Genomic DNA, 55390 nt, shown 5'->3' with positions numbered 1-55390 from the left:
GATTCCCGCAAGTATGCGAAGATGAAAAAGAGATGTATAATCGTTTATTTGCAGGAGCAGATGTAAAGACGTTAGCAAACATGTGTGAGGGCGATTGTAGTTGTTCTTACCAAGTAAAAGAGAAAAAATGAACGTTATGGGGCGCTTTTAGGTAAAGCGTTTTTTTCTTTGGAAAAAGCGGGTAATATAAGAGTGGTATGATAAGGTGAGAACGTTAGCATAGAAGGAGAGACATAATGATGTATAAAGGTTACTTAATTGACTTAGACGGTACGATGTATCGCGGAGAAGAACAAATTGAAGAAGCGAGCGACTTCGTAAAAGCATTAGGAGAGCGCGGCATTCCTTATTTATTCGTTACGAATAATTCAACGCGTAAACCAGAACAAGTGGCAGAAAAACTTGTTCGTTTCGATATTCCAGCGGAAGCAGAGCAAGTATTCACAACGAGTATGGCGACAGCGAACTTCATTTATGAACGTAAACAAGACGCAACTGTATATATGATTGGTGAAGAAGGCTTACATGATGCACTTGTGGAAAAAGGATTTGAACTTGTGGATGAAAATCCTGATTTCGTTGTTGTTGGTTTAGACCGTGACATCACATATGAAAAATTAGCAAAAGCTTGTCTTGCTGTGCGTAACGGCGCAACGTTTATTTCTACAAATGGAGATATCGCCATTCCGACTGAGCGCGGATTATTACCAGGTAACGGTTCATTAACATCAGTTGTAACAGTATCAACAGGCGTGGATCCAATCTTTATTGGAAAACCAGAATCAATCATTATGGAACAAGCGTTAAAAGTGCTTGGTATAGGAAAAGATGAAGCATTAATGGTTGGGGATAACTACGATACAGACATTTTAGCGGGAGTAAATGCTGGCATGCATACCCTTCTTGTCCACACTGGAGTCACAACTGTGGAGAAGTTAACAGAATATGAAGTACAACCAACGCAAGTTGTGCATAACTTGACGGAGTGGATTGAGAAGATGTAATGAAATGCAGGTAACCGGAATAGGTTACCTGTTTTTTTATGCATAATTGCATATTCGCCGTTGTTATATAAAATGTAAAATTTATATGTAATGATACAAGGGGGGATCAGAGTGTACTGGATGTCATGTATTATGTTTGTTTTTACATTATGTGTTTTGTTTTTTGTTCTATGGAAGATATATAAAATAAATGAAATGAAAAAAAGCTCAGGAAAACTCATTGCAATGTATCCTCGGGTGAAAAGATGTTGGATTGCATTACTTGGACCAGCATATTTCATTGGGCAATGTATGTATATATATGCTCAGTACGTAAGTGGCGATATTGATACAGTTGAACAGTTTCTCATTCAGCTAGGTATTCATGCTGTAGCAAGTTGTTTTATGACTTTAATAGCTATCCATCTTATTAAAAGTGTACAAATATATGAAAAAGGTGTAGTAGACGGATTAAACTTTTATTCATACGAAGAATTAAAAGGCTATAAAACATCAACATGGGAAAATCCAAAAGAAAATATATTTTTATATCGCGGGCGAGAAAAAATGAATGACAATGTAAATTTACTTATTAGACAGGAAGATATGAATGAATTAGAAAGCATTCTTCAAAGATATATTCCGAAATTAATGATGAAATAAAAAAACTCCGGTTTTAACAACCGGAGTTTTTTATTAGAATGCACGATTCACAACATCTTTAACTTCTTCAAGATATTGCTTACGCACACTGTTATCCACAGAAGGAACACTCGTATAGAATGTATGCTCAATTGTTTCAATACCTGTAAATTCAAAAATACCAACATCTGCTGTTTTCTTCATTGCTTCAAACATACCGCCTGCTGTGTATGCTTCTTTCGTATTTCCCATTGTAGATAATAGTAAGCCTTTTTTACCGCTTAATAACTTTTCAATACCATTTTCACCGTAAGCATAAGCGAAGCCGTGGCTAAATACACGGTCAACGTATCCTTTTAAAATAGCAGGAAGTCCCGCCCACCAAACTGGATAAATGAATGTAATGCTATCCGCCCAAGAGATATGCTCTTGCTCTTCTTTAATATCTTCTGGTGTGTTTCCTTGAGAAAATGAGATGAAATCGGAAGCGTCTAATACTGGATTGAAGTTTAACTCGTATAGATCGCGAACGCGTACTTCATGACCTTTTTCTTCTAATTCACTTTTTACCGTTTCTAAAATCGCATGGTTAAAGCTTTCTGTATTTGGGTGTGCATAAACGATTACATGTTTCATTGCTCTTCCTCCTATTTGTGGATAGTTTTTTATTTATGTAACTATTATGGTTACTTCTGTTGTGAGAGTCAACTTTTTTGACGTGAGAAATAAAGCGAAAATGTAATTAGCTAATATGGGATACATGTTAGTATGTGACAAAAAAATACAAAAAAGTAGGGATTTTGCATTCTGAATAGAATATATAGATTGGTAAATAGAGAGAGAAGGGGATATGGGGATGCATATTATTGAAATTGAAAGGTTAGAAAAATCGTTTGATATTGGGGATAGTAAAGTAAAAATATTAAAAGGCATTAATCTTCAAATTCAAAAAGGAGATTTCGTCTGTATTATGGGGGCTAGTGGATCGGGTAAAACGACCTTACTTCAGTTGTTAGGTGGATTAGATATTCCGTCAGTAGGTAGTATTCGAGTTGACGGTACAGAGATATCAACATTAAAAGAAAAAGAGCTAGCTTTATTTAGAAGGCATAAAATCGGTTTTATTTTTCAGCAGTTTAATTTGATTCCAGTGTTTAGTGCAGAAGAGAATGTAGGGTTACCGTTACTGTTAGATAATGTCTCGCAAAAGAAGGCAACGGTGACAGCAACTCATTTATTAGAACTTGTTGGATTGAAGGGAAAAGAAAAACATTTACCAGCACAGTTATCAGGCGGGCAACAGCAAAGGGTTGCGATCGCAAGAGCTTTTGCAAATGAGCCGGCTATTATATTAGCTGATGAACCAACAGGGGCATTAGATTCGGAAAATAGTAAAAACATAATTGCGGCACTTCGCAATGCGTGTGATGAGTTAGGGCAAACAGCTGTCATTGTAACGCACGACCCGTTCGTAGCCGCTCATGCGGATAAAGTTGTTTTCTTATTAGATGGTGAAGTGATTCATGAACATGCTGAAAGTAAAGGGTGGAAGTTTCGAAATATCCCGCAACAAGTTATCCACATTCAAGAGATTATGAATCGTCACTTTAAAGTAGGAGGTAAAGGTGATGCGATGGGTAATTAAATATGCGGTAAAATCGATGAAACAAAATTGGCTGCGAAATATGTTGATTGCCCTCGGTGCAGCTTTAGGTGTTATGTTAGCGACGATGTTATTGCTAGGCAATCAATCAGTAGAGAAAAGTGTGAAGGAACAAGTAGTAAGCCGGTATGGAGATTATAATTTACAATTTGGTTATATAAAAAATGATATGTATTTAAATAATGAAAGTTTAAAAGGAATAGATGGCTTAGAAAATGCTGAAAAAATATCAAAAGTACTTATACCATATCCTTTTCCAAATTATAAAGAGTTATCGGGAAAACCGTCCTATTGGGGTGTTGAGCAAGATTCTCCAGAAATGCATTCTTATAAAATAGTAGAAGGGCGATATCCGAAAGAAGGTGCTGAAGTAGCACTGACAAAAGGGTATACAGATCGTGAAAATATAAGAGTAGGAGATACGATTAAGTTGCCATTCCCGCAGCATGGAGAAAAGAATGTGAAAGTCGTCGGGATTTTAAATCCACCGCTAATGGCAGCAATGGGGCATAGTGCTTATTTTCCAATCCATTGGCTTCAAAAAGAATTAAATCTATCAAATCAATTCAACCTCGTTCAAGTGAAAACCGCCGATGTAAATGTGAAAAGAGCAATTGCTCTTGATGTAAATAAGAAGATAGAAAATATAAAGGTGGATCAACGTACTTATGTTGATAAGGCGTTTGAACGACTAAATGTAATGAAGCCGTTAATTTTTAGTTTAGGTGGTATTGCTTTATTTGTTGTAGCTCTTTTAATAATGGGAAGTTTCTTCTTATCTGTTAGAAGTCGATTTAAGCAGTGGGCATTATTACGTGCACTCGGTAGTAATCCAAATCAAATTATATTAGTCGTTTTATTAGAGGCTTTATGCATCGGAGCAATCGGATCGCTAGCAGGGGTTATTCTTGGGGCAGGTACGCAAACAATTGCAGCATCATTCATTAACAAATGGGTGAATATTGAGGGGGCGGGGAAAGCATCATTCTCAATCTCAGGTGAGGTTCTACTCATTACGTTTTTACTAGGGATTGTTATGTCTGTCATAGGAGCTATTATACCGGCTTTCATGGTTAGAAAGATTCCACCTGTTCAAGCACTTCGGCCAGGTCTTCCTAGTAATGAGAAAAAAGAAAAAAGATGGAGTGCTTTTAGCCTTAGCATTTTAATCATTGGTACCGTTATTGGACTCACGGGTAGCATATTAGAGCAGTATATCGGTTTCAATCTAAGTGCGATAGGAGCGCTGTTATTTGCAGTTGGTTTGTTATTGGCGATTCCGTTATTTATTCGCGTAATAGCACCAGTGATTGCAAAACCGTTCCAAATGATATTACGAATTGAAACGACGATTAGTAGCCGGAATGTAATTCGTTATCGGAATAAGGCAGCTGTGTCGGTTGCTATACTAGCATTTGGTTTTATGTTAGCACTTGTTGGAACGATGTATGTAAATTCTATGTATGAAGGTATGAAAAAAGGGTTACAAAAACATTTACCAGCGGACTTAGTAGTAAGAATTCCAGTAGAGTCGCAAGGAATAGAAACATTACCGTTTAGTTGGATGGAGAAGGTTAGAAAAATTGATGGTGTGGAATCGAGTGTTGGGAATGCTACTGACTTTACAGCAAAGCTTGTGAATTATGACTTTAAAAAAGCGAATCAAGAGTGGTATGAATTTATGAAAAAAAACAATTTGAACTATGATTCAATGGAAGTTGTAGGTAACGATATTGTAGCGTACCAGAAAGTAACAAAGGCGAAAGTGATTGCAGGACAACCTTTAAATAAGCCATTACAAGATGGTGAGGGAGTCATTACGAAAGAAGTGGCTAAAAACTTAGGGCTTCAGTTGCATGATACGGTTGACGTACAAGGAAAAGGGAAAGAAAAACAAAGAATTAAAGTCGTTTCGATTATTGAGCAAGGATTAAGGTTAAGGAGTTTGGATATTTTTGTGAATGAACAATGGGCTCGCGATAAGTTTCACGTACAAGGATATGAAGCAATTCAAATTATGATTAATTCTAATCAATCATTTGAAGGGATTAAGAAGCAAGTAAAAGAAATTACAAAGAATAAAGAGAATGTAGAAGTTATAAACAGTTATGATTTATTGAAAGAACAAGAGCAGTTATTATCGCAAATGATGATGTTAATTCGCTTGTTAGTTGTAATTGTTTTCATTATTTCTGGCATAGGATTAATGAATGCAATTGTCGTAAGTTTGCATGAAAGACGTGCTGAAATTAGTATGATTCGTGCGGTAGGAGCTATTCCGAAGCAAATGAGAAGGATCGTTTTATTAGAGGGAACTTTACTTGGAGCGATAGCTGGTTGTATCGGAATTTTTGGTGGGATTATGTTTAGCTATATCGTGTTATCAAGCTTAGAGTTAACGGTTATTATTATTCCGTATAATCAAGTTGTCATACTGGCTCTAGCTAGCGTGATGCTTGGAGCGGGGGCAGCATTGATTGCGTCATTACAATTAAGAAAGTTTAAATTAAGTGATACTTTAAAGGAGTTATCAGCATAAAAGATTGCTATACCCCACTCATACAAAGAACAAAGAAAACAAATAAAATAATAACAATACCAATGCCGAAGTTAAATACGAGAGTACTATCCATATTATGTAACCTCCTTGTTTGAAAGTAAAAAGCACTCTAGCCAAGAGTGCTTTTTTTATTTTGAGTCTACTTCACAACTTTTAGAAAAAGATTCATGTGTGTAAAGAGTTACATTATTTTATGTATTTATACTTTTAAATGAGTAAGTCCTTGTAAGATATAAAAAAAAGACACTCTTTTGAGTGTCTTTCATGATGACAAAATGTGCCAATTGCTTGAGTTTGATAAGGCGCTAATATCCGTGTTAACGCCTTTTCTTTGATCAAGAAGTGTAGCAACAGCGATTCAAATAAATTGTACCATTTGATTTATAGGTGTGCGTATGCAATTGTGCATATTCCTATTAGAGGGAAATGAGGCACGAAAAATGAATGAGTATATATAGAATATTCGATTAGGGGAGAGAAGGATGAATATACATAAGTTAACGGTAGAAGAAGCAAATGAGATAAATACGTGGGCGTATGAAGAACCTTATGATTTGTATAGTTTTTCAGGAGAGGAAGAAGCGATAGAAGAATTATTAGATGGGACGTATTACGGTTGTTGTGACGATAAGGGGGAGTTTATCGGCTATTTTTGTTTTGGGGAAAATGCACAAGTGCCAGGGGGAAGAGATGCTCATTTATATGATGGAGAAGATGTAATTGATATCGGACTTGGCATGAAGCCAGCGTTAACAGGGAAAGGGCTGGGAAAAATGTTTTTTCAAGCGGGGATAGCATTTGCTGCGAAAGAATATAAGCCAAAAACGTTCCGACTTAGTGTAGCGACATTTAATACAAGAGCGATTACGCTATATAAAAACATAGGTTTTCAGCAAGGTCCTATTTTTTTGAGTCGCGGAAGAGAATTTATGCTCATGAAATATGAAAGACCGTCAGTATGAAACTGACGGTCTTTCATGTTTTATTATTCCGAATGCTCAGCTCTGTGTGCTAAACGGCTTGAAGCAGCGGCAGCGATCCCGCCAACGATATCATCAAGGAATGTATGCACCTTTCCAGATGATTTATCATTTAAGAATTCTAAAATACCAGGTTTTAATTTATCGATATATCCAAAGTTCGTGAAACCGATAGAGCCGTACACATTAACGATAGAAAGTGCGATCACTTCATCAATTCCGTATAAGCCTTCATCACGTTTTACGATATCTTGTAACGGCTCACTTAACATTCCTTTTTCAGCAAGGACATCGAGTTCGATACCAGTAATCAGTGCGTTTTGTACTTCACGTTTTGATAATACACGCTCAACGTTATAACGGCATTCTGACATCTCTAAATTTGGATGATATTTTTTTTGAAGAAAATGAACAAGCTCAGCAATATCGTCAATTGTTACACCACGTTCTTGTAATAGTTGTAATGCTCTTTCTTGTAGTTGATTTGATTCTTTCATGTTTATCACCTTTTTTTCTTTTTAGTATTTGTATACGTTTCGTTGCTTTATCATGTGCATAGGAATGAAAGGCGAGCACAAGCTCATATATATAAAGAAAAACCATAGGTGGCGACTGCGATGATTCATCATATTTATGAGCATTATCATATGCATGTTAAAGAATTAATCCCCCTTGGCCCCTATAAAAGCTTTTGGATTCGCAACAAAATTTATGTACTTGTTCCAATTGGAGAAATGGAGGAAGAAGTACTTGTAGAGATGAAAAAGCTCAGTGATTATATGAACCAGCAAGGGGATATAACTGTAGCGACTTTCGTTCCGACTATACACGGCTACTATGTAAGTGAGATAGAAGAACAAAATTACTGCTTATTAAAAGGTATGCGTGCGTTAGAACGACATGCTACATCATTAGGAAGTGAGCTTTCTATATTCCATAAACGAGGTGCATTCTTTCCAGAAGAAATCGAGCAATTAAGCCGCATAGGCGAATGGAAAGCGTTATGGGAAAAAAGGCTCGATCAATTAGAAAAGTTTTGGCAATCACAAGTGATGAACCACCCTACAGACGTATTCGATCAATTGTTTATTGAATCCTTCCCGTATTACTTAGGAGTTGCAGAAAATGCAATTCAGTATGTTGTCGATACAGAGATGGATGATACGCCGCAAATGACTGATGCAGCAACAATTTGCCAAGAACGATTCACACCCTTATTATGGCATCAAACGAAGCGCCTCAAACTTCCTTTCGATTGGGTGTATGATCACCCAACTCGAGATATGGCAGAATTAATCCGCTATATGATGATAGAAAAAAAGAAAGACTGGGAGCAAACAATCGTTCAATTTGTTACAGATTATGAACGGAATTATTCGCTATCCTCATTTGGTTGGCGCCTATTATTTGCAAGGCTCCTGTTCCCACTTCACTACTTTGAAACAGTCGAACGATATTACCAAACGGGAAATGAAGAACAAAAAAGCATATATAGAGATCGCTTAGAAGCCATTTTACACGATGTGAACCGCTCTGAGCAATTTATGAAGCACTTTTATGGCTCACTTCGTTTACCAGTCGATAAGTTAGGGATTAGGAAATTAGATTGGCTATCTTAAAATATAAAAAAGAGACCGATTGAGGTCTCTTTTTTATATATCACAATTGTATGTAATACATTATGCCCCTACCTGTTGATCTGCACATATATTTAAAATGAATTGATGTCTTTCAATTTTTTCATTTACTTTACTCAATAATTCTTGCTGAATTTCTTTAAATAAAAATTGATAGCTCGCATTCCATGTTGGTATAACGGATGAAAGATCTAATAAATACTCTTTTTTCTTTTCTAGTTCTTGAATTGTTAAGAAAGTGTTCCCCATTTTTGGCATGTGTCGTCCCCCTATGTTTTTTACTTTTATATGTGTGAACGATTCTATAGTATTAATTATCTCACTTTTTGAGAAGGATTTCCAATTTTGTTTTATGATGTTAAAGGAGAAGTGTTTTTTGAATAAAAAAAGAGACCCAAATGGGTCTCTTTCTAGGAAGCGATTCTGAACGAGCCGCTTCTGCTTTTAGATTAATATCTAGCTCCAGCGGCTAAAATGTTCGGTGGCTTCGCTTCTTCCGCCGAGGCAAAAAGCGCCTCTATGTCAGAAGCTCCATCCTCCTCGCATTTTGAACGAGCCGCTTCCGCTTTTAGATTAATATCCAGCTCCAGCGGCTAGAACAGTCGGCCATTTCGCGTCTTCCTGTGAGGCAAAAAGCGCCTCTTCGTCAGGAGCTCCAATGACCTCCTGTTCTGAACGAGCCGCTTCCGCTTTTAGATTAAAATACTTGTTCTACTTCAATAACGCCTGGTACTTCTTCTAGTAATGCGCGTTCGATACCAGCTTTTAGTGTGATTGTAGAACTTGGGCAGCTTCCGCAAGCACCCATAAGGCGTAATTTTACGATACCTTCTTCAATGTCTACTAATTCAACGTCTCCGCCATCGCGAAGTAAGAATGGACGTAATTTATCTAATACTTCTAGTACTTGTTCTTCCATATGTGGGTTTTCCATTTTTATCGACTCCTTTCATCAGTTTTATTATAATCAAGATAGAGGGGAAAATCTATTTTTTCTGTTCTTGTTTTAATGTCGAAATTTTTTATCATGTTTACAACGTGTTTTTTCAGTATAGGGGTATGGAATAAGTTTGTAAAATGATGTGCTTATGTACTAAGACATCTGAATATACTGTTGAAACAAGAAGTGGGGGAAAAGAAATGGTTAATGTGCAAGTGTATGGGACGAAAGTAATTTGTGCGAGCTGCGTTGGAATGCCATCTTCAACAGAAACATTTGAGTGGCTACAAGCGGCGATTGGTCGTAAATATGAAGGACAAAAAAATAAATTTAATTTCGAGTATATTGATTTTCAAGAAGAACAAGAAGATGAAGATAAAAAAGCATTCGCAGAGCGCGTAGTGGAAGAAGATCTATTTTATCCGGTCGTTCTTGTAAATGGAGAAATTGTTGGAGAAGGAAATCCTCGTTTGAAGGATGTTTACGAAGAAATCGAGAAATATTTATAAAACAGGAAGCCTTTGCGAATTTGCGAAGGCTTTTTTTAATGGAGGGATAGATGTGAAAAATGGAGTGAAGCATGCGTTACCAACAGAAGTACGACAGTTAATGGAGCGGTACACAGTAGAATTAAAAGAAATTTTTTTAGATGAAAAAATAGTCGGGGTATATATTTACGGCTCCATCGCACTCGGTGCATTTCATGCAGAAACGAGCGATGTTGATTTTATTACAGTAATAAGTGATTCCATGAATGAAGCTGAAAAACAGCAACTTGTCGAACTTCATAAGAAAATTAGTGGTAGTACGTTAGGTAAGAGAATGGATGGTATGTATATTCCGCTTGCTGATTTAGGGAAATACAATGATGAAATGAATGAGTACGTGTATTGTGCAGATGGTAAAGCGAATGTAGGTCATTGGGATATTAATGCGGTCACATGGTGGACATTGAAAAATCAAGGTATTACAGTTACCGGGAAAGAAGCGGAAGATCTTCCGTTTCAAATAAGGTGGGACGATGTAGTCAATACGATGAAATACAACGTAGAACAGTACTGGAGTGAAAAAGCGAAGCAGCCGTATTTATTTTTCATAGAAGAGTGGGTAGAATCAGCTGTCGTTACGATGGGCCGTATTTTATATACACTAAATCATAAAACAATCGTTTCAAAAGATAGTGGATTGCAATACTTGTTAGAACGTTCAGGGGAAGAATGGGAGCTTTTATTAAAAGAAGTAGCGAGAATACGGCAGAATCCAAAAGAAAAGCGAATGCTCTCAAGGTGGAGAAGGGCAGATATGACGAGGAAGTACTTACTACATTTAATTGAAATATGTAGAGAGAAATGGTAGGGAAAAACCGACGATACAGTAAATTGTATCGTCGGTTTTTGTGTTGATAATGGTATATAATGGATTAAAAGGTTTAATTATACTGGAGGGGGTAGGATGAATACAGAATTAACTACTTATGAAGAAAAGAATGTAGCAATAAGTATGCGCGAAGTAATTAGCATGATAATAATTATTTTTGGGGTAATGTATTGAATTGGTTTTTTGAACATTATATATGACTCTTCCTTATATCCATGGTATGTAGATCATCTTATTCCACCTTTAACATTTCTTACTATTATTTTAATATATGCACCAGCAAGAAATTGCTGTGTGCAGTTAGTAAAATCAATGCAGTTTAATAATTTAAAACATTATGTAACGATAGTAATGACGATGATTGTACTACTTATATATCTTGCAGTATTAAATTTAGTTTTACCACATGGGCTTCGTGTGAATGAATCTAATATAGTAATAAAGCCTACTAAAAGTGAAATCATTTTATACGTAGTTGTACTCACCACTTTTGCACCGATTTGGGAAGAACTTTTATTTCGGGGGATGTTTTTCACGAAATTATCTCAGCGCTTTTCTACACTTAGTAGTGCCGTTATAAGTGCTGTTATCTTTACTTTAGGTCATCCCCTTACAGTAGGGAGTGTTTTATATATTTTTGGTGGTGGTATATGTTTAGCTTATACGTATAAGAAAACAAATAACTTACTCGTCCCATGGGGGATTCATTTATTAAATAATGCATTTTTTATATTAGTAAATTTTCAACTGTAAAAAGACGCCTTTTGAAAAGGGCGTCTTTCGTATTTTGTAGAAATGGATTTACATGTACTGTGTAGAGGAAAGGTAATACGAAATATAGATAGTTTCATGTGAAACATTTTTATTATCAAATATACAAAATGATTAACTTAGTGTATTAAACGTATCATTCATAAGTATTCTAATATATTTAAAAGTAAAATAAAATAAAATAATAAACGGATAATTGTCGGAATATATTCGATTTCCGTTCATTTTTATGAAATATATGTACTTTTTGTTAGATTCCTTCTTTTTATTTCTATAAAATACACGTATGTAGAAATGAGAAAAGGATGATGTACGTGAGGGACACTGTTTTACAAGAAACAATTTCTTCGCAACAGTTACATACAGTCGTTCAAAAGAATACGGCGTATTATGACTTTAAGTGGGGAAAAGTAGAAAATCCAGCGCAAGGAAATACGTGGAATTGGGTAGCCTTTTTCTTCCCAGTTTTTTGGTTAGCTTATCGTAAAATGTATAAGTTGTTTATTATACTTACGTTACTGGCGGTACCTAGTATATTTGTAACTCCTTTTATAGATATTCCAGATGGGATTTTTTTATCAATTGGTCTAGTTTTTCAATTAGGAATGATGATATTTACTGGATGGCAAGGAAACCGTTTATATTATAAGCATGCTGTCCGTATTTTACATAAGGAAGAAAATATGCCAGATCATGAGAAGGCGTATTATTTACAATCAAAGGGTGGCGCTAGTTTTGCTAGTATGGTTGGTTTACACATCATAGTAGGGTTAGTATTTGGCGGAGCCACGTTCGGACTCTCCTTTTTACCAACTGAACCAAATATAAAAAACGTTGTTCGTGCAAGTGATGAAGGATTTACTTTAGAGATTATGACGGATAATCCAACGTGGAAGCTTGTGAAGAAAGAAAAAGATTATGACGTAGTAGAATTTACTGGGTATGATTACGAAGAGAAGAAAAATATAAAAATTAAATTTGCTGTTTATTTCAGTGAAGACTATTTTGAATGGCAAGAAGTATATGAGAATAATAAGAAATTAAGTGAAGAAGAGTTAGAAGAGTATCAATTTTACATTGAAGAAAATAGTTGGAGTTTCTAGTGAGAGCTCGTTCATTTTGAGAAGAAGAATCTTGTGAAGGTTCTTCTTTTTTATTGGAAACACCATACGAATTGAAAATTTGTAAAATACAATAAAAAATGAGAATTTGAGGTAGGCTTGTCAATAACGTAAGACTATGGCACTATAAAGAAATGCTATACAAATTTTATTTATCGAGATGTAAACATCAATTTTGATTTTTACGTATAAATAATGAACGGAGGAAATGAATTTATGGCTACTTTACCTAATTGTCCAAAATGTAATTCAGAATATACGTATGAGGATGGCGTTCTTTTCGTATGTCCAGAATGTGCTCATGAGTGGGGCCAAGAAGCAGAAACTGAAAATAATGATGGTGCAAAAGTTGTAAAAGATGCGAACGGAAACGTTCTTCAAGACGGCGATGCTGTTACTGTTATTAAAGATTTAAAAGTAAAAGGAACTTCTTCAGTTGTGAAGATCGGTACGAAAGTAAAGAGTATTCGTCTAGTTGATGGCGATCACGATATTGATTGCAAAATCGACGGTTTCGGAGCTATGAAATTAAAATCACAGTTCGTTAAGAAGGCGTAAATAAAAAAGAGGAGGCGATTAGCCTCCTCTTTTTTATTGTCATTTTTTATCGGTAAGTCGATATAATTTTATTTACCATGAACAGTGCACATTTACCGTGCACCATAGTCAATCTCTTTCAACTGACACCGCTTATTAAAGAATGTTTTATATCCAAGCTGTAAGAAGATAATAACAGCAAAGGCAGTACTTCCTGAAATACCAAGTATAATGGCGATTTGATATTGAATGGCTGTAAATGGTGATACACCAGATAAGATTTGACCAGTCATCATGCCTGGTAAGCTTATAATCCCCATTCCGACCATAGAATTGATCGTTGGTAAAATAGCAGAGTCAAAAGCGTCTCGTATGAGCGGCGCAGCGGCTTCTTTCGGTGTTGCGCCGAGCATAAGTGCGCCTTCAATTTGACCTCTTTGCGATTTCATATTATTTAAGAACGTATTTGCACCAAGGGAAACACCTGTCATCGCATTCCCAACTAACATTCCCGTAATCGGAACGATATATTGCGGTGCATACCAAGGGTCGTGCCCGATAATAACAAAGATAAATAGTAGAAGTGGGCCAATTGATCCGGCAACCATGGAAAGCGCGGCTACTCGTTTTAATTCTTTAGACATCGGGATATTGACTCGTTTATAAATATTAAAAATTGCAAAGGTAGTAATAGAAGTAATAAGAGCAATTGTATAAAATGGATTACTATTTTCAAATACGTATGTAAGGACATATGCAACAAGTACGAGCTGAATCGTCATACGGAATGTTGCGAGCGCAATTTGTTTTTCACGAGGAATCCCTTTTAATTTTACAAGTCCAATTAAAATAAGAATAAAAATATATGCAGCGGCAAGTTGCCAAATTTGGAGTTCAATAACGCCCTTCAACTGAGAGCACTTCCTTTCTAGTTGCACCGTTTGTTTTACTAATTTCAATAATATCGTCTGCAATTTCTTTTGGAAGTTGTTGTGAGTGTGTAATGAAGATAACTGTTTTTTTCTTTTCTCTTGCTAGCATAGTAAATTGTTTCATAACGCGGCGTTCTGTATCGCTATCTAGTGCCGAGGTTGGTTCATCTAATAAATAAACAGGTGGATCCATAAGTACGATACGTGCAAAAGCAAGTCGTTGTTTTTCTCCGCCTGATAATGAATCAGCGTTGTCTTCTAAATTTTTTTCTAAGCTAACAGTCGTTAATGCGCTTCGCAAGGCATCATCATTTGGAAATGGTTTTTCAGAAAAACGAAGTCCCATTAATAGATTGTCTTTAATCGTTCCATCAAAAATAGGTGGCGTTTGCCCAAGCATGACTACGTCACGTCGTAATTGAATTGGAGGATAATCGGAAATTTGTTTTCCGTTATATTCAATTGTACCGGATGTTGGAGATTGCAAATCATTTAGCATGCGGAGCAATGTACTTTTTCCGCTCCCACTCTCACCGATAATACATGTGATTTTTTCTTTTTGAATCTGTAAATAAGGAATTTGTAGTATATCTTTATATGTAACGTCTTTTAATATAAACATAGATGGCTCCTTTCTGATTCTAGTTCTATCGTATCAAAAAAGAGAGGATAACGGTTATAAAGAACAACGTTTTTTCTTCGTCTTGAGTTCTATTAATAAGTTAAGTAAACGATCTAATTCTTGGCTGAAAGAAATCACTTTATCATGAGTGAATCCGTACTTTTCAACGAGATAGATCAATTCTATCTTCTTCGCTTCTATTCGATCGTTTAGTTTCGTTAAGTTCATAAGTGAAATGGAATACCTCCTGTAAAAGTATTTACAACATAAAAAATAAGACCGAATGACTTCGGTCTTAAAGGAAATAATAAAACAACTTATAAATAGCATACACTGTTTATCAATAGTTTTTAATATAAAAATGAAAAATAAATCATCATCCATATTGAGAAAGATGTGTCTGATAATTATATTTTAACTCATAAAAGAGACTGCCTATTTAGTAGACAGTCTGTAAAGTATTAACCTTTATGATATTTGTACATCCAAAGAAGACCGGATTTTAATAATCTCGGTACACGTCCCATTAATGGTTGGTTTGCTAGTAAACCGAAGCCGTGCTTCTTACCAAGAGAGCCGAGAACACCTTTTAATTTAATTACAGGTAGTTCGTCAGGAAGTGGTTCATTATTCCAACGTTTTAATAATATTTGGACAATTTGTTCTCCTTGACCTTCAGCAAGTTGTGCAGATGGAGCGTGTGGAAGTGCTGCGCAATCTCCTACAACATACACGTGCTCGTTATTTGGAATATTGTGATATTTTGTTAAAACAACCCGTCCGCTACCATCTTGTTCAACTGGAAGGTTTCGAACAACTTCATTTGCTTGAATACCAGCTGTCCAGACGATTGCATCACATTCAAGTGGTTCATCGTGGTTGTACACAATATTTGGTTCTACTTTTGTAATGTTAGAGTTTCGTATAATAGTAACCTTATGTTTTACGAACCATTCTTCTACGTATCTACTTAATTTCTCTGGATATGGGAATAGAATTCTATCTTTTCGATCAAATAAGTGAATTTTTAAATCAGAACGGCTTTCGCGAAGTTCACTTGCAACTTCAACGCCACTTAATCCAGCACCAACGACAGCTACTGTTGCGTTTGGTTCTAGACTATTTAATTGTTCATATGTCTTACGTGTTTGTTCAATCGATTGTAGGCTATGTGTATATTCCTTCGCCCCAGGAACGTTATGATATTTATCCTCACAGCCAAGACCGATAATTAAATCATCATATGGGATTGCTTCGCCGCCATCGAGATGAACAGCTTTTTCTTCGAGATCAATATTTGTTATTGTGCCGTATTGAATATTGAGGCGTGGGTGCTCGGGAAACGGTATACGAATATGTGTTTCTGAAATAGTACCCGCAACTAATGCATAATATTCAGTTTTGAAGCAATGGTATGGTACTTTGTCGATTAATGTCACTTGTACATCATCTGGAAGTTGGTTGCTTGGAAGTAGCCGCTGCAGAATTCTCATTCCACCGTAGCCGCCACCTAGTATTACGAGGTGTTTCATGATGGATTACCCCTTTTCTGTTGAAATATCCCCTAATCATACAATTTTATATTAATAAAATATTTTGACTTTACTCAATCAAATTATATCGAATTTGTGAACAAATAACAATGCATGAATGAATACTCTGTTGTACAATAAGAAGAAAAGTAAAGTAAACTGTTTTTCCTTTTTAATTACTATTTCATTGCGAGTAGCATGTTATATAAAATAAGTCCATCTACTTTGAAGTGAAATAGTGAAGTAACTAAATAGTTTAGAATGTATAACGAAAACAACAAGAGACAGCTTAGTTTTCTTCTTATAGATAGTCAGAAGGTAATTTGTTTTGTAGTACAGGGGGGAGAATTTTGATTAAACCATTAATTGAATTTTGTGTAGGTAACCTTGCGAGTGGTTCACAAGCAGCTTTAGAGAAATTAGAAAAAGATCCGAATTTAGATGTAATGGAATATGGTTGTTTAGGATATTGTGGTATTTGTTTTGAAGGGCCGTTTGCACTTGTAAATGGTGAAGTCGTACAAGGTGCTACAGTAGAAGAACTTGTCCATAATGTATATGAGTATTTGGATGAAAATCCAATGTTTTAAGGTGTTGCAATCAGCAGCACCTTTTTCTATTAGATAAAATCTTCTTTCGCGGGGGAGGATAATATTGTATATAAAGAAAAAAAGGCCCTTGTAGAAGGGCTTTTTTTCTTACACAATTTGTGCAAGAATGGCTCATCGCCAAATGTTGTCAAATATGAGAAACGGGGGACATTCATATTGTGTTCTAAAAGCGTGCATTTTATACTTAAAATAACAAACTATTTTTGGAGTGAATACAAATGAGCCAATTTTCTTTTACAAAAATGCATGGTCTTGGCAATAGTTATATATATGTAAATATGTTTGAAGAACAAATTCCTGAAGAAGATTTAGTTCTTGTGGCGGAAAAGGTTTCAAATATTAATACTGGTATTGGAGCAGATGGAATGATTTTAATTTGTCCATCTGACGTAGCTCCGGTGAAAATGCGCATGTTTAATAATGATGGTTCAGAAGGAAAGAGCTGTGGTAACGGTTTACGCTGCGTAGCGAAATATGCGTATGAGCATAAACTAGTAGAAGAAACAGTTTTCAAAATTGAAACGTTAGCTGGTATTGTAACAGCGGAAGTAACGGTAGAAGAAGGGAAAGTTACATTAGCGAAAATCGATATGGGAGCACCGCGTTTAACACGTGCAGAAATACCGATGCTTGGTGAAGGTGAAACACCATTTATTCGTGAAAACTTCTTATACAATAATCATCGTTATGCATTTACAGCTGTTTCAATGGGGAATCCGCATGCGGTTATTTTTGTTGATGATGTAGAGCAAGCACCTCTTACAACACTTGGTCCAGTCCTGGAGACACATGAAATGTTCCCAGAGCGAGTAAATGTTGAATTCGTCGAAATTTTGAATGATGCAGAGATGAACTTCCGTGTTTGGGAACGTGGATCTGGTGTAACACAAGCTTGCGGAACAGGGGCGTGTGCTGCAGTTGTAGCCTCTATTTTAAATGGGAAAATGGAACGTGGTAAGGAAATTATAGTTCATTTAGCTGGTGGCGATTTAATGATTGCATGGACAGAAGAAGGTAATGTGTTAATGAAAGGACCAGCGGAAGTAATTTGCCGCGGAGTGTATGAGTACAAGATAGAAGCGTAAAGATGTATAATAGAATGAGAACAGAAAGGATGGTGTATTTCATGATTGAAGTAACAGAACAAGCAGCTTTTCAAATTAAAGATATGTTAAAAGATGCTGAAGATGGAGAGAAGTACGTGCGCCTTGCTGTACATGGCGGCGGATGTACTGGCCTTTCTTACGGCTTAGGATTTGAAGTAGAACCAAAAGAAGACGACACAGTTCTTGAATTTTTCGGTGTTGAATTTGTTATCGATACAGAAAGTGCTCCAATTGTTAAAGGAGTAAAAATTGATTATAAACAATCTATGCTTGGCGGTGGATTCACAATCGACAATCCAAACGCAATCGCATCATGCGGATGTGGATCATCTTTCCGTACAGCGACGAATGCTGGTAAGCCGGAAGAGTGCTAGTACGAAAAAGTGCGTCAAATCAACGTTTTTAGTATCGAGATATTAGCGTGAAATCTTTTCGTAAATATGAAGCGTATAGGGTGAGGATGGAGAATTGAGGGCGGTAGATAACGTTCGAAATTCGACCATACACAAGTAACTAAGTGTATCTACGTAACCCTACTGCGCATCTATAAGGATTAATAATACCGACCCTTCTTGACGGTGAATTACAAAATTCATTCGTTGAGGGGGTTTTTTTATTGGCATTAAAACGTAAGAAGAAGCGAGCTGAGCGCACTACGCACAAGTCGTACCCTAAGATAACCTTACGGCAAGCTCTCGATATAGCGATAGCAGGTAAAAAAGCAGAGGGTCTGCGAGAACGAACGCTAACAGACTATATGAAGATGTGGGGCTATTTTACCGATTGGCTTGCAGAAAATTATTCCGATATAGATTATGTTAACGAACTTACAGCAGATATTTTCCGTAACTATATTAACTATTTACAGTACGATGCCATACGTTACGATGGTCACAAGTTTATTACTAATCGAGAAGAAAGAGGGTTAAAAGAAACGACAATTAATATAAGGCTGCGTACTTACCGCTCAATGTTGAATTAATTAGAGCGTGAAGAGTTAATAGAGTACAATCCGATGGACAATGTAAGATTGTTGCGTCAAGACATAGACCTTACGAATTGTTTAACAGAGGATGAAGTAAAAGCGGTCTTAGCGCAACCTAATCAACGAGATTATGTAGGTTTTCGAGACTTTGTAATTATTAATTTGTTATTAGATAGCGGGTTACGTATTAATGAGGCTCTTAATTTACGAGTGGAAGAGATTGATTTTAAAACACGCTTTATAACGTTGACGGGTGAACGGAATAAAAACCGCAAACCTAGATATGTACCAATATCGGCATTTGTTGCGAAGCTCTTACTACAGCTTATCGAAGAGAATAGGGCGCATTTTAAAACAGACCGCATATTCCTTTCTTGCTTCGGTGAGTTACTAGGAGCGAATCATTTTAATAAGCGCTTAAAGTATTACGCAGAAAAGGCAGGTATTAAAGGTAAGAAGGTAACTGCGCATGTTTATCGTCATACGTGGGCTAAAAATATGATTTTAAACGGCTGTGATCCATTTACATTACAGAAAATAAAAGTAAAATCTTAGTGCAGTCGCAGTAAGATTCGGACTAGCTGTATTTGCGGCAAATATTACAGATATGATAGGTGCTTGGCGAAAGCGGAGAGGGAAATAAAAAAAAGCGGCGTTTATACGTCGTTTAGTTAATTGTATTATCTGTTTCTTTAATCTCATCATATGGCTCATGCACGTATTGAAAACCGTATCCCGCTTCTACAAGGACTTCGTCAACCTTTTCTAAAAACTCTTTGCCCCATTTAGTGCAACGATGTTTACCGTAGATTTTAATAACAAAATTATACCCTTTTACTTCGGGATATCTTTCGTAAACTTCTTCACTTTCTATAAAACCTAAATACAAATTGATTTTTTCTTGCAGTAACTCAATATGTTTTTCTTCATCAGTCCAGTCTAATTCATCAGCAATGACTAAATAGGCTATTTTTTCTTCTTGATTGTAGCCCATAAAGTCAACTTTTTCTAATTCATATAAAGACATAAAAACACCTCTTATCTATTGTTTTCTTCTAATTCCAACTGTTGCGCCGTGTTCTTCAATTTCGGGAATCGCAATTTTTTGTTTTTTAGTAAGGGGAGCAGTTGGCGAACCTTTTGCTTCAACTATTCTTATATCTTCTAAATCTTTATTCGCCCCTAGAAAATCAAGCCTTGTCTTTGTCCCTGTTTTATTAGTCTTTAAAGTTATTTGTTCTACTACTGTATCTACTTCTTTTGAGAAGTCCTTATATACTTCTTTTTCAAATGCTCTCCCAGTTGCTTGATTTATTCCTATTTGTACCTGTCTTTGGGCTTTTACTGCTTCCGCGGTCTTGTCTATCTTTTTCGCAGTATCTACGGCATCAGCTACCTTTTTGGCACCTTTAACTACTTTTATTCCTTTTCCTAGCGGAGTAAGACCCGCAAAAACCATAACACCAGCGCCAGTGCGATCCCACCACGAAAGTTTTTCGCCAGTGTCAGGATCAACACCTTCCATAACGCGTCGCACATCGTATTCACCCGATAGCTCGCCCGCTAAGTCTCTAGCAGCTTTCTTTAAACTATCGTCACCTTTTTCCGAAGAAGATGCACTAGCTGCGGTCTCACCTTCAACTAGATTGCCGTCGTACTCAGCATCTGCCGTGCGGAATTTTTCCGCAGCTCTTTCTAGTTCGTCAGCTATTTTATCGAATTCCATTAAAACAGTGAACATTTTCGGCTTAGCTTCGTTAAACATTTGATAGAAATGTTGACTGGTTGCTCCTATCCAGGTCGCGGCAATGTGTTCTGTTTGATTATATAAATCGTTATGTATCTGTTCTAAGGTGTACCGTACGTCCTTTACTGTCTTGGCTGCTTGCTCTAAACGTTCAGGTGTTACTTTTATTTGTACCATACCATCCCTTCTTTTCTTAATATTTTTACAAGAAAATTATACCATATATATGCATTGGTCGATGTGTGATAAAAGGACATATTTGCGGTATGTAATGAAAGTTATCGAAAGCTATGAAAAGCTATTAATTTGCATTCGAATGTAATAGAATGTAGCGTTATCTACCATTTGATGTGTGGAGGAAGTTAGCGTTTTATATTTATGTGTAGCGAAAGTTGGTAAAAGTTATCGAAAGCTATAAAAGGTTAATTGATGTAAACTCGTATAATATTTTCGATGAAATAGCGAACCCCTTGCGACTGTAATGTTTACGATGATTTACGTGTAACTCAAATGGTTACGGAAATTTACAAAATAAGCGATGTCACGGGGGGAAATATCGTCAGATTGGCGTGTGTGTAGCGCTGTGGTTGGCGGCTATATAACTGCTGCTCGTTCTGCTGGAGGGAGGTCTTAAAACTCACGGGGTTTATTCTTTACGTACCTAATCATAAAAAAAAGACACCGCCAATTACTGCGCTGCCTCGTATTCTTTTATCTTCTTATAGAACGTTGCTTTCTTCATATTAACAGCCGCCATAAACTCGACTGCTTTTATCTTTCCGCCTTTCCAACCGCAGTATAAGTTATCCCAGTTTTCGGGAAGTGCCATAACAGGACGCCCGAGGTGTTTTCCCTTCGCTGCTGCTGCGTCGATACCTTCACGTTGACGCTCTTTTATCGTTCTTCTTTCTTGTTCTGCGATAGATGTATAAACCTCGATAATAATATTATTAATCATATCAATAACCCAGTCTTGACCCGCTGGTATGTCTGCCATAGTCGTAGGTAAGTCGATGATTTTAACACGAATCTTTTCTTTCTTGAAGTATTCAAGGTATTCTTTTATCTGCGCTTTGTTTCTGCCTAGTCGGTCGATAGATTTTATATAGAGCGTATTACCTTCACGCATTGCTTTAAGCATATTCTGAAAGCCCTCACGCTCGAAGTCCTTACCGCTAGTTGGTTGAGTAAGGAATTATTATTTTTCATCTATTTTCTTACGATTGTTGTCTTTTGCATAATTAGAGGTTGGTTTATGTGTATGAAGAATTTTAATGAAGTAATAGCAACTCATCCAAGTTTAGAATCCGTACTCATTCCAATTGGTGATGGGATGACGGTTTCTAAAGTGAAGAAATAATTATTATCTTACAAAAGTGTAATGTTCATGTCATGTTTTTGAATTTCTTCTTTAAAGCTTAGGCTTTAAGATAACAATATAAGAAAAACACATGAGGTGAAGGAAATGAAAAGATATATTGCACTTTTTAGCATTTTAGTTGTATTTGCAAGCCTATTAGTTGGTTGTGATTTAAATCGTATGGGTAAAGATGAGTATTATGTTCAAATTACAGTAGATGGAAAAGAGTATAATGGTAAATCTGATAATGGTGAGCCGTATAAAAATTACGAATATAAGTTAACTGGATTTGATAAAGAAGGTAAAGAGAAAGAATTAGAATTTACTGCACAAAAAAACTTACGTAAAGATGCATTCTTACGTGTATATCACTCAGATAAAAAAGGTGTAACAGCTTGGGAAGAAGTAAAGAAAGATGAGCTTCCTGCGAAAGTGAAAGAAAAACTAGGCGTGAAATAAGACAGAAAAAAGGAATTGACGAATAGGGTCAATTCCTTTTTATATTCTCAAAATCCTCTTCTGAAATGACTTTAAATCCATGTCTTTTGAATAAAGCAGTTGTTACCCCGTAACCAGTTTGTTTATTCCCGTTAAATTCTCCAGTGTAAATCGTAGAACTACCACAAGATGGACTGCGTTCTTTCAAAATAATATATTCTGGGTGTAAACCTTTCATTTGTTCTAGAGCTTTATAAGCACCGCTCACGAAAGCTGCTGTGACATCTTCACCGTCTTTTGTCACCACTTTTGCTTTTCCATCTAAAACGTCATCGCCATTCCCCCCAATAATTTCAGCTGAAGGACGAGGCGTTGGTAATCCTCCTAATACTTCAGGACAAATGAGGACTGTATCTTCTTGTTGCAGTAGCTCCTCTATTTTTGAAACGAGATTGTCATTTCCATCATACCGACAAGCGATACCACCTAAACAAGCGCTAATTACGATCATATTGTCACCTCCAAAAAAATTTAAAATATCCCGCCAATTTTTCTTCCTGACTCTTACCTATAAATGAGGTGATAAAAATGGGAAGCTTATATAATTTAATGAAACCATATAGTGAATTTCGAAGTAAAGAAGAGTTTAATACATATCAAAAACAAGTTTTGAAGTGCTATCGATTTGAATTAAATAAAACGGATACAACCATCATTCATTTTTTAGGGAAGTATGCGGTGAATGAGAAACAAAAAACAGTGGGAGTTGCTTGTCCGTTAATGGAGACGATTGCTACGAAAGTTGGAAAGAGCATTCGTACAGTACGCCGTTCAATTGCAAAGTTAGAGGAACTAGGAATTATAAAGCGTGTTGCGACAAAAGAAAGACATAAGCGCGGCGGATATAGTGCGAACTTATATGTATTTCTTACATCTGCAATTGACCGCATGGATGACCGTATGAAACTGTCCGCATGTGAAAGTGAGGATCGTGTAGATGGCTGTAGTAAAAATGAGCAAAAAAGTGAAGGGGAAACAATTTTTTCTAAAAACATTCCACAAATAAAAGAGAATAGAAAAGAAACGTACGAACTTGATGAGACGTATTGCCGTCATGATATACCGAAGCCTTTTATATACGCACTTGTGCCAATGACGCGTAATCCGAAAAAGATTAATATATTTTGGAGTAAGGTGGAACTTGCATATAAAAAGAGCGGGTTACTAGAGCAAGGTGTTTTACTGGAGCAAATATTAGCTGATGAAGAAGTGTATGGAAATTTCATTTGGCGAGTAAAGAGTGTTGTGAGAGCGTATAAATACGGGGAAATCCGTAAAAATGTGAAGGCTCTTTTATATAGTACAGTGCGGGATTTATTTTTAGAAATTGGATTAGAATGGGGAGCAGCCGTGAGAAGAAGTAAGGGGATACCGTTATTTGATCCGTTTAAAAAGGAGCCATGCGTATAACACATGACTCCAAGTAGTTAATCAAACTTTCTTACAACTGGAACACGAATCGCTACAAATAGTACGAAGACGATAACGGCGATTGCACCGCTTTTCATAACGGTTACGATTGGAATTCCTATTGCAAGTGCGATTGATGTGAATGCATAAGAAAGCGGGATAAAGCCCATTGATGAGAGCATAAGTAAACTCATTACGCGTCCCATCATTTCTTCTTTTACTGTCGATTGAATCATCGCCATAAGCGGAACGATAGCCATTGCAATTGTAATACCGTAAAACATGCCAGCTAATAATGCTTGCCAAAGTACGGTGCTAAAGTTGATGGATAAGAAGAATACACCAGACAGTAGCATCATGATAATGCAAAATAGACCGCGTCTGCGATTAATATTTTTTAAACCGACAATGACAGCGCCTATCGCCATTCCGCCTCCTACAGATGCTTCTAAGTAACTAAACTGAAGCGAGTCACCGTGCAGAACATTTTTAACGAAAAGCGGGAAACCGACTTGCATTGGACCGATTAAAAATAAGTTTAAAAAGGCACTACAAATAAGAAAGGTTGAAAGGAATGGTGATTCCTTTACATATAAGATTCCTTCTTTAATAGAAGTGAACATGCCTTTGTCTGTATTTTGCTGTTCTGGCATCGTAAATTGTATTTTTTGAACGAGTATGGCTGCAACGATTAGTAATAAAATCGTGATCGAAAAGATCGTTTCATAGTTCGTAAATTTGATAAGAATTCCGCCAAGTACAGGGCCTAAGATGACCGATGCTTGATTTGACATTTGTGTAAGTGAGTTTGCTTGTGTTAAACGGCTTTTTTCTACAAGTTCAGGCAAGATAGATCCATCAGCTGACCAGAAAAAAGCATCAGCAAGCCCAAAGAATAAAGCGAATAAAGCAAATGTATATAGTGTTACATCACCTACGATGAACCATGTAAGGATGGTTGCGACGAGAATAGCACGAATAATATTAGAATAAAACATAATGTTTTTTTTCGGGAATTTATCAGCTACAGCACCGCCGATAATCATAAAAATAAGCCTTGGAACACTAAGAGCTACGAAAACAACACCGAGTGAAGCCTCAAGGTTTAATGTTTTTGCTATGTACCACGTTTGTGAAAAAGTAAAAAAGGCTAAAGCAAAACTTGAAAAAAGAGTAGCTGCCCAAAGAAAAAGGAAATTCGTATTTTTTAATAACGGTTTCGCATTTTCTTTTAAAGCAGATTTATTTTGTTGTAGTTCCTCCATATTGCTTCCTTTCTATGTGACAAATTTAAACTGAAAAACCTATTAACAATCGTTTTATACAGTTTCTAATATTTCTATACTGCACTTTCTCATTGTAGACAATAATGTTGGGTTTGCACAGTGGCTATTTAACGACAAAAAAGAAGATACCAAAGGGTATCTTCTTTTTTGTCGTTCAGGCTAATGCAATATAAATATCTAATTGTACGTTGTTTGGATCTGTTGCTTTTTCATCATAAAGCTCAAAGTCTGTTGTAAAAGCACGTTTGTTTTCTTTTGACCATTTCCAAATATATTCCCAAGCCTCACAAACGACTTCAGCAACTGGTCCCTTTCTCGTTGTAAATACCGCATACGTAGCGGCAGGTATTGTTAAAATTGTCATATTTTCAGGAACGTCTTCTAATGAAGAAACGGGCATACCGATTGTAAATTGATATGTACCAGTTTCATCTGATTCGTAATTTGAGTAGAAAGCGAATGTTTCTTTCGTTTGTTGATTTGGGATGTGATGCATCATTTGTTCTTGGAAGTATTGGTTCCAAAGCCCTGGAATTTTTCCTTCAGTAGATGCCTCTATTTCATTTGTCGTCGTAATCGAAACGCCGATTGCTTGGAAAGCTTCTTTTTTTACGATAATAGGTTCTTTCATTTTAAAATATCCCCCTTATCAAATAGAACGCTTGTTCTCATTTATTGTAACATATTTTGGAAGGATACGGTAGCACAATAACAAAAGAACTCCTTCACGTAAAAGGAGTTCTTTTCATTTCTATATTAAAACATACTAGAGCTGTGCATCGGTTGAAGTTTTGCGTTTGGATCGAAGTAAGCTTTTGCATTGTTTACTGCTGTTGGTGCTTCACCGAAGCCGCAAGCAATGAGTTTTACTTTTCCTTCATATGTACAAATGTCACCAGCAGCGTAAATACCAGGAATATTTGTTTCCATTTTCGAATTCACGAGAATGCTGTTTTTTTGTATATCTAAGCCCCAATTTTTAATTGGGCCAAGAGAGGAAACGAAGCCATAGTTTACGATGACATCATCCACATCGATGATAATTTTTTCTTCTGTTTTTACATGCTGAAGAACGACTTGTTCAATGTTGTCATCACCAATGACTTCTACTGGTATGTACGGTGTGCTTACTTCTGCACGAGAATTCATTAAGTTTTCTACGCTATGTTCATGTGCACGGAACTTATCACGGCGATGAACGATTGTAACTTTTTCAGCGATCGGCTCTAACATCATTGTCCAATCAACAGCTGAGTCGCCGCCGCCAAATACTACGACGCGCTTACCAGCAAATTTATTCATATCATCAACGAAATAATGTAAGTTTTTCTTTTCATACTTTGCTGTATCTTCTAATTCTAAGCGGCGTGGTTGGAAAGCACCATTGCCAGCAGTAATAATAACTGATTTAGAATAGTGAGTTTGCTTATTCGTAACAAGTTTAAATATACCGTCAGCTTGTTTCTCAAGCGTATCAACAGCTTCTTCTAAGCAAACGGTTGGATCAAATTTTTTCATTTGCTCTTTTAAGTTATCAACTAGTTCTTGTGCGCGCACTTTTGGAAATCCAGCTACATCATAAATGTATTTTTCAGGGTAGAGTGCGGATAATTGTCCTCCAAGTTGAGGTAAGCTTTCAATGATTTTTACACTTGCTTGTCTCATACCGCCATAAAATGCTGTGAACAGCCCTGTTGGACCACCACCAATAATTGTTATGTCGTAAACTTTTTGATTTTCTGCCACTTTCATTCCCCCTATAGATGGAATTTTGATATTGATTTCATATATTGTTCATATGTACACGAAAATCCTGCAAATGATGACACTTTCAAATAAATGATAGCATATTTGAGTTCATAATACTTCTGAAAACGACTGAATTGTGTGTAAGTTTTCGCATAGATGCTTTTTTAATTGTATAAAATATGGTGAAAGGAAAATACATGAAAAAAAGGCTGAAAAACCCTTGAAAACGCTATGTTATTTTAAAATATTGATAATTCTCCAGACGCTTGAATTCTGGAATAAAACCGACTAATATAGGGAAGTATTATGTTAAATTTCTATGACAAAATTCGTACGATTTTTTGACTGCGTTTTGTTATGATATAGAATGTGATAAATTCCACATTCTTGACAAATATAGTTTTTAGTACTTGGTATTATTTTTCATTACTATTATATAAAGAAAAGGGTTGTGATTTGGTGAAGACTCCAAAAATCGTAGTTTTAGGTGCAGGTTATGGCGGGATGATTACGACTGTTCGTCTGCAAAAAGCATTATCTGTAAATGAAGCTGAAATTACGTTAGTAAACAACAACAGCTATCACTACCAAGCGACTTGGTTACATGAGAGCGCAGCTGGTACATTACAAGATGAAAAAATCTGTCTAGATATTCAAGACGTTATTGATACAAATAAAGTGAACTTTGTACAAGACACAGTAGTAGAAATTAAAGCTGCTGAAAAACGCATCATATTAAAAGACGGCGAGCTAGAGTATGACTACTTAGTAATCGGTCTTGGTTTCGAATCAGAAACATTCGGAATTACAGGATTAAAAGAGCATGCATTCTCAATTGCTAACATTAATGCAACTCGTGAAATTCGTGAGCATATGGAAGCTAGTTTCGCTAAATATGCAACTGAAAAACGCGATGAGTTAGTAACAATCGTTGTTGGTGGTGCTGGATTTACTGGTATCGAGTACGTAGGTGAGCTTGCAAACCGTGTTCCTGAACTTTGCAAAGAGTATAATGTACCACGTGAAAAAGCACGTATCATCTGTGTAGAAGCTGCTCCAACAGCACTTCCAGGTTTCGATCCGGCATTAGTAGAATACGCTGTAAAACAACTTGAGAAAAAAGGTGTAGAATTCCGCATCGGTACAGCAATTAAAGAAGCAACTGAAGAAGGTATTATCGTTGCAAATGGTGATGATACTGAATTAATTAAGTCTGAAACAGTAGTTTGGGCTGCAGGTGTTCGTGGTAACGGTATTGTAGAAGAGTCTGGCTTTGAAGCAATGCGCGGACGTGTAAAAGTTGATGAGTACATGCACGCTCCAGGATACGAAGATGTATTCATGGTTGGTGACGCAGCGTTAATCATTAACGAAGAAATTAACCGTCCATACCCACCAACGGCACAAATCGCAATTCAAGAAGGTTACAACATTGCACACAACTTAACTGTGTTAGTTCGTGGTAAAGGCGAAATGAAAAAATTCGCATTCGACAATAAAGGATCTGTATGTTCTTTAGGTCATGACGATGCAATGGGCGTTGTTATGGGCAAAAAGTTAACAGGTTGGAAAGCTTCCTTCATGAAGAAAGTTATCGATAACCGTTACCTATTCTTATTAGGTGGACCTTTATTAGTTCTTAAAAAAGGTAAATTAAAGTTCTTTTAATATATAATAGAAAAAGCAGAAACGGCTAAGAGCTGTTTCTGCTTTTTTCATTTTAAAAATATAGTATAATATATAAAAAGAAAGAATATTCTGTCCGTTCTAGTAGAGGAGGGTATTACATCATGGAGAAGCGAGGGAAAGTATGGCTAGCTGTTGGTGGCTTAGTAGCTACAAAAGATGGCAGGTGGCTGTTCGTTAAGAAAAAATACAGTGGATTAAAGGGGAAATGGTCTTTGCCGGCTGGTTTTGTAAATGAAGGTGAGACGGTTGATGAAGCTGTGAAACGTGAAGTGTTAGAAGAGACAGGTATCGTCGCTCATGTGAAGGGGATCATCGGTGTTCGATCGGGCGTCATTCGCAATGAGATTAGTGATAATATGATTATTTTCCTTTTGGAGCCTGAAGGAGAAAACATTATTGTACAGGAGAAGGAATTGTCTGAAGTAGCATTTTTACATCCAGATACGATTGCGGACGATCCAAATACGTCTCTACTTATCAAATATTTGTTTGAAGGAAGATCAGAACTACATCTTGAGATGAACAAAACATTAGATCCAGGAGAGCAATTTGGTTATACAGCCTATCATGTATTTACGGCGCATGCGAAGGAGAGGGAGAAAGAGTGAGTATACCAGTACTACTTATTTCAATGATGTTATTTTTCATTTTGTTTTTTGGAATTGGATTTTTACTCAACATGATATTGCGAGCGACATGGGTAATGGTTATTGTATATCCGATTGTTTGTATACTTATTATTAATAAGGCGAGTGTGTGGGATTATTTTTCAAAGCCGAAAGAAACATTCTCTTCATTTGGGACAAGTGTATCGCATTTAGGGCAGGCAGATGTGTTTATTCTATCTACTGGATTAGTAGGTGCTGCTTTAGCCGGAATTGTAATTAAGAAACTTCGGAAAAGCGGATATCAAATGTTTTAATCTCCAATTCATTTGGGGATTATTTTTTTGCATATTCCTTCATCGTATAGGGAATGATTAACGATGAAGGAGTGTGGAATATAAAAATGTTAAAACGATATTGTATTCGCATTATGATGACTTGTTTACTTGTATCCGCATTATGCGTAACATGGAATGCTTTCACAGGAGTTTCTTTATTAGAGATTGTAAAGAAATATGAGGGAACGAGTGCAAAAGAAGTACATGCAGCAGAAGTTAAGAGAAATGTTGCTCCGAGTAAAGAAGTGATAAATGCTTTAGAGCAGGCAAACGACTGGTCTAAATATCGTTCAATTGAAATGACTGCAACAGGTTATACGTCGGGAATTGAGTCAACTGGTAAGAGACCGGGACATCCGGAGTATGGTATTACATATTCAGGAGTTAAGGTGAAAAGGGATTTATATTCCACAATCGCTGCGGACTTACGCGTATTCCCAATTGGAACGATTCTATTCGTACCAGGTTATGGGTACGGTGTAGTAGCTGATAAGGGCGGTGCAATAAAAGGAAACCGTCTTGATCTGTATTATGATACGGTGAAAGATGTTTATAGCCAATGGGGTAAGAAAAAAGTGAATGTGTATGTAGTGAAAGTTGGAAATGGTAAGTTTTCAGAAGAAGAGTTAACGATGTTAAATCAAGACGAAACGATGCAAGTGTTTCGTGGTCAATATTTAAAACAAAGATAGTCTAGTGGTAATTACGCTAGACTTTTTTATTTTATAAATAGAAGAAATATGGATTATATAGGATGTAACAGAAGTTAGAATTGTCGCATTTTATCGAAAATAAAGTTATAATAAAGGCAGAGTAGAGAAATTTAGGGGGTCTGAACATGTTTCAAGTACAAAAAGAATTAGCAAGCCATGAAGCGGTAATCGTTGCCTTATTTGAAGAAGAGAAAACGAGTAGTTTTGTACAAGAACTGGACAAAGCGTTTGAAGGACAACTACAAGTTTTATTAGAAGAGAAAGAACTTTCTACGAAGAAGAAAGTTATTTCAAAAGTACATAGTTTAGGAAAAACAAATGTGAAACGTTATTATTTCGTTGGTTTAGGTAAGAAAGAGTCTTACACGACAGAAACGTTGCGTGCTGCTCTTGGTAAGGCGTTTAAAACGTTACAAGCAGCAAAAGTACAAGATGCAGCAATCTTCCTTGATTCTTTCGTAACAGAGAAATTAGATGCGATTGATGTAGCTCATATTGCAGCAGAAGTACAAGGTCTTGGTACATATGAGTTACAAACGTATAAATCAGATAAAAAGGATCGTGTGGAACTAGAGAAGTTCACGGCTATTACAGCAGAAGATGCACAAGAAATTGAAGCTGCATTAACAGTTGGCTACGTACATGGACGTGCAACAAATTCAGCTCGTACACTTGTAAATATGCCGCCAAACGTATTAACAGCAACAAAGCTTGCTGAGTATGCTGTTGAGTTAGCGGAAAAGTATGATATGGATTATAAAGTTCTTGAGAAAGAAGAGATGGAAGATCTTGGTATGGGTGCGTTACTTGCAGTAAACCAAGGTAGTACAGAGCCACCAAAAATGATTGCTCTTATTTATAAAGGAAAAGAAGAGTGGACAGATGTCATTGGATTCGTTGGAAAAGGGATTACATACGATACAGGTGGTTATTCTTTAAAACCACGTGAAGGCATGGTCGGTATGAAAGGTGATATGGGCGGTGCTGCGTCCGTATTAGGTGCGATGGAAATTATCGGTGAACTTCGCCCAGAGCAAAATGTGATCGCTGTTATTCCATCAACTGATAACGTTGTAAGTGGTACAGCATTTAAGCCAGACGATGTAATCACATCTATGAGCGGAAAAACAATTGAAGTATTAAATACAGATGCAGAAGGTCGCCTAGCGTTAGCTGACGGTATTACGTATGCGAAAAAACTAGGTGCAAACTATCTTATTGATGTTGCGACATTAACAGGTGGTGTAATTGTTGCACTTGGAAATCAGACGACAGGCGCAATGACAAACAATGAAGAGTTGTTTGAGCAAGTGCTAGAGGCGTCTATGGAAACAGATGAATCAATTTGGCAATTACCGATTTTTGATCGTGATAAAGAACGTGTTCGAAACAGTAAGTTTGCCGATTTAAATAACTCACCAGGCCGCGAAGGACATGCGGTTATGGCAGGTACATTCTTAGGTGAATTTGCTGAAGATACACCTTGGGTACACTTAGACATCGCTGGAACATCTGAAACGTCAGGAGCGCATGATTTAGGTCCAGCTGGAGCAACAGGTGCAATGGTACGTACACTTGCAACACTTGTTGAACGTTTCGGAGAAGAGTAAGATCCATAAGAGAAGGCTGTTCCAATATTTTGGAACAGCCTTTTTTATTGGTATGATTATTGTCATTTTTTTCGTTAAGTCGATATAATTTCATTTCCTATTGTACTGTTCTATAGGAAAAGATGGACCCTATAAAGAAATCGTATATAACGTTCCGTTTAAAGCGAATGAAGTGCGACCTGTTTCTTCAGAGACAACTAAAATAAGTGCATCGCTTTTTTCTGATAAGCCAATTGCAGCTCTGTGACGTGTTCCTAGTTCAGGATCAACTTCTGTGCTTTTCGTTAACGGAAGAATATTGGCAGCTGAAACAATATGATCATTTTTAACGAGAACGGCTCCGTCATGAAGAGGGTTACCTGGATAGAAAATGGATTCAAGTAACGGTGAGGTTAAATGAGCATGTAATGTTGTTCCAGTTTGAATAAGAGAGTCAAGTGGCTCGTTTCTTTCCACAACAATAAGAGCCCCGTGTTTTCGGGCGCTTAAGTGTTGGACAGTTGCTGTAATAGAATGTGAGCTTTCAGTATAAGGTGATAAATACGCTTGAATATAGTATGTAGCTGCCAATGTTTGTACGTTTGCTAACATATGATGAATATCTTCCATTTTGCACAAAATACATTCATCTTCTTTATCAATTGCTTGTCTCATAATTGATAATTCTTTCTCAGCAATTTCAATCATTTGCTTTGTTTGTATTTTGAGCTCTTCTGACAAGCCCCATTCTTGCATAATCCTCATTCCCTTTAGTGGAGTATTTAACCATAGTGTATACAAATATTCCTAGTAAAATCCTGTTAGATTGTAAAAAATATTGAGATACAGGTTGTTTTTTTCATATAATAAAGGTATGACAAGCGAGAGGAGATAGAAATATGAACTGGAAACAGGAATTTAGTCGCTGGCTTTCCTATGCAGAGTTAGACGCAGAACTAAAAGAACAGTTAGAAAACATGAAGCAAGATGAGAAGAAAATTGAGGACAGCTTTTATAAAAATCTAGAATTCGGCACAGGTGGTATGCGTGGTGAACTTGGTGCTGGTACGAACCGTTTGAACGTATATACAGTTCGTAAAGCAACACAAGGATTAGCGAAGTTTATTGAAAAATTAGGTGAAGAAGCGAAAAAACGCGGTGTTGTTGTAGCGTACGATTCTCGTCATAAATCACCTGAATTTGCAATGGAAGTAGCTGCTACACTTGGTGCACACGGTATCACAACATATGTGTTTGAAAGCTTACGTCCAACGCCAGTGCTTTCTTTCGCAGTTCGTCATTTACATACAGTAAGTGGAATCGTTCTTACGGCAAGCCATAATCCGCCGGAATATAACGGTTATAAAGTATATGGTGAAGATGGTGGGCAGTTGCCTCCAAAAGAAGCTGATGAGTTAATTAGCTATGTAAATGCAGTAGAGGATGAGTTAACAGTTGAGGTTGCTAATGTGGAGCAATTAAAAGCTGACGGTTTATTACATATTGTTGGACAAGAAGTAGATGATGCATATGCAACAGAATTGAACAATGTCATCATTAATAAAGAAATGGTACAAAATGTTGGAAAAGACTTAAAAATCGTCTTTACACCATTACATGGAACATCAAATATTTCTGTGCGCCGTGGTTTAGAAGAAGTTGGATTTACAGATGTAACAGTTGTAAAAGAGCAAGAGTTACCAGATCCGAACTTCTCTACAGTAAAATCACCGAACCCAGAAGAGCATGCAGCGTTTGAGTATGCAATTCGTGACGGTGAGAAGGTAGGAGCAGATGTGTTAATCGCAACGGATCCTGACGCAGACCGTCTAGGCGTTGCAGTTCGTAATCACGATGGTGAGTTCCAAGTATTAACGGGTAACCAAACAGGTGCATTAATGCTTGATTACTTATTATCTCAAAAGAAAGAAAACGGAACGCTTCCAGAGAACGGTGTTGTATTAAAAACAATCGTAACGTCTGAAATTGGCCGTACAATCGCGAAAGCATACGGTTTAGATACAGTTGATACGTTAACTGGATTTAAATTTATCGGTGAGAAAATTAAACAGTATGAAGAAAGCGGACAATACGAATTCCAATTCGGTTATGAGGAAAGCTATGGTTATTTAATCCGTCCATTCTGTCGTGATAAAGATGCAGTACAATCTGTTCTATTTGCATGTGAAGTAGCTGCATACTACAAATCACAAGGTAAAACGTTATACGATGGTTTATTAGAAGTATTTGAGAAGTACGGTTTCTTCCGTGAAGATCTTGTATCGTTAACGTTAAAAGGAAAAGATGGAGCGGAACAAATTCAAGAAATGATGGCAACATTCCGTGAAAATCCTCCGAAAGAAGTAGCGGGCTTAACAGTTGTAGCTGTTGAAGACTATAAAGCGAGCATCGTTACATCTTTACAAGATGGACATAAAGAAGAGATTCACTTACCGAAATCAAATGTGTTAAAATATCAATTAGAAGATGGTTCTTGGTTCTGCCTACGCCCATCTGGAACTGAACCGAAGATTAAGTTCTACTTCGGTGTTCAAGATAATTCTTTACAAAATAGTGAACAAAAGTTACTTACTATTAAAGAAGATATTATGAATCGTTTATAATATAAAGTAATTTTAAGTAGTAAGGAACGAAAGGGAGTGAAACCTCCCTTTTGTTTTATGTAAGGAAATAATCGTTATTGATTCTGACAGAAGAGAGGGTATTTTGTGATGAAAAAAGTAAGAAAAGCCATAATCCCAGCAGCTGGATTAGGAACACGTTTTTTACCAGCTACAAAAGCAATGCCAAAAGAAATGTTACCGATAGTAGATAAACCAACTATCCAATACATTGTAGAAGAAGCAATAAAATCAGGAATCGAAGATATTATTATCGTTACTGGTAAAACGAAGCGCTCTATTGAAGATCATTTTGATAATGCATTTGAGTTAGAGCAAAACTTATTAGAAAAGAAAAAGTATGAGTTACTTGAAAAAGTACAGGCTTCTTCAAAAATGGTAGATATTCACTATATCCGTCAAAAAGAACCAAAAGGATTAGGACACGCTGTTTGGTGTGCACGTAAATTCATTGGTGATGAGCCATTCGCTGTTTTATTAGGTGATGATATCGTTCAAGCTGAAAAACCATGTTTACGTCAATTAATTGAAGAATATGATAAAACGCTTTCTTCTGTTATTGGTGTACAAACGGTTCCAGAAGATGAAACACACCGTTATGGAATTATCGACCCATTAGAGCAGGAAGGACGTCGTTACCAAGTTCGCAATTTCGTTGAGAAACCAGCAGCAGGTACAGCACCTTCAAACTTAGCAATTATGGGACGTTACGTTTTAACACCTGAAATCTTCATGTTCTTAGAACAGCAACATGTTGGTGCTGGTGGTGAAATTCAGTTAACAGATGCAATCCAAAACTTAAACGAAATTCAACGTGTATTTGCTTACGATTTCGAAGGAAAGCGCTACGACGTAGGTGAAAAGTTAGGATTCGTTCAAACGACAATCGAAATGGCTCTGCGACACCCAGAATTACGTGATGACATGGTTCCAATGATGCAGAAAATTTTAGAAGAACACACGAAGCAACAGTCTTAATATAAAAAAGGAGTTATTTCAGTGTACTGAAATAACTCTTTTTTATTATGAAATCGTCGAATGAGAATGCTGATAAGCGGAACGACGTACAGCATAGTATATGCGAGGTGCGATAATAGCACCGATAATGGTAAATGCAATATCTTTTACTGCGAACCACATCATAATCATCCAAGCCGCTTTATAACTCATATTACCACCCATGAAGAAATTGACTGCCCCGTACATATAAGTAGTACCGATAATATACGTTAAAATGATTCCTGTGAAAGAGGCAATTGCAAATGTACTGAATGTTGGTCGTTCTTTTTGTTCTACTAGTTTTCCGGATACGTAAGCAACGATAATAAATGCAATAATAAAACCACCAGTAGGATCTAAAAGCGCTCCGAATCCAGCTTTGAAGTTAGCGAAGATTGGTGCACCAGCTAAGCCAACGAGCATATACACAGTCATTGATAATGCGCCAAGTCTACTTCCAAGAAGAAGCCCTGCTAAAATTGCGAAAAATGGTTGCATAGATAATGGGATACCCGCTACTTGCAGGAATGGTGCCCAAGATACAATATTTGCACCAATGGCCATAAGAGCGACGAACATGGCAGCTAATGCTAAATCTAAAACATGAAATCTCCTCATAATGTTAACCTCCTGTTGTTTTTAGGTTAACATTATCGTAGCGAAAATATTTACTTGTTGTCAATCAAAATATTTTGATAAGAAGGCTTCAAATACTCTCTTAGCAACGTATACGGAATACGAAATTGAGGGATTCCGCTTGAATAAGGAGCAATCTCATATAAAGGGAAATAAATGACGAGATTGTCCGGTTCTAAAAAGAAGTGGAACTTTTTCGTGCTCATGACCTTTTCAGTTGCATCGGGAAAATAAATACTTTCATTTTGTTTAATTTGTCTTACAATCTCAGCACGGATTATTTCTTTATATTTATCTTCTGGTTGAAATAGATCGTCTAAGTGTAGTAACTTTTTTTCTTTTAAATCAAATGTGTTTGCCTTCCACTTATAAAGACCGTGTGCTCCGCCTGTATATTGATAGTAATTCACATATAGGCTGAGCAACGGTGGTTTATTTAGGGAGACTTTATAATCAACATTCGCCACGTACGGATGAAAAGGTGTACTAGATCCTTCTGTTTCTTTATAATATTTTTTTGCGTCTTTTTCTAATTTTGTTTTAAATTTGTCAGTAGATTTTTTGTAATAGAAATTGAGCTTATTTTGAAATTTAGAATCGGGAAAATTGTGAAACGAAGGTCTGTTAATTTGATATTCTATATAAGGTTTCTTACCTTTTTGTGTTACAGTCTGAACATCGATTGTCAGGTTGGATGCTTTGGCTGCTAGTGCACAATTTGGTACAATAGTCAGCAAGGAGAACATAAGCAGTAATATACAAAATTTCTGTTTCATTTAGGTGAAACCTCCTTATATAAGTGTTATAAGTAGTTTGAAAATAAATAGGTAAAATTATACATTCAATTAAAGTAAGAGAAGGAGGAAACGATATGGGAAAAACTTTAATGGATTCACTTGGAATTGAGTTGTTAGAGATGACAGAAGATAAGGTGGTTGCTACGATGCCTGTTGATGAGCGTACGCATCAGCCGTTTGGTTTTTTACACGGCGGTGCATCTCTTGCATTAGCGGAAACAGTAGCAAGTGTTGGTTCATACAATTTAATTGATCAAGAGAAATGTATTTGTTTCGGTCTAGAAATTAATGCAAATCACATTCGCTCAAAGAAAGATGGGATTGTAACAGCGATCGGAACACCGATACATAGAGGACATTCAACGATGGTTTGGGATGTACGTATTATTGATGAGAATGATGATTTACTATGTATATCAAGATGTACAGTAGCAATTAAAGAAAAACGTGAAAAGTAAAAAGAGGCGGCTCAATAGAGCGCCTCTTTTTTATAATTAGAACTGGATTTTCTTCTCTAAGAAGCCTTTTAGCTCGCTAATTGGCATACGAACTTGTTCCATTGTGTCACGGTCACGTACTGTAACAGCTTTGTCTTCAACTGAGTCGAAGTCGTAAGTGATACAGAATGGTGTACCGATTTCGTCTTGACGACGGTAACGTTTACCGATAGAACCAGTTTCGTCAAAGTCTACCATGAAGTCTTTAGCTAGTTCTGCGAATACTTCAGTAGCACCTTCAGATAGCTTTTTAGATAATGGTAAGATAGCTGCTTTGTATGGTGCTAAAGCAGGGTGGAAACGAAGAACTGTACGAGAATCGTTTTCCAATTGCTCTTCTTCATATGCATCACATAAGAATGCTAATGTTACACGGTCAGCACCTAAAGATGGCTCGATGCAGTACGGTACGTAACGCTCATTCGTTTGTGGATCGATATAGTTAAAGTCTTCGTTAGAGTGTTCCATGTGACGTTTTAAATCGAAGTCTGTACGAGATGCTACGCCCCAAAGTTCGCCCCAACCGAATGGGAATCTGAATTCAATATCAGTTGTTGCGTTACTGTAATGAGATAATTCCTCTTCACCGTGGTCACGAAGACGCATGCTTTCTTCAGTCATACCAAGTGAAAGTAACCAGTTCTTACAAGTTTCACGCCAGAATGCAAACCACTCTAAATCTTCACCAGGCTTACAGAAGAATTCAAGTTCCATTTGTTCGAATTCACGTGTACGGAATGTGAAGTTACCAGGCGTGATTTCGTTACGGAAGCTCTTACCGATTTGGCCAATACCAAATGGAAGTTTTTTACGCATAGAGCGTTGTACGTTTTTAAAGTTTACGAAAATACCTTGTGCTGTTTCAGGACGAAGGAAGATTTCGTTCGTGCTAGACTCTGTAACACCTTGGAATGTTTTGAACATTAAGTTGAACTGACGGATTTCAGTGAACTCTTCACTACCGCAATCAGGACATTTTACTTCATGTTCTTTCATTAAGTCAGCCATTTGGTCGAAAGTAAGACCATCAACAACCATTTCGATGCCTTTTGCATCTAATGCATCTTCAATTAATTTGTCAGCACGGTGACGCGCTTTACATTTTTTACAGTCGATCATTGGATCGTTGAAGTTACCAACGTGACCAGAAGCGATCCAAGTTTTTGGGTTCATTAAAATAGCTGCGTCTAAACCAACGTTGTATGGAGATTCTTGAATGAATTTTTTCCACCAAGCTTTTTTAACGTTATTTTTTAATTCGATTCCAAGTGGACCGTAATCCCAAGTGTTTGCAAGACCACCGTAAATTTCAGAACCAGGGAAAACAAAACCGCGATGTTTCGCTAAGTTTACAACTTGTTCCATTGAATACATAATAAAATCCTCCTTTTGAAAGTTAACGTATTGGCGATGACGTGCTCTGGTACTTGTGAAACGAGCGGTATATGCTTTGAAAAACATAAAAAAAACGCTCATCCCAAGGCTTAATTGCCTAGGGACGAGCGTTTGCCCGCGGTTCCACCCTAGTTGATACACAACAGGTGCATCCACTTTATCACGTATTGCTCGGGACTGCCGTTTCCTTGCGGCATCAGGCTTTCACTATCCCTGAATCGCTTTTTGTGCAAGTACTTATAAGTCCGTCATCGCTACTTATATTAATAATAATGAACATATTCTAACACGTTCTTTTTTAAATCTCAATAGAGGAACGCGTCTATCTATGATAGAGTCTCGCCTATTTTTTCGTTATTTATTCCGTAATTTTGTTTAATGTGCTTAATTGCTTCACGTTTACTAAGGGGAGCAAGCTCGTTATTTTGCACGTATTCCCAAACGACATCGGGCTTCGTTTTTGCATACTCGCGAAGGACCCAGCCAATCGCTTTTTGAATGAAAAATTCTTTTGAAGAATGTAGTTGTCCAATAATCCAGAAAAGAAGTTCTTCGTCCATCTTTTGTTTATATTTTAGCTGGAATAAAATAGCGGCGCGTTGTAACCATATGTTGTCTGATGCAATCCATTTTGGAATATAGGCAGAAATTAATTCCGGATGTTTTAAAAAGATATTTCCTAAAAATGTAGGGACGATGCTATCAACAGAATCCCACCAAGATTTTGTTACAATAAGTTCTTCTAAAAACGGGATATGCGTTTCGTTTATATGCTTTTTATATTTTTGCATAATATCGAGTGCGGCCGCTTGAAATTCACGTTCTGGTAAATCCCAAAGCTCACGTACGATAATTTGAAAGTCTTTTTGATCTGGAAGAGTGTGTATTTGGATAACGTCTTTTAATAACTGTCTTCTTTCAGGTGTTTGAATACCGAGAAATGGGAAGTGGTTTTTCATATAACATGCCATCGGTTCTGCTTTTTCAGGATTTTTATAGGCTGTGAAATGCTCTTGTAATGCTTGTACAAATGGATGCATAAGTGCGTTCTCCTCTCTTATTATCTCGCTCCTATTATTATACAGAGAGTTTGGATAAATTTTAAAACATAACTTGTAAAGTAATGAAATATGTTGAGAGTAGAGAGGAGAGGATAAGATGGAAGATCAAGGCGTACTAGCAGGTTTCTTTGCTCTTAGTTTTGCGTTTATTCTTGTTGTATTGATTTGGGCAATTATTGCGTATTTATTAACGGCTTTTGCACTGTATACGATGGCGAAAAATGATGGTGCAACGGATGGTGCTCTTGCGTTTATTCCTTTTTTAAATAGTAAGATATGGGGTGATTTAGCAAAAGACAAATTACCGGATTTCTTAAAAGAAGAAGCAGGATGGAAAGTATTCGGCATATATGTCGCGTGTTTCATTTTTAACTTCGTACCAATTCTATATTTATTAGCAACAGCTGTATCGATTGTGCTGTCTATTTATCTTATCTACGCAATTTTAGATAGATACGGAACGAATTCTATATTGTTTACGATTATTCATACAATCACATTTTCGGTTTTCTTACCGATTCACTTGTTCATTATTCGGAATGAGCCGGTAAGGTATAACGAGTAGGGATATTTGAAAAATCATTCATATAATTGTATTGAACAAGAAAAAGGGCTGTCACATGTGACAACCCTTTTTCTACTACATAAGGTAGCGTAAATAAATATAAATATGAGAAATGATTAATGAAACGATCATAATTGGGAAGCCGACTTTAAGGAATTCCATGTAGCTAAATTTATGGCCCTCACGACTTGCGATACCTGCAACAATTACGTTAGCAGAAGCTCCGATTAATGTTCCGTTTCCACCTAGACAAGCACCTAATGCTAATGCCCACCATAATACGTCGATTTGTGCGTCAGAAGGTGATAAACCTAGCCCAACTGCCATATCGTTAATAAGTGGGATCATTGTTGCAACGAATGGAATGTTATCAATTGTCGCAGAGGCGATACCAGATACCCATAAAATAAGGATAGATGCGTAAGAAACATCTCCACCTGTTATTCCAATTACTTTTTGAGCTAACATTTTGATAAGGCCGATATCAATAAGTCCTCCAACAAGTACGAATAGTCCTGCGAAGAAGAAGATTGTTACCCACTCTACACTTGCGAATACCTCTTCAATTTCATGTTCTTTCACACCGATTAGCATAAGTACAGTAGCACCAGTTAAAGCGATGATAGCTGCATCAACATGGAAGATTGAATGAGTCATGAAACCTACGATTGTAAGTCCAAGTACGGTTAAAGATTTTTTCATTAATACTGGATCTTTAATGTATTGTTTTTCATCTAAACTCATTAATTTTTTAATTTGTACAGGATCAGCAATTAATTGTTTACGATACATGAAGTAAAGTATTGTCGCTGTAACAGCAATAATAATGATTACGATAGGTGCTAAGTTGAATAAGAACGCATTGAAATCTAAATGCTTATTTGCAGAACCAATCATAATGTTAGGTGGATCACCAATTAATGTTGCTGTTCCTCCAATGTTTGAAAAAATAATTTCAGAAAGTAAATAAGGAACAGGATTTACTTTCAGTATGCGCGTAATAGATAAAGTAACTGGAACAACAAGAAGTACAGTTGTAACGTTATCTAAAAATGCGGAACCAAGCGCAGTAAGTAAGGAAAGTGAAATTAAAATTTTAATTGGATTTCCTTGCGCCCCTTTTGCTGCTTTAATGGCAACGTATTGGAAGACACCCGATTTACTTGTAATGTTCACCAGAATCATCATACCGATGAGTAGCGTAATCGTCCCCCATTCAATATGTTTCGTAAAGGCGTTGTGTAAATCAACGACCCCCATAATTACCATGAGTGCTGCACCAAGAAGTGCGATGACAGCGCGATTAATTTTTTCTGAAATAATAATGGCATATGTAATTAAAAAGACTGCGATAGCAAAATAATACTGCCAGTTTGCGAGCTCTTGCGTTGTTTCGTGCAAAACTCTCATCTCCTTTCATTCACTTTTCTTAGTGTGTCAAAAAATTAACTAGATGAAACACACATAACGTCATTATAAAGTAGAAAAAAGGGGGATGTAAATGAAAGGGCTTATTTTGTCATATTTTCTGCATCGGTCATTTTTTCTTATTTTTAAAAATATTTGTGGGCATTTGACATATATATAAGATACATCCAATCTGAATATTTAAAATGGAATTAGCATTCGAGCTTGTTCGTGTAGGAGTGTCAAATAGAAAGGAATGACAAAGATGATAAGGAAGGGATCGTATGGATGAACAACGATTTTTATTTTTGGATTTTGAGTTTACGATGCCCCAGCACAGAAAAAAACCAAAAGGATTTTTCCCGGAAATCATTGAAGTAGGACTCGTTTCGGTTGTTGGCTGTAAGGTAGAAGACACGTATTCAGCTCATGTTAGGCCGAAAACTTTTCCTTCTTTAACGGATCGATGTAAGAAATTTTTAGGAATTAAACAAGAAGTCGTAGATAAAGGAATTTCGTTTCCAGAACTCGTTGAAAAACTTGCAGAATATGAAAGGAGATGTAAACCAACCATTGTTACGTGGGGAAATATGGATATGAAAGTGTTGAAGCATAATTGTGAAATGGCAAGAGTAGACTTTCCGTTCTTAGGCCAGTGTCGTGATTTATCACTTGAGTATAAGAAGTTTTTTGGGGAGAGAAATCAAACAGGATTGTGGAAAGCAATTGAGGCATATGGAAAAGCAGGGACGGGTAAGCATCATTGTGCGCTAGATGATGCGATGACGACGTATAATATTTTTAAATTAGTAGAAAAAGATAAAGAGTATTTAGTGAAACCAGCACCTCCAACATTGGGAGAACTCGTTGATTTTTCAAAAGTGTTAAAGAAAGTGAGTACACAGTAACGACCAAATTGCATAGTATGTAATTTGGTCGTTTTGTTTTTTTAAAGTTTGTAGTCTTTTTTTAACTGCTCTAATGTTTCTAGACTACGAACCGCAAAAGGTGAATCATCTTCAGAAAATGAATCCATTTGAGTTTCCAATGCTAATTTGAGTGACTCTGTATACTCTGGAATTTCTCCTTCATATTTCTTCACCATTTGCTCTGGAATGTTCGTCTGTTCACGGAAAGCTAAAGCACGTCTTTCATGGAAAAATGGTACGTCAGCTTGTTTTACATTATGTAAGTCACCTTGCACCGGATGTTTTAAAACAGCTAACACTTTTACGACGTAACTGCCAGGACGGCTATTTGTAACTTCGCCGATGTATTTGCCAGTTTTATAAATACCAGTAACGATTTCACCAATTTCAAATGTTTCTCTCATATTTTTCACCTCAAGTTTATAGTAAGGAAAGTGTGCGAAGGAGTCAAAGAAATCATTCGCTTTCGGAATGCCCCCTTGAGAATATGGATAGGTTCCACTATAATTTTATATTATATAACAGAAAATTCTGATGTTTTTTGAATCCTATAATAAGGAGTGTTCCGTATGATGCCTTTATATTTTCCGGAAGATAAAACAGAATATATTATTCCAGGGATTGTTTGCGTTCTATTTATCATTGGTGCCGTTGCTACGTGGCGTATGTTCATTCGTGTATCAAAACGCGAAGCGGAGCGATTACAGAAAGTTGAAGAAAAACTTTTAGCGGAAAAGAAACAGTAACTCATTTTTGTATGTTTCCCTCTATGCTCGGACAATCTAAGGGCAGAATATATTTTGGAGGGAATAGAATGAAAAAACGGCTTTTTTTAAGTTGTTGTTTATTATTTCTGATGGCAGGTTGTGACCAAGGGAAGCCGAAAGAAATTGACGTGAAATTACATAATGCTTCAGGCGATGAAGTGGGGACTGCGAAAGTAGTGCAGCAAACAAGCGGAGTGAAAATTACGATTAAAGGGGAAGGTTTCGCACCAGGCGCGCACGGACTGCATGTACACGAAATTGGTGAGTGTAAAGCACCACGTTTTGAATCATCTGGTAATCATTTTAATCCTGATAATAAAAAGCATGGACTTCTTAATCCGAAGGGTGCAGAAAACGGTGATTTACCGAACGTAATTGCAGACGGTTCTGGAAAGATTAAAGCAGAAATCGATGCGCCGCACATAACGCTTGAAGAAGGGAAAACAACGATTCATAGAAAAGATGGAGCGTCTATTATTATTACAGAAAACGCTGATGATGGTATGACACAACCAACAGGTAAATCCGGTGATCGAATTGCTTGTGGTGTCATTGTAAAAAAAGCGTCGGATATGAAGAAAAAGTAAAAGCTACCGTGCATGGTAGCTTTTTTTGTGAAACGTATTTGAAAAGATATTGATAAAGGAGGTTTTCCCGAATTACCTCCTTTCTTATTCTGAAAACGTATGGCGCAGTCTATTTAAAATTTCTTCTAAAACAGATCTTGGACAGCCGATGTTAATTCGAATATGTTCTTCGCCGCCTAATCCGTATTTCTCACCAGGTTCAACGATGATTTTCCCTTTTTCCTCAAGTAATGCAGTGCGTTCATTTTGAGAAAGCTGTAGGCGGGAGCAATCGATCCATAATAAAAAGCTACCTTCTGGTTTCGTTACAGAAAGAGCGGGTATGTGATTTTTAATATATTTACAAGCGAATTGAGCGTTATCTTCTATATATAATCGAATTTCATGTAGCCAATCATTACATTCTGTATAGGCACTTTGCATCGCTGTATAGGCAAATGTATTTAATCCGTGGAAACCTTGTCTATATTGGATAGATATAAAGGTTTGACGGAGTTTTTCGTTTGGAATGATAATAATCGATGTCTGTAATCCAGCGATATTAAATGTTTTACTCGGAGCCATACAAGTAATCGTGCGCGCTGCTAATTCTTCAGATAAGGAAGCGAACGGTGTATGCGTATGATCTCCGTAAATAATATCGGAATGAATTTCATCCGCGACAACGATTACATTATATTTTGTACATAACGTGCCAAGTTGTGTAAGTTCCTCTTTTGACCAAACACGCCCGATTGGATTGTGAGGACTACAAAGAAGCATGAGTTTGACGCCTTGTTGAAATTGCTTTTCTAAATGATCGAAGTCTATCGTATATGTATCATTTTGTTTCTGTAAAGGACTCACGCATAATCGTCTGTTGTTTGTTGTGACCATTTCGAAAAATGGGGGATAAATAGGTGGTTGTACGAGAACGGATTCGTTTTCCTTTGTGAAGGCCTGTATGCTCGCACTAAGAGCTGGAACGATTCCCGCGCTAAAGACAATCCAATCTTTTTGAATATCCCAGTTGTACTGTTTTTTTGTCCAGTTACAAATAATATCTCCAATATTTTCGGGAGGAAGTGTATAGCCGAAAATAGGATGCTCGATACGTTTCTTTAAAGCAGTCTGAATTGGTTGTGGTACTTCAAAATCCATATCAGCAATCCAAGCATGGAGAAGTTCTTCGTTTTTATACGTATCCCATTTCGTACTATGAGTTCCACGTCGATTGACTGTTTTATGAAATAGTTGCATAAGTTTGCCCCCTTCTTCTGTAAACCGTTAAGTTATGAAAGTTCTCTCTCTTCTTATAGAATAGCTGATGTGATAGGATAAAGAAAAGCATTAAAAAGTGAAAAGGCGGGAAGCGAATGGGTACATATGAAAAGATGATAGAGGTTGTGAAGAATTGGGATCCGTTTCAAATGGGACCGGAGTTTTATGAAACAGAAGCGAGCGATGTTGTGAACGTCGTAAGTGTGTTCGACGATCCAAAATACATCGCAAAAAAGATTCAACATATATACTTTATGTCTTTTGAGGAAGTACCTGCGCTTGGAAAATGTGAGAAGTTAGCTGTGGAATTACTTGTAATAAAAGAAGGCGGAAGTTGTTCATTGTAGGCTGTCGGAATTTCCGACAGCCTTTTGTATTATTGTGCAGAAAAAGCGATAATTTCTTCATAAACAAGTTCAGGCTTTTCTTCAGGTAGTAAATGTCCTGTGTTTTCGTAAGAAATAAATTTAGAATTTGGTAAATCTTTGTGTAGCCGATGACCTACATGTACAGGGACGACACGATCTTTTTCACCCCAAATGAGTAGTGTAGGTGTTTCGATTTTTTGTAATTCATTTGAAGATAAATCACCTTCACGGTCTCTTATCATACGAGTTAAAGCAGGGAATATACGGTTGTCATAAAAAGGAGCGGAGTAACCTTCCTTCATTTCATCGTCAATTAATGAGTGATCATGAACGACATTCATTAAGTTATGAACAATCCCGCGCCGTATAATCCAGTTCTTTACGTATAAATGAAAGAACGGTAAATAAGAAGAGTACAGTAAAGGTAAGGTTGCGCGTGCTAAATAGCTAGAGCTGCATAGTAAAATTGTCTTTGAGATTAATTCAGGGCGTATACGGTTTACATAGAGAGAAATTTGTCCACCCATAGAATGCCCAACTAACACAATATTTGAGAGAGATAAATGTTCAATTAAATCGATAATAACCGTTGCTAAATTATGATAAGAATACTTAAAGAGATGAGACTTATCACTTTTTCCGAACGGTGGCAAATCAAGAGCTAGTACTGTTCCTGCTTTCGATAATAAAGGAATGAGGCGGCGGTAACTGAATGAGGAAGATAAAAAGCCGTGAACGAGTACGAAAGTAGGACGTTCCGTTTTGTTGTCATGTTCATACAATTCGTAATGAATAGTAGTGCCGCGAGTGGAAAAAGTGAAATAAGGACAAGTATATTCGTGATTCATTTTTTGTCACTCCATTGATTTTTGTTCATATCATCTCCAAGGCAGAAAAAAATATGTTAACAAAAAAAGGCAAGATGACGATGTCATCTTGCCTTTTGCTTATTCATCATTATCCACGAACAATATTAGGCGGTGTTTTTCCTTGTAACCCTGCAACTAAATTTTCAGCGGCTGTCATAGCCATTTGCTGCCTAGTTTTTAATGTTGCAGATCCGATGTGTGGTAAAGTCACAACATTTTGTAATGATAAGAGCGGATTATCTTTTTGAATCGGCTCTTGTGTAAAAGTGTCAATGCCTGCTGCAAAGATTTTCTTTTCTGTTAACGCATGTATTAACGCTTCTTCATCTACTGTTTTTCCGCGAGAGGCATTAATGAAGATTGCTGTTTCTTTCATTAATGAAAATTCCTTTTCTCCGATAAGATGATACGTTTCATCTGTTAATGGAGTAAGAAGAACAATAAAATCAGATTGTTTGAGTAACGTCTGTAAATCACAATATGTAGCATCGAATTTTTGTTCAGCTTCTTCTTTACGGCGACGGTTATAATACAGAACATTCATATCAAATCCGAATTTCGCCCGTTTTGCAATGGCTTCTCCAATTCGTCCCATTCCGATAATACCGATTGTACTATGGTGTACATCCAGCCCGAAGTGCTCTTTTCCGATTTCGGCGTTCCATTCACCATTTTTCACGTAGGAGTCGAGTTCGCAGACGCGGCGACCAGCAGATAACATAAGAGCGAAAACAAGGTCCGCTACTGTATCATCTAATACATATGGTGTATTCGTTCCAATGACATTGCGCTTTTCCATCGCTTGTAAATCAAAATTATCGTAACCGACAGAAATGTTGCTCACTACTTTTAAGTTAGGAGCTACATTTAATAATTCTTCATTAATAGCAGATCCGAAATTTAATAAGCCATCTTTATTTTGTATTTTCTCCAATAGGACATCACGAGGTACCTTCTCATTTTGCTCCCATTTTTCATAATCACAGTGTTCTGATAAATAGTTTTCTACAAATGTTGGAACTGGTTCAGCAATATAAACTTTTGGTTTCACGGTTCCATCCCCTTTCGCTTTATCACGCATTTTCCCGCTGATTAAAGTTTCACTTTACCCCGCTTTAACGAGCAGTAAGACTCCCACCTAAAAAGACGGCTGAGGCAAAGAAGTGAGGTGGGAGATCAACTGCTCGTAAAAGCCCGATTGGTTCAACTAATAATCAGCGGGGTGAAGCATTCCGCTGATTAAAGTTTCACTTTATTTTGACATAATTCACTAAAAAAATCTTCTTTTCAAACTGGAAGGGGTATTTGTATAATTTAGACACAAACGAAAAGGAAGGATGATTTATATGGTGACAGAAAAAGAATTAGAATTATTAGCTTGTCTTGAAAAAAGTAGTCGATTATCTGTAGATACATTAGCGAAGCTGTTAAATATAGAAGTAGAAGAAGTAAAGAAGATGGTTGAAAAATTAGAAGCGGAAAAGATTATTGTTGATTATGTAACACATATCGATTGGACGAAGGTAAAAGAACATACAGGTTTAACGGCGATGATCGATGTGAAAGTTACGCCAAAGCGCGGCGTTGGGTTCGATGCGGTTGCAGAACAAATTTATCGTTATTCAGAAGTGAAATCTGTGTATTTAATGTCAGGGACATACGATCTTTCTATTACATTAGAAGGAAAGACAATGGGAGAAGTCGCGATGTTTGTTTCTGAGAAATTAGCAACAATTGAATCTGTCGTTTCTACAACAACGCATTTCATTTTGAAAAAGTATAAACATGAGGGAATTATTTACGAAAAAAACGATGATGATAAGCGCATTGTGGTGACACCATGAAGCAATTTGAACTATCTAGAACGGCAGAATCTTTACAACCATCTGGTATTCGAAAGTTTTTCGATTTAGCAGCAAATATGAAAGGTGTTATTTCTCTTGGAGTAGGAGAGCCTGACTTTGTTACACCTTGGAATGTAAGGCAAGCATGCATCCGTTCTTTAGAACAAGGATATACGTCATATACAGCAAATGCAGGATTATTGGAACTGCGCCAAGAAATAGCAAAGTATCTAAAAAAACAATTTGCAGTATCTTATGATCCGAACGATGAAATCATTGTTACAGTTGGAGCGAGTCAGGCGTTAGATGTAGCGATGCGCGCCATTATAAATCCTGATGATGAAGTACTCATTATTGAACCAAGTTTCGTTTCTTATGCACCGCTTGTGACATTAGCTGGAGGAGTTCCGGTTCCTGTGGCAACGACTTTAGAAAAAGAGTTTAAAGTACAACCAGAACAAATTGAAGCAGCTATTACAGCGAAAACAAAGGCAATTTTGCTTTGTTCACCAAATAACCCAACAGGTGCAATGTTAAATAAATCCGAGCTTGAAGAAATAGCAGTGATTGTTGAGAAGTACAATTTAATCGTATTATCTGATGAAATTTATGCAGAGCTTGTATACGACGAAGTATATACAAGTTTCGCGAGTATTAAAAATATGCGCGAGCATACAATTTTAATTTCGGGATTTTCAAAAGGGTTTGCGATGACAGGATGGCGCCTCGGTATGATTGCAGCTCCTGTTCAATTTTCGGAATTAATGCTTAAAATTCATCAATATTCCATGATGTGTGCACCGACAATGTCTCAGTTCGCAGCACTCGAAGCGTTACGCGCGGGGAATGATGAAGTAATTCGGATGAGAGATAGTTATAAGAAACGCCGTAATTTTATGACGACATCGTTTAATGAAATGGGTTTAACGTGTCATGTGCCGGGCGGAGCATTTTATGTCTTTCCTTCTATTTCTTCAACTGGACTATCTTCGGCAGAATTTGCAGAACAGTTATTATTAGAAGAAAAGGTGGCTGTTGTACCTGGAAGTGTATTTGGCGAAAGTGGTGAAGGATTTATTCGTTGCTCGTATGCAACATCGCTTGAACAACTTATGGAAGCAATGAAGAGAATGGAACGGTTTATAGAAAATAAAAAAAGGACAAAACATAATACGTTTTGCCCATAAAAGGGGGGGAATACTAGAAAGCCATGTGTTAGTATTCTATCCCAATATTAGAAAATTATACGTACTCTAGGAAATTTTTCGTTAATTTTGAATGAGTTCTGTCATAGTGGTATAATTTACTAATATAAGGTATGCATATCCTGAGTAGCTTTACTTAGGGTACGTACTAACTAATCGGATATTTAACAATAAATCATCTGCTTTACTATCTACAATTGTAGAGAAAATGGTAACGTATGGGAGTGTTTCATATGTCAGAACAATATACAACTGGAGTGGTTGTAACAGGGAAAGTGACTGGGATTCAAGATTACGGAGCATTTGTAGCGTTAGATGCAGAAACACAAGGGCTTGTGCATATATCTGAAATTACAAATGGATATGTAAAGGATATTCATGACTTTTTAAAAGTCGGCGATACAGTAGAAGTAAAAGTACTTTCAATTGATGAAGAACACAGAAAAATGAGTTTATCGTTAAAAGCGGCGAGAAGAAAACAAGGGCGGATCCTTATACCGAATCCATCTGAGAACGGATTTAATACGCTGCGAGAAAAGCTAACCGAATGGATTGAAGAGTCCGAGTTAACAAAGTAAAAGAGGAGCGCATATGAGCGTTCCTCTTTTACTTTGTCTTATGATATATATTTGCAAATATGATTGCATGCAATCATATTCGTATGTCGGAGGTGAAATAAAGACATACTGACTAGTGGATTTCGTTCGTTTCTGGGTGAGTGCCAAGATTTTCTGATGGTTTAAAGAGTAAACCAAGATTGATAAGCCCAGAAATACCGACGATGCCGTAAATAATACGGGAAAGAGCTGAATTTTGTCCACCGAAAATGGCTGCCACTAAGTCAAACTGGAAGAACCCGATTAATCCCCAGTTCACAGCGCCAATTACAGTAAAGACTAATGCGATACGTTGCAGAGTACTCATGAAAAAGCCCCCCTTAATTGTGAAGCGTGAACAAGCGATGAGTTAATTAACTCCTTTATAGAATGGTGTAGTTATGTTGTTTTTATACATAAAAAATATAAGAAAAAGGATGTATATACATCTATACCGAAAAATGCGAATTTTTATGCAAAAAATGAACTTTTTCTAAAAAATATATATTGGTTACGTTTACAATGGTTGAATCGCTTGATTTACAACTTCAGTTTCGCTAAAGTGAATACAGAAATACATATACATTATTGGAGGGAAAAAGATGAGTACACATGTAACGTTCGACTATTCTAAAGCGTTATCCTTCATCGGTGAACATGAAATCACTTATTTACGTGATGCAGTGAAAGTAACACATCATGCAATCCACGAAAAAACTGGAGCTGGGAACGATTTCCTTGGGTGGGTAGACCTTCCGCTTCAATATGACAAAGAAGAATTTGCGCGCATTCAAAAATGCGCAGAAAAAATTAAAAATGACTCTGACATTTTACTTGTTGTAGGTATCGGTGGTTCTTACCTAGGAGCACGTGCAGCAATCGAAATGTTAAACCATTCTTTCTACAACACGCTATCTAAAGAACAACGTAAAACTCCACAAGTGCTATTTGTTGGACAAAACATTAGCTCCACTTACATGAAAGATTTAATGGACGTATTAGAAGGTAAAGACTTCTCTATTAACGTTATTTCCAAATCAGGTACAACAACAGAGCCGGCACTAGCATTCCGTATTTTCCGTAAGTTATTAGAAGAAAAGTATGGAAAAGCAGAAGCTCGCAAACGTATTTATGCAACGACAGATAAAGCACGTGGTGCATTAAAAACATTAGCTGATAACGAAGGTTACGAAACATTCGTTATTCCAGATGATGTTGGAGGACGTTTCTCTGTATTAACGCCAGTTGGTTTATTACCAATCGCAGTAAGTGGCTTAAATATTGAAGAGATGATGAAAGGTGCAGCTGCTGGTCATGATGACTTCGGTGCATCAGAACTAGAAGAAAACCCAGCTTACCAATACGCAGTAGTTCGTAACGCTTTATACAATAAAGGAAAAACAATTGAAATGCTTGTTAACTACGAGCCGGCACTTCAATACTTCTCTGAATGGTGGAAACAGTTATTTGGTGAAAGTGAAGGGAAAGATCAAAAAGGTATTTTCCCATCTTCAGCAAACTTCTCAACTGACTTACACTCATTAGGTCAATACGTTCAAGAAGGTCGTCGTGACTTATTCGAAACAGTTCTGAAAGTAGGTAAATCTACACATGAACTAACAATTGAATCAGAAGAAAACGATTTAGATGGATTAAACTACCTTGCTGGTGAAACTGTAGACTTCGTAAACACGAAAGCATACGAAGGTACATTACTTGCACATAGCGATGGTGGCGTACCAAACTTAATCGTAAATATCCCTGAATTAAATGAGTACACATTCGGTTACCTTGTATACTTCTTCGAAAAAGCATGTGCGATGAGCGGCTACTTATTAGGCGTAAATCCATTCGACCAACCAGGAGTAGAAGCATACAAGAAAAACATGTTTGCTTTACTTGGTAAACCAGGATTTGAAAAGTTAAAAGCAGAATTAGAAGAGCGTTTAAAATAATAAAAAGCGACCGGAATCCGGTCGCTTTTTATTATTTTATCGAAAAGTCCATCGGTATATTCAAACTAGAGTGGGTATGCTAAAGAAAAAGTCTAGGAGGGATGGGCTTGATTCCGATTCAATCAAATTTAGAAGGACGTACATATGCGTTATATAAGTTAGAAGAGATAATGAAGCCACTTGGGTATAACATTGGTGGCAATTGGGATTACGATAAAGGATGCTTTGATTACAAAATCGATGAAGAAGATGGATATCAATTTCTGCGAGTGCCATTTACAGCAGTGAATGGCGAATTAGATGTGCCTGGTGTAATAGTCCGTCTGGAAACGCCGTATATTCTTTCGCACGTATATCAAGACGAACTAGATGATCACGTAAATACTTTAACGGCTGGAACGAGTGGAATGGATCAATTTGCTGAGCCGAAAGATCCAGATGGAGATGTGAAAAGAAAATATATCAATATTGGGAAAGTGCTCATGCAGGAACTAGAAAAACATTTTCTTAATGGTGAATAACAATGAGTATGTCGCTTTCAATGAGAACAAAGGAATGGACTGGATTAATCATATATTGTTCGTCGCGTTTTATACCTAGTAAGAGAATATTTTGCTTTAAAAGAGTATAGCTACAATTTGCAAAAGTTTGTCCAGTGCAGGAAGGATAAAGCTCCATCAGTTGTAATTTGTTATCAGAGATTTCATCGTAAAGTGAGAATAGTACGCCTGAAATGGAAGGGAATAAAAGAGAAGCGGTAAATACGTAGCTCGTTAATTTATTTCCTTCTATAATTTCTGATACACCAGCTCTAGTTGCATTTTGTATTTGTTCAGAAGTAAGAAGTTCGGCGATGCAGTGAATGTTTGGATTGAGACCTTTCGCAGTTAAAATATTTAAAATGGACTGTGTATCTGCTAAGCTTTCATTTTTTTCTTTATCAGCTGTTATTAATATAGTGTGAGCCGTTGTAATGTTAGCTTTTAATAAAGTTTGATCGTGATGCGGGCAACCCTTTATAAATTCTAAATGATGAAATGGTTTTGGAAGTAAAGAAAGTGTTTCATCAATTAAAACGATATCAAGGTTCGGTTGTAAGATGTGCATTTGTTTTACAACATGTTTTGCCCGTTCATTCCAACCCACGATAATCATATGACCGTTAGAGGTAGCGGCTTCTTCTCCTTTAATTTTCATATATTGTTTATTAATCATATCAGTGGCGAACAGAACCATATAATAAGAACAAAAACCGGTTCCAAATAAAATAATACCCATACCGATAAGTTTGCCTATTAGTGTATGCGGGGCAAAGTCACCATAGCCAACGGTGAAAATGGTAACGATTGACCACCAAACTCCATCAAACCATGTGGTGAAGTGCGATGGCTCTAATCTATGTATAAGGAAGCCAGAAAAAGCAGTAAGTAAAACAATAAAGCAAACTAAACGAAAAATAATGGAATCACGAAATGTATCTACTAAATTTGGACGGGATTTCAAACTCTTATTCCTCCTTACTTTGCAGGACTACATTCATTGTTACCATTATAGAAAAAAGAAAAACTCTCTAATTTAAAAGAGAGTTTGTTTTACATTACATACTTTCTAATTCAGTTTGTTGGACACTTTCAAGATGCTGGAGGGCGTAGTAAACATCAGCGGTATGCCTTTTTTGATCGATAGATAATTTCAAATGTAAATAGTGAGAACCATTCTCCAATGTTTTGAGCTTCATATTCTTAACTTTTATATCCATTTCTTTTATTTCTTCAATTACAATTGGGATATTGTCCATATTTCGCACGACAAGTTTTACTGCGATATCACGTTGACGAAATGATCTCGGTCCTACAAATTTCATTGCTAATGGTATAAGTTCAACGCTAATCATAAGGAAACACATTCCGAAAATCGCTTCGATATAGAATCCAGCCCCAACAGCAATACCAATACCAGAAGCACCCCAAATCATAGCAGCAGTCGTTAGTCCTGCAATGCTATCGTTTCCTCTTCGTAAAATAACACCGGCACCTAAAAAACCGATTCCTGATACAATTTGAGCGGCAAGTCGAAGTGGATCCATATTCATATGATCGGTATGTGGTAAATTGTAAGCCGCTTTAATAGAAACAATCGTCAGGAGGCAACTAATGATAGAAATAACTAAACAAGTTTTTAAACCAAGTGGTTTTCGTTTTAATTCGCGCTCTAAACCGATAGCGAACCCTAAAATAGCCGAGAGACCTAGTTTGATTAATAAATCGGCATAGTCCATATATATTCCTCCTTGTATGATATGGTATATGAATAAAACATTTATTATAGAAAGAAACGCTTTTGATAGAGTGACTTTATATAGAATATATGTAGGAATTATTTATACATGAAAGAGATATTTCGTTTAAGTATATGATATTAACAAAGAAATTAGGGTGATCTAAAAAAAAGTTTATAAAAGGTGTTGCATTTCGATTTTCACCATGATATATTAATAACCGTCGCTGATGCGGAAACGCAGAAAACGACAAAAAAGAAATTGAAAAACTTAGTTGACATCGAAAAACGAAGATGTTAACATAAGGAAGTCGCAAATGAGCGACCAAGTAGTTCTTTGAAAACTGAACGAAACAAACAACGTGAAACGTCAATTTTTATTTTTAGATGCTAGACAAACTAACTTTATTGGAGAGTTTGATCCTGGCTCAGGATGAACGCTGGCGGCGTGCCTAATACATGCAAGTCGAGCGAATGGATTGAGAGCTTGCTCTCAAGAAGTTAGCGGCGGACGGGTGAGTAACACGTGGGTAACCTGCCCATAAGACTGGGATAACTCCGGGAAACCGGGGCTAATACCGGATAACATTTTGAACTGCATGGTTCGGAATTGAAAGGCGGCTTCGGCTGTCACTTATGGATGGACCCGCGTCGCATTAGCTAGTTGGTGAGGTAACGGCTCACCAAGGCAACGATGCGTAGCCGACCTGAGAGGGTGATCGGCCACACTGGGACTGAGACACGGCCCAGA

Annotated in this window: 62 protein-coding genes, 1 rRNA gene and 3 pseudogenes (2 of these 66 running past the window's edge); 38 read left to right on the top strand and 28 right to left on the bottom strand. The window is 36.8% G+C overall.

Going from position 1 to position 55390, the window contains the following annotated elements; genetic code table 11:
• From ACU8YW_RS24745 to ACU8YW_RS24735, 3 genes are all read left to right on the top strand, one after another.
• A protein-coding gene (locus ACU8YW_RS24745) for a helix-turn-helix transcriptional regulator (protein WP_060488135.1) crosses the window boundary here: on the top strand, positions 1-131 show its 3' portion. Its footprint begins 502 nt before the window's first position; only the last 131 of its 633 coding nucleotides appear in the window; its start codon lies off the left edge, out of view; the stop codon is at positions 129-131.
• Between the two features lie 108 nt (positions 132-239).
• Positions 240-1004, top strand: coding sequence for a 5' nucleotidase NucF (nucF, locus tag ACU8YW_RS24740; RefSeq protein ID WP_002096233.1), 765 nt, complete (start codon positions 240-242; stop codon positions 1002-1004).
• Between the two features lie 111 nt (positions 1005-1115).
• Complete coding sequence (locus tag ACU8YW_RS24735; protein WP_446894017.1) at positions 1116-1646, top strand: DUF5673 domain-containing protein; 531 nt, start codon at positions 1116-1118, stop codon at positions 1644-1646.
• Between the two features lie 33 nt (positions 1647-1679).
• Here the strand turns inward: ACU8YW_RS24735 and ACU8YW_RS24730 are convergent, their stop codons facing one another.
• Positions 1680-2261 (bottom strand): NAD(P)H-dependent oxidoreductase, encoded by a 582-nt coding sequence (locus ACU8YW_RS24730; protein ID WP_088608546.1) that lies wholly within the window; start codon positions 2259-2261, stop codon positions 1680-1682.
• A 220-nt stretch (positions 2262-2481) separates the two neighbouring features.
• Here ACU8YW_RS24730 and ACU8YW_RS24725 point away from each other — a divergent pair, with 220 nt between their 5' ends.
• The 3 genes from ACU8YW_RS24725 (at position 2482) to ACU8YW_RS24715 (ending at position 6810) form a co-directional block, all read left to right on the top strand.
• On the top strand, positions 2482-3270 hold the full coding sequence (locus ACU8YW_RS24725) for an ABC transporter ATP-binding protein (RefSeq protein WP_426934189.1): 789 nt from the start codon (positions 2482-2484) through the stop codon (positions 3268-3270).
• The gene (locus ACU8YW_RS24720; RefSeq protein WP_426934190.1) at positions 3254-5827 is read left to right on the top strand and encodes an FtsX-like permease family protein; all 2574 of its coding nucleotides are present in this window, start codon (positions 3254-3256) and stop codon (positions 5825-5827) included. The genes ACU8YW_RS24725 and ACU8YW_RS24720 overlap by 17 nt, the downstream gene beginning before the upstream one ends.
• A 503-nt stretch (positions 5828-6330) precedes the next feature.
• Complete coding sequence (locus tag ACU8YW_RS24715; protein WP_088608543.1) at positions 6331-6810, top strand: GNAT family N-acetyltransferase; 480 nt, start codon at positions 6331-6333, stop codon at positions 6808-6810.
• A 23-nt stretch (positions 6811-6833) separates the two neighbouring features.
• On the opposite strand, the gene ACU8YW_RS24710 is transcribed toward ACU8YW_RS24715, so the two are convergent.
• Complete coding sequence (locus tag ACU8YW_RS24710) at positions 6834-7325, bottom strand: phosphatidylglycerophosphatase A family protein (protein ID WP_000665100.1); 492 nt, start codon at positions 7323-7325, stop codon at positions 6834-6836.
• Positions 7326-7445: 120 nt separating this feature from the next.
• Here ACU8YW_RS24710 and yutH point away from each other — a divergent pair, with 120 nt between their 5' ends.
• On the top strand, positions 7446-8447 hold the full coding sequence (gene yutH, locus ACU8YW_RS24705) for a spore coat putative kinase YutH (protein WP_000581274.1): 1002 nt from the start codon (positions 7446-7448) through the stop codon (positions 8445-8447).
• A 60-nt stretch (positions 8448-8507) separates the two neighbouring features.
• On the opposite strand, the gene ACU8YW_RS24700 is transcribed toward yutH, so the two are convergent.
• The gene (locus ACU8YW_RS24700) at positions 8508-8723 is read right to left on the bottom strand and encodes a hypothetical protein (protein ID WP_001125489.1); all 216 of its coding nucleotides are present in this window, start codon (positions 8721-8723) and stop codon (positions 8508-8510) included.
• A 439-nt stretch (positions 8724-9162) separates the two neighbouring features.
• Entirely contained in the window at positions 9163-9399 is a 237-nt protein-coding gene (locus tag ACU8YW_RS24695; protein WP_000431158.1) for a NifU family protein, read from the bottom strand.
• Between the two features lie 206 nt (positions 9400-9605).
• On the opposite strand from ACU8YW_RS24695, the gene ACU8YW_RS24690 reads away from it, so the two are divergent.
• From ACU8YW_RS24690 to phnA, 5 genes and pseudogenes are all read left to right on the top strand, one after another.
• Positions 9606-9914 (top strand): YuzD family protein, encoded by a 309-nt coding sequence (locus tag ACU8YW_RS24690; RefSeq protein WP_088608542.1) that lies wholly within the window; start codon positions 9606-9608, stop codon positions 9912-9914.
• A complete protein-coding gene (locus tag ACU8YW_RS24685; protein ID WP_426934191.1) occupies positions 9883-10761 on the top strand; it encodes a nucleotidyltransferase domain-containing protein in 879 nt (292 codons plus the stop codon). The genes ACU8YW_RS24690 and ACU8YW_RS24685 overlap by 32 nt, the downstream gene beginning before the upstream one ends.
• A gap of 96 nt (positions 10762-10857) precedes the next feature.
• Positions 10858-11535, top strand: a pseudogene (locus ACU8YW_RS24680) (CPBP family intramembrane glutamic endopeptidase).
• 323 nt (positions 11536-11858) lie between these two features.
• Positions 11859-12656, top strand: coding sequence for a DUF2628 domain-containing protein (locus ACU8YW_RS24675; RefSeq protein WP_199695107.1), 798 nt, complete (start codon positions 11859-11861; stop codon positions 12654-12656).
• Between the two features lie 234 nt (positions 12657-12890).
• Positions 12891-13232, top strand: a complete 342-nt coding sequence (gene phnA / locus ACU8YW_RS24670; RefSeq protein WP_048528370.1) for an alkylphosphonate utilization operon protein PhnA — start codon at positions 12891-12893, stop codon at positions 13230-13232.
• Positions 13233-13324: 92 nt separating this feature from the next.
• Here phnA and ACU8YW_RS24665 read toward each other — a convergent pair whose 3' ends face one another.
• The 4 genes from ACU8YW_RS24665 to ACU8YW_RS24650 all read right to left on the bottom strand — a co-directional run bounded on the left by ACU8YW_RS24665 (position 13325) and on the right by ACU8YW_RS24650 (position 16297).
• Entirely contained in the window at positions 13325-14122 is a 798-nt protein-coding gene (locus tag ACU8YW_RS24665; protein WP_000679254.1) for an ABC transporter permease, read from the bottom strand.
• Positions 14106-14765 (bottom strand): ABC transporter ATP-binding protein, encoded by a 660-nt coding sequence (locus ACU8YW_RS24660; RefSeq protein WP_426934192.1) that lies wholly within the window; start codon positions 14763-14765, stop codon positions 14106-14108. Before ACU8YW_RS24660 ends, ACU8YW_RS24665 begins: the two co-directional genes overlap by 17 nt.
• A 54-nt stretch (positions 14766-14819) precedes the next feature.
• On the bottom strand, positions 14820-14993 hold the full coding sequence (locus ACU8YW_RS24655) for an aspartyl-phosphate phosphatase Spo0E family protein (protein ID WP_060488142.1): 174 nt from the start codon (positions 14991-14993) through the stop codon (positions 14820-14822).
• A gap of 233 nt (positions 14994-15226) precedes the next feature.
• Positions 15227-16297, bottom strand: coding sequence for an NAD(P)/FAD-dependent oxidoreductase (locus ACU8YW_RS24650; protein ID WP_000682062.1), 1071 nt, complete (start codon positions 16295-16297; stop codon positions 15227-15229).
• Positions 16298-16647: 350 nt separating this feature from the next.
• On the opposite strand from ACU8YW_RS24650, the gene ACU8YW_RS24645 reads away from it, so the two are divergent.
• The 4 genes and pseudogenes from ACU8YW_RS24645 to ACU8YW_RS24630 all read left to right on the top strand — a co-directional run.
• Positions 16648-16887, top strand: a complete 240-nt coding sequence (locus ACU8YW_RS24645; RefSeq protein WP_000595024.1) for a YuzB family protein — start codon at positions 16648-16650, stop codon at positions 16885-16887.
• A 239-nt stretch (positions 16888-17126) separates the two neighbouring features.
• Entirely contained in the window at positions 17127-17993 is an 867-nt protein-coding gene (gene dapF, locus ACU8YW_RS24640) for a diaminopimelate epimerase (RefSeq protein WP_000077407.1), read from the top strand.
• 41 nt (positions 17994-18034) lie between these two features.
• Complete coding sequence (locus tag ACU8YW_RS24635; protein ID WP_000573830.1) at positions 18035-18388, top strand: HesB/IscA family protein; 354 nt, start codon at positions 18035-18037, stop codon at positions 18386-18388.
• Positions 18389-18630: 242 nt separating this feature from the next.
• Positions 18631-19539: pseudogene (locus ACU8YW_RS24630) on the top strand (tyrosine-type recombinase/integrase); the annotation flags it as partial.
• 127 nt (positions 19540-19666) lie between these two features.
• On the opposite strand, the gene ACU8YW_RS24625 reads toward ACU8YW_RS24630, so the two are convergent.
• The 3 genes and pseudogenes from ACU8YW_RS24625 to ACU8YW_RS24615 all read right to left on the bottom strand — a co-directional run.
• The gene (locus tag ACU8YW_RS24625) at positions 19667-20026 is read right to left on the bottom strand and encodes a DUF6572 domain-containing protein (protein WP_087986034.1); all 360 of its coding nucleotides are present in this window, start codon (positions 20024-20026) and stop codon (positions 19667-19669) included.
• 15 nt (positions 20027-20041) lie between these two features.
• Positions 20042-20923 carry a WXG100 family type VII secretion target gene (locus ACU8YW_RS24620; protein WP_426934193.1) on the bottom strand — a complete coding sequence of 294 codons (882 nt, stop codon included), beginning with the start codon at positions 20921-20923 and terminating at the stop codon, positions 20042-20044.
• A gap of 511 nt (positions 20924-21434) precedes the next feature.
• A pseudogene (locus ACU8YW_RS24615) lies at positions 21435-21923 on the bottom strand (recombinase family protein); the annotation flags it as partial.
• Positions 21924-22001: 78 nt separating this feature from the next.
• On the opposite strand from ACU8YW_RS24615, the gene ACU8YW_RS24610 reads away from it, so the two are divergent.
• The gene (locus ACU8YW_RS24610; RefSeq protein WP_088064709.1) at positions 22002-22106 is read left to right on the top strand and encodes a methyltransferase; all 105 of its coding nucleotides are present in this window, start codon (positions 22002-22004) and stop codon (positions 22104-22106) included.
• Positions 22107-22211: 105 nt separating this feature from the next.
• The gene (locus ACU8YW_RS24605) at positions 22212-22565 is read left to right on the top strand and encodes a YxeA family protein (RefSeq protein ID WP_088064708.1); all 354 of its coding nucleotides are present in this window, start codon (positions 22212-22214) and stop codon (positions 22563-22565) included.
• 28 nt (positions 22566-22593) lie between these two features.
• Here the strand turns inward: ACU8YW_RS24605 and ACU8YW_RS24600 are convergent, their stop codons facing one another.
• The gene (locus tag ACU8YW_RS24600; protein ID WP_088064707.1) at positions 22594-23055 is read right to left on the bottom strand and encodes a 2-thiouracil desulfurase family protein; all 462 of its coding nucleotides are present in this window, start codon (positions 23053-23055) and stop codon (positions 22594-22596) included.
• 77 nt (positions 23056-23132) lie between these two features.
• On the opposite strand from ACU8YW_RS24600, the gene ACU8YW_RS24595 reads away from it, so the two are divergent.
• Positions 23133-24014 carry a helix-turn-helix domain-containing protein gene (locus ACU8YW_RS24595; protein ID WP_088064706.1) on the top strand — a complete coding sequence of 294 codons (882 nt, stop codon included), beginning with the start codon at positions 23133-23135 and terminating at the stop codon, positions 24012-24014.
• 17 nt (positions 24015-24031) lie between these two features.
• Here ACU8YW_RS24595 and ACU8YW_RS24590 read toward each other — a convergent pair whose 3' ends face one another.
• From ACU8YW_RS24590 to ACU8YW_RS24580, 3 genes are all read right to left on the bottom strand, one after another.
• The gene (locus ACU8YW_RS24590; RefSeq protein WP_046959971.1) at positions 24032-25279 is read right to left on the bottom strand and encodes an MFS transporter; all 1248 of its coding nucleotides are present in this window, start codon (positions 25277-25279) and stop codon (positions 24032-24034) included.
• Positions 25280-25454: 175 nt separating this feature from the next.
• Positions 25455-25931, bottom strand: coding sequence for a GyrI-like domain-containing protein (locus tag ACU8YW_RS24585; protein ID WP_060488151.1), 477 nt, complete (start codon positions 25929-25931; stop codon positions 25455-25457).
• 125 nt (positions 25932-26056) lie between these two features.
• A complete protein-coding gene (locus ACU8YW_RS24580; RefSeq protein WP_426934194.1) occupies positions 26057-27046 on the bottom strand; it encodes an NAD(P)/FAD-dependent oxidoreductase in 990 nt (329 codons plus the stop codon).
• A 462-nt stretch (positions 27047-27508) separates the two neighbouring features.
• Between ACU8YW_RS24580 and ACU8YW_RS24575 the strand changes: the two genes are divergently transcribed.
• The 5 genes from ACU8YW_RS24575 to pepA all read left to right on the top strand — a co-directional run bounded on the left by ACU8YW_RS24575 (position 27509) and on the right by pepA (position 32004).
• A complete protein-coding gene (locus ACU8YW_RS24575) occupies positions 27509-28717 on the top strand; it encodes an NAD(P)/FAD-dependent oxidoreductase (RefSeq protein ID WP_000856605.1) in 1209 nt (402 codons plus the stop codon).
• Between the two features lie 122 nt (positions 28718-28839).
• Positions 28840-29346: an NUDIX hydrolase gene (locus ACU8YW_RS24570; protein WP_000415296.1), complete on the top strand. Its 507-nt coding sequence runs from the start codon at positions 28840-28842 to the stop codon at positions 29344-29346.
• Positions 29343-29660: a YuiB family protein gene (locus tag ACU8YW_RS24565; RefSeq protein ID WP_000027007.1), complete on the top strand. Its 318-nt coding sequence runs from the start codon at positions 29343-29345 to the stop codon at positions 29658-29660. The genes ACU8YW_RS24570 and ACU8YW_RS24565 overlap by 4 nt, the downstream gene beginning before the upstream one ends.
• Positions 29661-29746: 86 nt before the next feature.
• Positions 29747-30373, top strand: coding sequence for a stationary phase survival protein SpsC (spsC, locus tag ACU8YW_RS24560; protein ID WP_000920109.1), 627 nt, complete (start codon positions 29747-29749; stop codon positions 30371-30373).
• 146 nt (positions 30374-30519) lie between these two features.
• Complete coding sequence (pepA, locus tag ACU8YW_RS24555; protein ID WP_426934195.1) at positions 30520-32004, top strand: cytosol aminopeptidase; 1485 nt, start codon at positions 30520-30522, stop codon at positions 32002-32004.
• Between the two features lie 129 nt (positions 32005-32133).
• On the opposite strand, the gene cdaS is transcribed toward pepA, so the two are convergent.
• The gene (gene cdaS, locus ACU8YW_RS24550) at positions 32134-32739 is read right to left on the bottom strand and encodes a sporulation-specific diadenylate cyclase CdaS (protein ID WP_070169194.1); all 606 of its coding nucleotides are present in this window, start codon (positions 32737-32739) and stop codon (positions 32134-32136) included.
• Positions 32740-32882: 143 nt separating this feature from the next.
• On the opposite strand from cdaS, the gene ACU8YW_RS24545 reads away from it, so the two are divergent.
• Together ACU8YW_RS24545 and galU are read left to right on the top strand one after the other, a co-directional pair.
• Positions 32883-34607, top strand: a complete 1725-nt coding sequence (locus tag ACU8YW_RS24545) for a phospho-sugar mutase (protein WP_087986045.1) — start codon at positions 32883-32885, stop codon at positions 34605-34607.
• A 108-nt stretch (positions 34608-34715) separates the two neighbouring features.
• Positions 34716-35603 carry a UTP--glucose-1-phosphate uridylyltransferase GalU gene (gene galU, locus ACU8YW_RS24540; RefSeq protein WP_087986056.1) on the top strand — a complete coding sequence of 296 codons (888 nt, stop codon included), beginning with the start codon at positions 34716-34718 and terminating at the stop codon, positions 35601-35603.
• Between the two features lie 45 nt (positions 35604-35648).
• Here the strand turns inward: galU and ACU8YW_RS24535 are convergent, their stop codons facing one another.
• Positions 35649-36242 carry a biotin transporter BioY gene (locus ACU8YW_RS24535; RefSeq protein ID WP_001252151.1) on the bottom strand — a complete coding sequence of 198 codons (594 nt, stop codon included), beginning with the start codon at positions 36240-36242 and terminating at the stop codon, positions 35649-35651.
• 50 nt (positions 36243-36292) lie between these two features.
• Complete coding sequence (locus ACU8YW_RS24530) at positions 36293-37036, bottom strand: DUF3298 and DUF4163 domain-containing protein (RefSeq protein ID WP_088064702.1); 744 nt, start codon at positions 37034-37036, stop codon at positions 36293-36295.
• 95 nt (positions 37037-37131) lie between these two features.
• On the opposite strand from ACU8YW_RS24530, the gene ACU8YW_RS24525 reads away from it, so the two are divergent.
• Positions 37132-37515 carry a hotdog fold thioesterase gene (locus ACU8YW_RS24525; RefSeq protein ID WP_000520763.1) on the top strand — a complete coding sequence of 128 codons (384 nt, stop codon included), beginning with the start codon at positions 37132-37134 and terminating at the stop codon, positions 37513-37515.
• A gap of 36 nt (positions 37516-37551) precedes the next feature.
• On the opposite strand, the gene ACU8YW_RS24520 is transcribed toward ACU8YW_RS24525, so the two are convergent.
• Together ACU8YW_RS24520 and ACU8YW_RS24515 are read right to left on the bottom strand one after the other, a co-directional pair.
• On the bottom strand, positions 37552-38928 hold the full coding sequence (locus tag ACU8YW_RS24520) for a glycine--tRNA ligase (RefSeq protein WP_000287155.1): 1377 nt from the start codon (positions 38926-38928) through the stop codon (positions 37552-37554).
• Positions 38929-39275: 347 nt separating this feature from the next.
• Positions 39276-39989 (bottom strand): DNA alkylation repair protein, encoded by a 714-nt coding sequence (locus ACU8YW_RS24515; RefSeq protein WP_426934196.1) that lies wholly within the window; start codon positions 39987-39989, stop codon positions 39276-39278.
• 118 nt (positions 39990-40107) lie between these two features.
• On the opposite strand from ACU8YW_RS24515, the gene ACU8YW_RS24510 reads away from it, so the two are divergent.
• A complete protein-coding gene (locus ACU8YW_RS24510; protein ID WP_000390066.1) occupies positions 40108-40575 on the top strand; it encodes a hypothetical protein in 468 nt (155 codons plus the stop codon).
• Positions 40576-40650: 75 nt separating this feature from the next.
• Here the strand turns inward: ACU8YW_RS24510 and ACU8YW_RS24505 are convergent, their stop codons facing one another.
• Positions 40651-41976, bottom strand: coding sequence for an ArsB/NhaD family transporter (locus ACU8YW_RS24505; RefSeq protein WP_137011545.1), 1326 nt, complete (start codon positions 41974-41976; stop codon positions 40651-40653).
• A 290-nt stretch (positions 41977-42266) separates the two neighbouring features.
• On the opposite strand from ACU8YW_RS24505, the gene kapD reads away from it, so the two are divergent.
• A complete protein-coding gene (gene kapD, locus ACU8YW_RS24500) occupies positions 42267-42890 on the top strand; it encodes a 3'-5' exonuclease KapD (RefSeq protein WP_000344365.1) in 624 nt (207 codons plus the stop codon).
• Positions 42891-42931: 41 nt separating this feature from the next.
• Here the strand turns inward: kapD and kapB are convergent, their stop codons facing one another.
• Positions 42932-43315 (bottom strand): kinase-associated lipoprotein KapB, encoded by a 384-nt coding sequence (gene kapB / locus ACU8YW_RS24495; RefSeq protein ID WP_088064699.1) that lies wholly within the window; start codon positions 43313-43315, stop codon positions 42932-42934.
• A gap of 165 nt (positions 43316-43480) precedes the next feature.
• Here kapB and ACU8YW_RS24490 point away from each other — a divergent pair, with 165 nt between their 5' ends.
• Both ACU8YW_RS24490 and sodC read left to right on the top strand, forming a co-directional pair.
• Entirely contained in the window at positions 43481-43657 is a 177-nt protein-coding gene (locus tag ACU8YW_RS24490) for a hypothetical protein (RefSeq protein ID WP_000982763.1), read from the top strand.
• Positions 43658-43725: 68 nt separating this feature from the next.
• Positions 43726-44265, top strand: a complete 540-nt coding sequence (gene sodC, locus ACU8YW_RS24485) for a superoxide dismutase [Cu-Zn] (protein WP_000746533.1) — start codon at positions 43726-43728, stop codon at positions 44263-44265.
• Between the two features lie 84 nt (positions 44266-44349).
• Here sodC and ACU8YW_RS24480 read toward each other — a convergent pair whose 3' ends face one another.
• The gene (locus tag ACU8YW_RS24480) at positions 44350-45504 is read right to left on the bottom strand and encodes a MalY/PatB family protein (RefSeq protein WP_426934197.1); all 1155 of its coding nucleotides are present in this window, start codon (positions 45502-45504) and stop codon (positions 44350-44352) included.
• A gap of 116 nt (positions 45505-45620) precedes the next feature.
• Between ACU8YW_RS24480 and ACU8YW_RS24475 the strand changes: the two genes are divergently transcribed.
• Positions 45621-45872: a YugE family protein gene (locus ACU8YW_RS24475; RefSeq protein WP_000537643.1), complete on the top strand. Its 252-nt coding sequence runs from the start codon at positions 45621-45623 to the stop codon at positions 45870-45872.
• A 29-nt stretch (positions 45873-45901) separates the two neighbouring features.
• On the opposite strand, the gene ACU8YW_RS24470 is transcribed toward ACU8YW_RS24475, so the two are convergent.
• Entirely contained in the window at positions 45902-46741 is an 840-nt protein-coding gene (locus ACU8YW_RS24470; RefSeq protein WP_088064697.1) for an alpha/beta fold hydrolase, read from the bottom strand.
• Positions 46742-46850: 109 nt separating this feature from the next.
• A complete protein-coding gene (locus ACU8YW_RS24465) occupies positions 46851-47843 on the bottom strand; it encodes a 2-hydroxyacid dehydrogenase (RefSeq protein ID WP_426934198.1) in 993 nt (330 codons plus the stop codon).
• 265 nt (positions 47844-48108) lie between these two features.
• Between ACU8YW_RS24465 and ACU8YW_RS24460 the strand changes: the two genes are divergently transcribed.
• The 3 genes from ACU8YW_RS24460 to yugI all read left to right on the top strand — a co-directional run bounded on the left by ACU8YW_RS24460 (position 48109) and on the right by yugI (position 50389).
• Positions 48109-48606, top strand: a complete 498-nt coding sequence (locus tag ACU8YW_RS24460; protein ID WP_000255701.1) for an Lrp/AsnC family transcriptional regulator — start codon at positions 48109-48111, stop codon at positions 48604-48606.
• Positions 48603-49793 carry an aminotransferase gene (locus tag ACU8YW_RS24455; RefSeq protein ID WP_426934199.1) on the top strand — a complete coding sequence of 397 codons (1191 nt, stop codon included), beginning with the start codon at positions 48603-48605 and terminating at the stop codon, positions 49791-49793. The genes ACU8YW_RS24460 and ACU8YW_RS24455 overlap by 4 nt, the downstream gene beginning before the upstream one ends.
• A 251-nt stretch (positions 49794-50044) precedes the next feature.
• Positions 50045-50389, top strand: coding sequence for a S1 domain-containing post-transcriptional regulator GSP13 (gene yugI / locus ACU8YW_RS24450; RefSeq protein ID WP_000003769.1), 345 nt, complete (start codon positions 50045-50047; stop codon positions 50387-50389).
• Positions 50390-50501: 112 nt separating this feature from the next.
• On the opposite strand, the gene ACU8YW_RS24445 is transcribed toward yugI, so the two are convergent.
• The gene (locus tag ACU8YW_RS24445; protein WP_048542215.1) at positions 50502-50735 is read right to left on the bottom strand and encodes a DUF378 domain-containing protein; all 234 of its coding nucleotides are present in this window, start codon (positions 50733-50735) and stop codon (positions 50502-50504) included.
• 274 nt (positions 50736-51009) lie between these two features.
• Here ACU8YW_RS24445 and ACU8YW_RS24440 point away from each other — a divergent pair, with 274 nt between their 5' ends.
• Positions 51010-52362, top strand: a complete 1353-nt coding sequence (locus tag ACU8YW_RS24440; protein ID WP_048542213.1) for a glucose-6-phosphate isomerase — start codon at positions 51010-51012, stop codon at positions 52360-52362.
• Positions 52363-52469: 107 nt separating this feature from the next.
• Positions 52470-52883 (top strand): YugN-like family protein, encoded by a 414-nt coding sequence (locus tag ACU8YW_RS24435; protein ID WP_137014476.1) that lies wholly within the window; start codon positions 52470-52472, stop codon positions 52881-52883.
• On the opposite strand, the gene ACU8YW_RS24430 is transcribed toward ACU8YW_RS24435, so the two are convergent.
• Both ACU8YW_RS24430 and ACU8YW_RS24425 read right to left on the bottom strand, forming a co-directional pair.
• Positions 52870-53865 (bottom strand): potassium channel family protein, encoded by a 996-nt coding sequence (locus ACU8YW_RS24430; protein ID WP_087986054.1) that lies wholly within the window; start codon positions 53863-53865, stop codon positions 52870-52872. The genes ACU8YW_RS24435 and ACU8YW_RS24430 overlap by 14 nt on opposite strands.
• 94 nt (positions 53866-53959) lie before the next feature.
• The gene (locus ACU8YW_RS24425) at positions 53960-54640 is read right to left on the bottom strand and encodes an MgtC/SapB family protein (protein ID WP_000384160.1); all 681 of its coding nucleotides are present in this window, start codon (positions 54638-54640) and stop codon (positions 53960-53962) included.
• Between the two features lie 404 nt (positions 54641-55044).
• On the opposite strand from ACU8YW_RS24425, the gene ACU8YW_RS24420 reads away from it, so the two are divergent.
• Positions 55045-55390, top strand: a 16S ribosomal RNA gene (locus tag ACU8YW_RS24420); it runs 1206 nt beyond the window's last position.

Source organism: Bacillus pretiosus, assembly GCF_052947655.1.
Note: the sequence above shows the minus strand (reverse complement) of the source record. Positions and strands in the feature narration are given on the sequence as shown.

Excerpts from the sequence above, each read along its gene's own strand:
- ACU8YW_RS24625 (WP_087986034.1), bottom strand. The coding sequence starts at position 20,026 with ATGTCTTTATATGAATTAGAAAAAGTTGACTTTATGGGCTACAATCAA.
- ACU8YW_RS24600 (WP_088064707.1), bottom strand. The coding sequence starts at position 23,055 with ATGATCGTAATTAGCGCTTGTTTAGGTGGTATCGCTTGTCGGTATGAT.
- phnA (WP_048528370.1), top strand. The coding sequence starts at position 12,891 with ATGGCTACTTTACCTAATTGTCCAAAATGTAATTCAGAATATACGTAT.
- ACU8YW_RS24635 (WP_000573830.1), top strand. The coding sequence starts at position 18,035 with ATGATTGAAGTAACAGAACAAGCAGCTTTTCAAATTAAAGATATGTTA.
- ACU8YW_RS24440 (WP_048542213.1), top strand. The coding sequence starts at position 51,010 with ATGAGTACACATGTAACGTTCGACTATTCTAAAGCGTTATCCTTCATC.
- ACU8YW_RS24445 (WP_048542215.1), bottom strand. The coding sequence starts at position 50,735 with ATGAGTACTCTGCAACGTATCGCATTAGTCTTTACTGTAATTGGCGCT.
- ACU8YW_RS24725 (WP_426934189.1), top strand. The coding sequence starts at position 2,482 with ATGCATATTATTGAAATTGAAAGGTTAGAAAAATCGTTTGATATTGGG.
- ACU8YW_RS24465 (WP_426934198.1), bottom strand. The coding sequence starts at position 47,843 with ATGCGTGATAAAGCGAAAGGGGATGGAACCGTGAAACCAAAAGTTTAT.
- galU (WP_087986056.1), top strand. The coding sequence starts at position 34,716 with ATGAAAAAAGTAAGAAAAGCCATAATCCCAGCAGCTGGATTAGGAACA.
- ACU8YW_RS24545 (WP_087986045.1), top strand. The coding sequence starts at position 32,883 with ATGAACTGGAAACAGGAATTTAGTCGCTGGCTTTCCTATGCAGAGTTA.
- ACU8YW_RS24475 (WP_000537643.1), top strand. The coding sequence starts at position 45,621 with ATGGGTACATATGAAAAGATGATAGAGGTTGTGAAGAATTGGGATCCG.
- kapB (WP_088064699.1), bottom strand. The coding sequence starts at position 43,315 with ATGAGAGAAACATTTGAAATTGGTGAAATCGTTACTGGTATTTATAAA.
- ACU8YW_RS24675 (WP_199695107.1), top strand. The coding sequence starts at position 11,859 with ATGATGTACGTGAGGGACACTGTTTTACAAGAAACAATTTCTTCGCAA.
- ACU8YW_RS24490 (WP_000982763.1), top strand. The coding sequence starts at position 43,481 with ATGATGCCTTTATATTTTCCGGAAGATAAAACAGAATATATTATTCCA.
- ACU8YW_RS24585 (WP_060488151.1), bottom strand. The coding sequence starts at position 25,931 with ATGAAAGAACCTATTATCGTAAAAAAAGAAGCTTTCCAAGCAATCGGC.
- ACU8YW_RS24710 (WP_000665100.1), bottom strand. The coding sequence starts at position 7,325 with ATGAAAGAATCAAATCAACTACAAGAAAGAGCATTACAACTATTACAA.
- yugI (WP_000003769.1), top strand. The coding sequence starts at position 50,045 with ATGTCAGAACAATATACAACTGGAGTGGTTGTAACAGGGAAAGTGACT.
- ACU8YW_RS24700 (WP_001125489.1), bottom strand. The coding sequence starts at position 8,723 with ATGCCAAAAATGGGGAACACTTTCTTAACAATTCAAGAACTAGAAAAG.
- ACU8YW_RS24510 (WP_000390066.1), top strand. The coding sequence starts at position 40,108 with ATGGAAGATCAAGGCGTACTAGCAGGTTTCTTTGCTCTTAGTTTTGCG.
- nucF (WP_002096233.1), top strand. The coding sequence starts at position 240 with ATGTATAAAGGTTACTTAATTGACTTAGACGGTACGATGTATCGCGGA.
- ACU8YW_RS24570 (WP_000415296.1), top strand. The coding sequence starts at position 28,840 with ATGGAGAAGCGAGGGAAAGTATGGCTAGCTGTTGGTGGCTTAGTAGCT.
- ACU8YW_RS24685 (WP_426934191.1), top strand. The coding sequence starts at position 9,883 with ATGTTTACGAAGAAATCGAGAAATATTTATAAAACAGGAAGCCTTTGC.
- ACU8YW_RS24655 (WP_060488142.1), bottom strand. The coding sequence starts at position 14,993 with ATGAACTTAACGAAACTAAACGATCGAATAGAAGCGAAGAAGATAGAA.
- ACU8YW_RS24720 (WP_426934190.1), top strand. The coding sequence starts at position 3,254 with ATGCGATGGGTAATTAAATATGCGGTAAAATCGATGAAACAAAATTGG.
- ACU8YW_RS24605 (WP_088064708.1), top strand. The coding sequence starts at position 22,212 with ATGAAAAGATATATTGCACTTTTTAGCATTTTAGTTGTATTTGCAAGC.
- ACU8YW_RS24515 (WP_426934196.1), bottom strand. The coding sequence starts at position 39,989 with ATGCATCCATTTGTACAAGCATTACAAGAGCATTTCACAGCCTATAAA.
- ACU8YW_RS24595 (WP_088064706.1), top strand. The coding sequence starts at position 23,133 with ATGGGAAGCTTATATAATTTAATGAAACCATATAGTGAATTTCGAAGT.
- kapD (WP_000344365.1), top strand. The coding sequence starts at position 42,267 with ATGGATGAACAACGATTTTTATTTTTGGATTTTGAGTTTACGATGCCC.
- ACU8YW_RS24610 (WP_088064709.1), top strand. The coding sequence starts at position 22,002 with ATGTGTATGAAGAATTTTAATGAAGTAATAGCAACTCATCCAAGTTTA.
- ACU8YW_RS24530 (WP_088064702.1), bottom strand. The coding sequence starts at position 37,036 with ATGAAACAGAAATTTTGTATATTACTGCTTATGTTCTCCTTGCTGACT.
- ACU8YW_RS24520 (WP_000287155.1), bottom strand. The coding sequence starts at position 38,928 with ATGTATTCAATGGAACAAGTTGTAAACTTAGCGAAACATCGCGGTTTT.
- sodC (WP_000746533.1), top strand. The coding sequence starts at position 43,726 with ATGAAAAAACGGCTTTTTTTAAGTTGTTGTTTATTATTTCTGATGGCA.
- yutH (WP_000581274.1), top strand. The coding sequence starts at position 7,446 with ATGATTCATCATATTTATGAGCATTATCATATGCATGTTAAAGAATTA.
- spsC (WP_000920109.1), top strand. The coding sequence starts at position 29,747 with ATGTTAAAACGATATTGTATTCGCATTATGATGACTTGTTTACTTGTA.
- ACU8YW_RS24660 (WP_426934192.1), bottom strand. The coding sequence starts at position 14,765 with ATGTTTATATTAAAAGACGTTACATATAAAGATATACTACAAATTCCT.
- ACU8YW_RS24730 (WP_088608546.1), bottom strand. The coding sequence starts at position 2,261 with ATGAAACATGTAATCGTTTATGCACACCCAAATACAGAAAGCTTTAAC.
- ACU8YW_RS24695 (WP_000431158.1), bottom strand. The coding sequence starts at position 9,399 with ATGGAAAACCCACATATGGAAGAACAAGTACTAGAAGTATTAGATAAA.
- ACU8YW_RS24460 (WP_000255701.1), top strand. The coding sequence starts at position 48,109 with ATGGTGACAGAAAAAGAATTAGAATTATTAGCTTGTCTTGAAAAAAGT.
- ACU8YW_RS24650 (WP_000682062.1), bottom strand. The coding sequence starts at position 16,297 with ATGAAACACCTCGTAATACTAGGTGGCGGCTACGGTGGAATGAGAATT.
- ACU8YW_RS24620 (WP_426934193.1), bottom strand. The coding sequence starts at position 20,923 with ATGGTACAAATAAAAGTAACACCTGAACGTTTAGAGCAAGCAGCCAAG.
- ACU8YW_RS24590 (WP_046959971.1), bottom strand. The coding sequence starts at position 25,279 with ATGGAGGAACTACAACAAAATAAATCTGCTTTAAAAGAAAATGCGAAA.
- pepA (WP_426934195.1), top strand. The coding sequence starts at position 30,520 with ATGTTTCAAGTACAAAAAGAATTAGCAAGCCATGAAGCGGTAATCGTT.
- ACU8YW_RS24425 (WP_000384160.1), bottom strand. The coding sequence starts at position 54,640 with ATGGACTATGCCGATTTATTAATCAAACTAGGTCTCTCGGCTATTTTA.
- ACU8YW_RS24455 (WP_426934199.1), top strand. The coding sequence starts at position 48,603 with ATGAAGCAATTTGAACTATCTAGAACGGCAGAATCTTTACAACCATCT.
- ACU8YW_RS24715 (WP_088608543.1), top strand. The coding sequence starts at position 6,331 with ATGAATATACATAAGTTAACGGTAGAAGAAGCAAATGAGATAAATACG.
- dapF (WP_000077407.1), top strand. The coding sequence starts at position 17,127 with ATGAGCCAATTTTCTTTTACAAAAATGCATGGTCTTGGCAATAGTTAT.
- ACU8YW_RS24535 (WP_001252151.1), bottom strand. The coding sequence starts at position 36,242 with ATGAGGAGATTTCATGTTTTAGATTTAGCATTAGCTGCCATGTTCGTC.
- ACU8YW_RS24480 (WP_426934197.1), bottom strand. The coding sequence starts at position 45,504 with ATGCAACTATTTCATAAAACAGTCAATCGACGTGGAACTCATAGTACG.
- ACU8YW_RS24470 (WP_088064697.1), bottom strand. The coding sequence starts at position 46,741 with ATGAATCACGAATATACTTGTCCTTATTTCACTTTTTCCACTCGCGGC.
- cdaS (WP_070169194.1), bottom strand. The coding sequence starts at position 32,739 with ATGCAAGAATGGGGCTTGTCAGAAGAGCTCAAAATACAAACAAAGCAA.
- ACU8YW_RS24690 (WP_088608542.1), top strand. The coding sequence starts at position 9,606 with ATGGTTAATGTGCAAGTGTATGGGACGAAAGTAATTTGTGCGAGCTGC.
- ACU8YW_RS24525 (WP_000520763.1), top strand. The coding sequence starts at position 37,132 with ATGGGAAAAACTTTAATGGATTCACTTGGAATTGAGTTGTTAGAGATG.